This is a genomic window from Anoxybacillus ayderensis, from assembly GCF_013761015.1.
Lineage (GTDB): Bacteria > Bacillota > Bacilli > Bacillales > Anoxybacillaceae > Anoxybacillus > Anoxybacillus ayderensis.
In genome coordinates this window covers 1-56337 of sequence record NZ_JACDUV010000007.1, presented here as the reverse complement: position 1 = coordinate 56337, position 56337 = coordinate 1, and the positions used below count along the sequence as shown (strand labels likewise).

Here is a 56337-nt window from a genome sequence, read left to right as displayed (position 1 = left end):
CCGTATATAGCCGATGCCCAGCTTCATTGCGCGGCGGAGCGATGATTTGATAGCGACGCTCCCATGCTCGCAACGTCCCAGGCTGAATGCCTAACATATTTGATACCGCTTTGACATTATATTTTCCTTCTTGCGTTGACATATAAAATCCTCCATCTTTCGCATCATTCTGTCAACATTATAGCGAACATGAGGGAGGTGTGTAAAATTTGTATAAGTTTTGCTTAACCTTTTTTATGTTCCAACTCGATCAGATGCGTCTCCGCACGCGCACCTAAACGAAGCGGAAGCGTCGTTGTTCCATATCCGTTGCTAACAAGTAGCATCGTCCCATTCACGTTTTGTAAACGTCCTTTCTCATATAAGCCAAATGGACCGAAACGAATTTGCCCACCGTGCGTATGTCCGCTTAAAACGAGAGAAATGTTATGTTCTGGCGTTATTTTTTGAATGATGCGCGGATCATGACTAACAAGGATGCGAAACGTCGCATCGCCCGCATCACTTAACGCCAAATCAAGCCGATCTCGCCTTTTATTCATATCATCAACACCAAGTAAAGCGATGCGGTCACCTTGCTCACTTTCAAATATGACCGCCGTATTATCTAATATTTTCACACCACTTTCAAGCAATAGGGCATCTAATTCATGGTAATCTACTTCATAATCATTATTTCCCCAAACAAAATAAACAGGACCGAGCTGCTTTAACCATTCAATGTTTTGTTTGACACGTGAGAACGGTACTCCTTTTTCTGTTAAATCTCCGCCAATGACAACAAGATCGACTTTTCCTTTCAACGAGCGAATGAACGTTTCGGATAAACGCCGTCGATGAATATCTGAAATAAAGAAAATACGAAGCCGAGAAAAGCTTTCCGGAAATGTCAGAAACGATAATGACTGAACAATGACCCGATTGCGATGCGCTTCGATCCACATGTATACGATGAAGCTAACGAACGCTATGACAACATACATCATTTCAATTTTCCCTCTCTTTGTATACACTCATTGACATCATACCATATACGAAAGAAAAGAGAAAAAAAATGACCGTTTTTTTCACATCAACGGCTGCTAATATCATAAACGTTAGCAAAACACTGTACGAAAGAAAGCATTCTTTTCGATTCATCGTCTCCTTCCGCCATGCCCGTAACGTATGCCAAATGGCTGTGCGAATTAAAACAGCATTGGCGATAAAACCGATTAAAAAACTAACAAGTGCAAAAAATGTTTTCATTGGATCAAAAATCATATCAGTCAAAAGCAATTCAAGTTCAAATGGCTCCACCGTTGGCGTCCAAGCAATCATAAAATAACCACAAATCAAACCGATGATCAAAAAAAGCCACATATGCCTCCCTCCTTTTCTCACTGTATGAAACGAGAGAGCATGTGGTCACTTATTTTCATGGTAAAGCGAAATATCATATTTATCTTTTAGCCAAGCATAAAGAATATGCCGGTTTTCCCATGTTTCTTTTTGAAGTAATTCGCTACTTTTTTGAATCAACTCGCAGCGGAGTGCATGAAAATCTTGCTCCGCTTTTTCGCTTTTCTTTTTATAAAAAGAGACGAGCCAGCCAAATGACGAAATCAATGCAACAAACCAAAAAATACGTTCGTCAATAAGAGCCATCACGAATCGCTCCACAGACGTACGATGTAAAACGAAAACTGTTTGATATATATACATGCCAAATAAAGCGAGAGAAAATAAAAATAAACTGAATGACCATTTCATTCTTTTTTTCATATCGTCCCATTCTTTTTTGTGAGCGATGATGCGCTGTAAAATGACTTTTGTCACTTCATCTAATTCCATTGGGAAAATCATAGCCACCCCTACCGATCGTGTTTTACTACGATTGTATGTCCATCGGCAGAGGTATATACCTTATTTTCCGTTCATGTTTGGGATTTTTAATACTTGTCCTTTTTGGAGCTTCGTGCTCGTTAAACGATTCCATTCTTTGATAAGGTCCATTCCTTTTTCATTTCCGTAATATTTCATCGCAATGCTATATAACGTTTCATTTTCTTGTACTGTATGATAAATAAAAGACGGCTCTGTTTCATCGGATCCATCTTCCTCTTGCTTTGCTTCATTTTCGAGCGGTTTTTGTTGTGGCATCTCTTCTTTTTGTTGATCGACGTCTATCGTTTCATAACTCTCGTCATCAATCGTCACAACTTGGATCGGACGTTTGTCGACTAAATGGTATATGCTATAAATCGAAATCGGCAATAAAACGAAAAAGAGCGCAAGAATGCGAACGAGTGGGTGTTTTATTTTCCATTTCGTTTTTTTCTTTTTATGCACTTCACTTCGTGGTGGCAAATGAAGTTCGTCGCTTTCTTGTTGCTTATCGATACTTTCCATTTTTTTCCTCAATTTTTCTGCTTGATCTTCACGCATCGTTATTCACCTCTTTTGTCCGATATCGAATGTGTAACGCTAAAATCAAATCAATGAGAAAGTGGGCAAAAATCGTGACCCATAAATTACCCGTCCATTCATATATAAAGCCAATCCAAAAACTTAAACTGACGACAGCAACAAGAAGAAGCCATCTTCTCCAATAACGAATATGCAATAAACCGAAAATGACGCTCGCAAAAAGTAAGCCAACGTGCGTCTGAATGACACCGCGAAATAACAATTCTTCACAAAATGCAATCATTGCAGTCATAATAAAAATGTGCGGAACCGAGCGAGAACGAAATAGCTTTTCGTTAATCCCACCATCATCATACCACTGTTCAGGCACATAACGAATGAGTAAAAAATCGACAAAAAGAACGAGCGCTGCACAACCGCCACCATATAATAATATTTCCCGCACATCCCATTGCCATATCGCAAAAAATGTTACAGGGGTAAATAAATATATGCCTAATGCGAGCGCAATAAGAAAAATAAGCGCTTGTGTGAAATACAAGTGATATACCATTTCCTGTTCACTTATTTCATTGGCGATCTCGATTTGTTTTTTAATCATTTGTCCTCCACCTTTATCGAAAACATCGCACGAAGCTCTTCGCGCCACGGGCGCAACCGCATTTGCGGAATATGTTTCACAGGAGCATTTACGTATATATGGGCACCACATCGGTCACAACAACGTTCATTCGGAAGTGGTTGTTGTTCAAAATAGGAAAGCATCGCACGCCGACGACAAGTTTGTTCGTGTACCCATCGTTGCATAAATATCCATTTGCTCATTTTCTCTTTTTTTCTTTGCTCGATATAGGCATACAGTTGTTTGGCTAATATGTGTATATCTTCTTGAGCATTCATTTGTTCTAACCAATATAAAAGAAGCCGTTGTTGTACATCTGTTAATCCCGTCTCTTTCTGTCCATGACGTAAAGCATCTAGCGCATAAACGATTTGCTCTTTTGTCGGAAATTCGGCATCGATCATCGCTTGTCCGAGTTGCTCGTCTCCTAGCGCATACAATAATATCGCGATGCTTTCGTTTCCATCTCGCCCGGCGCGTCCAACTTCTTGCCAATATGCTTCCGGTTGCGTTGGCAAATGAAAATGAATGACGAAGCGAACGTTCGGTTTATCAACACCCATTCCAAACGCATTCGTACAACAAATGACATGTAACTGATCATAAACGAACTGTTGTTGAATAAGAAGCCGCTGTTCGCCATCCATGCCTCCATGATAGTAGCCAACACGATGATCTCCATGTAACATGTTTGCTAACGTCTCTGCCCATTGCCGACTCGATACATAAACGATGCCTGGCTTAGGCAATATAGCGATCAGCTGTTTTAACACTTCTATTTTCTCTTCTAACGTATGGACGTATTGAACATATAAGCAAATGTTCGTCCGATCAAGTGGGTACATATGCTGTTTCACTTGATCGAGCTTAAGCGTTGCTACAATGTCATCAATCACTTGACGGGTTGCGGTTGCTGTTAGCGCTAAACAAGGCGGATTGCCGAGCGTTTCACGAAGAAGACCGAGCTTTAAAAAATCAGGACGAAAATCGTGTCCCCATTGTGAAATGCAATGCGCTTCATCTACAACAAACAACGAAATGTTTATACGCGTTAGCGCTTCAATGAGCAAAGGAGATTGTAAAATTTCAGGCGAAGCATAAATAAAACGGTACGATGCTAATTCATGTAACACGTCTTTTTTTTCCCGATAGGAAAGAAAACGATTCAGTGCGACAACACGTTTTTCGCCGCGGTTTTTAAGCTGTTGTACTTGGTCTTCCATAAGGGAGACGAGCGGTGAAATAATTAGCACACTACCGTCCAATATGTAGCCAGGAAGCTGATAGCAAAGCGACTTTCCCCCACCGGTCGGAAGCATAGCGACACAATTTCGTCCGTTAAGCACATCTTCAATAATTTCTTTCTGTCCGATGCGAAACGAATCGTAGCCAAATCGCTCCTTTAATATGTTAATCATCTTCCTGATCCCACCTTGCTAGTGCGAGCCGAATTTCAAAATAAGAAACGTCTGGCAATGCTTCTTTCATTGCCCGTAATTTTTTCGTTTTTAATTGTCGTGCCTGTTGTATAATGCGCTTACGTTTATTTTCCTCTAAAAATGGCGCTGTCACAAACGACGGGATATATGTCGCAATCTCTACAATATGATCTTCAATCGTTCCTTTTTTCAATCGCCGCAACTCGGCAATTTGTTCAATTGAATATCCTTCTTTTAACATTTCCCAAGTTTTTTGAGCTGAACTCGTTAATTGTGTGCGCGTTTGTTCACGCAATGAAAAGAGAAGCGGAAATGTTTCCTTTTCTTTTTCTATCGTCTCAAGTATAAAATGCAACACATTTTGAAACGATAGCGATACAGCTACATCTCCTTCTTTTATGGCATAAGCAATTTGTTCGTTCGTCCATCCGATGCGCGCATGACTTGTCAACCGCCAAACAAAAATGTTTGCGTCTTTTTCTTCTACACGGCTGAGTAGCTCATACATTTCTCCATATAACGACCGCGTGATCGTCTGCATATGTTTATGTTGAAAAAGCCATCGCTTCACAAATGATTGAATGCGCTCATCGCGATGTACGGGCTCAAACGACGTACGATGAATGATGTTTGTGACCGTTTGAATAAGCAAAGAAAGCCTCTTCCAAAATAAAGTGGCTTCATTCATATATTTCCATCCATTCACGTAAGGAGGAAAGACAAAACGACGAAGTTCCTCTTTTCCGCTTAAAGTTGTGCGATATATATGCTCGTCTACTTGTCTAATCCATCCGTTAGCTTCTAATTCGCGCGCCATATGAAGCAAACGAGAACGATCAATCGGCACTGTTCCAAATAGCCGACTAACGTTATACCATTTACTATCTTGCAACGTTTGCGCCGTTTTTTTCCCATTCAGCAAATGATCAATGGCAGCGAGTGACCGCTCGCCACGAAAACGATCGATACAAAATAAAACGATGTGTTGTAACATGCAACATTCACTCCATTTTCCCTTTCATTTTACCAGATTAAGCGAAAGGATGTGAGGGAAAACTAAGGACTGATAAGCATTTTCAATGGAGTTTTTTATTGAAAAGTTGTCGGAACACATTTATTATAAAAGTGTGAGGAATACGTTTCCAACGTTTCATACGAAGCGATTGGTTCCATATAATTAAGGAGGGTCATTGTATGCCAAAGTACACAATTGTTGACAAAGAAACATGTATTGCCTGTGGTGCATGTGGAGCAGCTGCACCAGACATTTACGACTACGATGATGAAGGCATTGCGTACGTTACATTAGACGACAACCAAGGTATTGTGGAAGTGCCAGACGTATTAATCGATGATATGATGGATGCGTTTGAAGGCTGTCCAACAGACTCGATCAAAGTCGCGGACGAGCCATTTGATGGCGATCCAAACAAATTTGAGTAAGAGCACCGAAGGGCAAACTTCACATGAAGCTTGCCCTTTTCTTTTGTTCAGTCATTGTCACTACTTGTCCAATCGACTATAATAAAAAAGTATACATAATGAAAAGGAGGAATTTGGCATGGCGTTTGAAAACAAAGTTGTTGAAGCGTTTATTGAAATTCCAACGGGTAGCCAAAACAAATACGAATACGACAAAGAGCGTGGTGTGTTTAAGCTCGATCGCGTCTTGTATTCACCAATGTTTTATCCTGCTGAATACGGTTATTTGGAAAATACACTTGCGTTAGACGGTGATCCACTTGATATTTTAGTGATCGTCACAAATCCAACATTCCCTGGTTGCGTCATCGAAACGCGTGTGCTCGGCTACTTAAACATGGTAGACGGCGGAGAAGAAGATGCAAAATTGATCGGCGTTCCTGTTGATGACCCTCGCTTTGCTGATGTACGCAGCCTTGAAGACCTTCCGCAACATAAGTTAAAAGAAATCGCTCATTTCTTTGAGCGTTACAAAGACTTAGAAGGAAAGAAAACAGAAATTGGCACGTGGGAAGGTCCGGAAGCAGCAGCGAAACTTATTGAAGAATGCATCGCTCGCTACAATGAACAAAATAAATAATGTCACGTTTGAAGCTGGCTTTTCGCCAGCTTTTTGTCTTTTTTCCGAACATTTATACATAAAAACGCTTTCATTTGTATGACCTTTCCGAAAGTTATTGACACATGTATACGGTTATGTTAAATTATCAGAAATTTAAAAACTTATGATTTGAAAGGAGCGGATATTTGTGGTTCGCATTTTAGTATCTGATGCGATGAGCGAAGAAGGTCTTGCCCCACTTCTTGCTGATCCAACGATTGAAGTCGTACAAAAGAAAGTCACAGAAGTCGAAGATGAGCTTGACACGTTTGATGCGTTGCTCGTTCGTAGCGCAACGAAAGTCACGGAACAACTACTTCAAAACATGCCGAATTTAAAAATTGTTGGGCGTGCTGGAGTCGGTGTCGACAATATCGACGTTGACGCAGCGACACGACATGGTGTTGTCGTCATTAACGCCCCAAATGGCAATACGATTTCTACAGCGGAACATACATTTGCGATGATGGCTTCATTAGTGCGCCGTATTCCACAAGCGCACATTTCGGTTAAATCACGTGAATGGAATCGTTCCGCTTTCGTCGGTGTCGAGTTATTCGGAAAACATTTAGGAATCATTGGCTTTGGGCGCATCGGCTCTGAAGTAGCGAAACGGGCGCGCGCGTTCGGTATGCACGTCCATGTGTACGACCCATTTTTGACGAAAGCACGAGCAGAAAAAATTGGTGTCGATGTTTGCACGCTTGATGAATTGCTTGCGCAAGCGGATATCATTACAGTACATACACCGCTCACAAAAGAAACAAAAGGTCTTCTCGGTCCAAAAAACTTAGCAAAAACGAAAAAAGGTGTCTATTTAATTAACTGCGCGCGCGGTGGAATTATCGATGAACAAGCGCTTCTTTCTTTTTTAGAAAACGGACACGTGGCAGGCGTCGCTCTCGATGTATTTGAACAAGAACCGCCAGGAGATCATCCGCTTCTTTCGTTTGATAATGTCATCGTCACCCCGCATCTTGGGGCATCAACGATCGAGGCGCAAGTGAATGTCGCGACACAAGTCGCTGAAGAAGTATTAAAATTTTTACAAGGTAAACCCGTTACGTCGTCCATTAATTTACCGACATTATCAAAAGATGTATACGAAAAAATTCAAGCGTTTTATACATTAGCTCGCAAAATGGGCATTGTCGCTTCCCAATATATGAGCGAACCTGTACAAGAAATTGCGATTACGTATTCCGGTTCCGTCGCCGATTTAGAAACGACATTTATTACACGTAGCTTGCTCGCTGGATTTTTAAAACCGCGCGTCGCTTCAACAGTCAATGAAGTGAATGCGGCAATGATTGCTAAAGAGCGCGGCATCGCCTTTAGCGAAAAGTTTTCAGCTAATGGTAATGACTATAACAACAGCATTACATTAACGGTATATGGTGAAAACAAAACGTTTACGATGAAAGGAACGCACATCGCCCACTATGGCGATCGCATCGTTCATTTTAACGGCTTTGCGATCGACTTTGCTCCAGAAGGGCACCTACTATACATTCAACATCATGACAAACCAGGAATGATCGGAAAAGTCGGAAACATTTTAGGCGACCATCAAGTAAACATTGCAACGATGCAAGTCGGACGCCAAGAAGCGGGCGGAAAAGCGATTATGATGCTTTCGCTCGATAAACCGCTCGATGATGCAATCGTTGAAACACTCGAGAAAATTGACGATATTGATGTTGTAAAAAGATTGGAAGTATAAAAGGTTCAGCCTCGTGGCTGAACCTTTTTTTATCCAAGCGGAACCGCTTTTCTTTGTCCTTTCGAAAACGTCATAATTTCTGTGTAACCGACTGTTTTTGCGAGAGCGATCGCTCGATCATAATCCGCCCCGACATCTTGAGGAACGTGTGCATCAGACGATAACACAATCGGAATGCCTTTGTCATAGCACATTTGCAGTAGACGAGGATCAGGGTATAGCTCTCCGACTGGTTTACGCAATCCTGCGGTACTAATTTCTACGCACGTTTTCGAGTTTGCTAGTGCTGTCGTTGCACGATCGTACTGTTCAAGCAAAAATTCCTCATCTTCTGGCACGTATTTAAAAATTTTCACTAAATCTAAATGACCGATGATATCAAATAAGTTCGATTCAGCTAACGTCACGACTTGATCGAAATATTTTCGGTATGTATCGTATATATCCCGCCGATCCCATTCTTTTCGAAATTCAGCTAAATCAATGCCGAAGTCATCCACCCAATGAATCGAGCCGATGACATAGTCGAAATCATAAGCGCGAATAAATTGCGCCATTTCTTCATGCTTACCTGGCGTGTAGTCCATTTCAATCGACATTTTCACGTCAATTCCGGCATCCCACGCTTCGTGAAATAAACGAACGTAATCAGCCATATCATAATAGCGGCGCTCTTCAATCCACGCATTCGATAAAATGTTTTTCGTTTGGTAAAAGTGATACGCATGTTCGGAAATACCGAAATGTTCAATGCCTTTTCGCGCGGCTTCGTCCGTAAATTGCTTCAAATAGTCGAGCGTTAACGTCCCGCGCTCTAAATGATTATGGTAATCTGTTAACATTGTTTTCTCCCCCTCTCTCGTATTGTTTTACATTATATAGCACATCTCTCTCTTTTTCTAGTTATTCAATCCAACAAGAAACAATAAATGAATGCACGCGGCCATACCAACAACAACGAGCACTCGTTTCATCATGTCTTCCATCGTCTATTCCCTCCCGTTTGCGATAACCATATATGTTGTATGCAAAAATACGAACGGTTAGAACGATAGAAGGTTACATTTTACAATTGCTTTACAATGGGATAAAAAAGTGTTCCAGCGAGCGATTGCAAGAAATGTTGTTGCGCCCGATCATAGCTAATAAGCACACACGTAGCTGGACCAGCAGAAGCATATAGCGGAAGGGAACAACGAAGTGGTCGTTCCCCATGTACAAGCTTCCACTCATGCCATATTCCTTTTGAGCCAACTGGAATGATTTCATATACACCATCTAACTGCAACAATGTGCGAAATAACGAAAGCGGAATGATCCGATCTTTTTTTTGTATAACTGCTTCACCAACGAGCGGCTCGCCAATGACCGCCCAACATGCACCCGTCGGCGTAACATTTATCCTTTTTTCTGTTTTGCGCACCGTGCCGACAGCTACAAAACCGACAGCTGATTGCATGAGCGGCATGTTTGATTCGCTACTTCCTGTTATAGGGAGCGACAACTGCAATTCTTCCATCGTTTGTTGAACGCCTGCGACAAGTGCATGCCATGCATCGTCGTTCACAAAATTTTGTAAAACAAAAGCTTTTGGTGTTGCCCCTATACTCATCAGTTCCATCCATGCTACTCGCGCCCCATAGTACGCAACAACATCGTATGGTACATTTACAACATCATCTTGTTTTAAGCCAATGCCACCTGAACAATCTGTCGCCAAAACAAGTTCGTTTTCTTCATCAAGCGGCACACATAATACGTCACGCATGCCGCTCCCCCCATACCCGTTGCAACGTTTTTGAAACGACAACAGCAATCGCTACATTGACCCCGGTAGCTAGTGCAAGAGAAGGGATGATGGACAGTACAAATGCCGGGCTTATGATCCATACAAAAGGCAACGGTGCAATCAGTGCATTACCGATAAAAAAACATATATAACTAGAAATGAACCATCCTCTTCTCATCAACAAGCCGACAACGTATAAAAGAGCTGCCATTTCAATAGCCACAAGTATATGAAAAGGCCCAAGCGGAAATCCGCCAAATAAAGCAGATACAATATGCCCAACACTTGCAACGACCGCCGCAGCTGTTGGACCGAGCAAAAACGCAGCAACAACTGCTGGAGCACTATCTAATGCAATACTTCCAATTGTAAAAGGAATTTTTATAAGTGAACCGATGACCGATAAACTAATAAACATAACGAGCAATGTGAAACGCCTCATTATGATTCACCCTTTTTTTCGTTTTTATCCCGAAACACGATCGCGCTTCGTTCATATTCTACGTCTTTCACGTGTAAACGAGCGTTAACAACGCGTGCAATGGCAAATAAATAGTCTGATAAACGATTCATATATTGTAAGACGACTTCGTTCGTTTGTTGTTGCTTCATTAGCGCAACGACACAACGTTCTGCTCTTCGCGTCACGGTACGTGCCATATGCAATGCTGCTGCTTGCGGCGAACCTCCCGGCAAAATGAATCGTTCAAGCGGCGGTGCTTGTTGAATATATGCATCGATGCGTTCTTCTAAAAACTTCACCATTTCCGCCTTTACTTTGTATGGTATTTTTTCACCGACAATGGCCAAATCACCGCCACAATCAAAAAGTTCATGTTGAATGCGTTGCAATTCTTCATAAATGTCGCGAAACTTCTCATCCTGTAATAACGTCATCGCCCAACCGATGACAGAATTCGCCTCATCAATCGTTCCGTACGCTTCAACACGTACATCGTTTTTATCGACTCGTCCTCCAACTAAACTTGTTTGTCCTTTATCGCCTGTTTTTGTATATAATTTCATGTTTTCCCTCCTACTTGATTCGTTCATTGATCCCACACCATACGTAATCGACACGGTTACATATGCTCGCTAGCTGTTGATACGTCCAGCCAACCATATCTCTCCATGCCCGTTCATGCGTATCGATCGGCACGATACCTTGCCCAATATCGCAACCAATCCAAACGACCGTCCGTTCTCCCGCTTGTTCCCATCGCTTCCACGCGCACATATACGATCGGATCGCTTCCTTTTCATCGTCCGTATAAGGAGAAAAATATTCGCGAATCCAATGTTCTATTCCTTCAAGCACAACAACAGATGCGGTTTCATCATGTGGAAGCGGAAACATATTTTCATATGCACAATACCAACTATATGGCGTATGCGCGAATGAATAATGGGCATTTACCCATTTTCGCTTCCCTTGAAATGCACCGCCGCTAACGAAATGCATCGCTTTCTCTCCTTCCATCGTTCCTTCGTATTATAAAGCGTCACTCCTTCGCCAAACGGAACGTGCCATTCCCAAAACGGACGGATGTCTGGTGCGTACTTCGATAATATATAACGAATCACACCGCCGTGCGTCACAACGACAACATGTGAAACCGATCGATGAATCGCATCGCTAACGGCTTGTTCAATACGAGCTTCAAACTGAGCAAACGTCTCACCGTTTGGAGGCGCATAGCGAAACGGATCGTCTAACCAACGACGATACGCTTTGACCGTTTGCAATTGCTCATACGTTTTTCCTTCAAAATCACCAAAATTCAGTTCTCGCCAACGATAAGAACATTCAATGACATGATTCGGGAACAACAAATGCGCCGTTTGGCGACAACGGAGCAAATCGCTTGTCATGACGATTTCTGGCTTCAGCTCATGCGACACATTTTTCGGCTGAATTACTGGCACATTCGTCCAACCGATATATTGTTTCGCTTCATTTTCTTTCGTTACAAAATGGCGAACGTATGTAATAGCCAAATGACGAGCCATAAAAACGTTTCGCCTCCTTCAACAAACGCTCCAAGCACATCGCCTGTGATTCCACCAAATTGCTTCACAGCAAACGCACGCGCGACGACATAAAACAACATAAGCGCAAAAAACAATATGATCGTTTCACGCGATAATAAAACAATGAATGCGTACACCATAACGAAAGGTACATAGCGGTGATCGACATGTTGACGAAATGCGGCTGCCATCCCTGTCTGTTTCGCAAGCGGCGTCGTCAATAAAAGCAACGTCATGCCAAGACGTGAAAGTAACGGAATGCAAAAAAGAGAAAACAACGACATGTGCGCAACAGTCTCAAATAGAAAAACGAAACGGAAGCCAAGTAAAAATAAAATGGAGAGCACCGCAAACGCCCCGACGCGCGAATCGCTCATAATATCAAGACGACGCTGTCGATCGCGATATGAAAAATACGCATCGCTGCAATCCATCCATCCGTCAGCATGCAAACCTCCGGAAAGAAAAATAGAAAAAAACATGAGCAAAAATGATAAGACGAGCACAGACACATGATGAAACATGAACATGTACAAAACAACGAGAAACGATCCAATTATCGCACCGACGAACGGAAACGACAGAACAGCTGCGCGTGCTGTTCGTTCATTCCAGTCCACTTGTATACGGAGCGGAAGCACAGTTAAAAATTGCGCAGCCAACATTACGCCACGCCACATGGCCATCTTCCTTTCTTTACAATCGGCAATCCGTAACGCATCAAAATCGCCACATCGCTTAATGTGACAAGATGTTGATGTAATAAACCGAGACCGTGCATATACATATACGTTCCTCGTTCATTAGGTACACCATCATAAAACACTTCATTACTTACAATGATTAGTCCTTTAGCTTTGTTACCTAACTGTTTCATTTGTTGAACGATGCGCGGTACTTTTCCATGTACATCCCATATATGATCGCGAAACAACTCATTTGCCCATAAATTTGTTAAGCAATCAAGCAGCACGATATCACGTTTGGAAAACATAGAAATGATTCGATCGAGATCATACGGCTGTTCCCACGTTTGCCACCGATCACGTTTTCGTTGTTGTTGATGATGAGCAATGCGCGCCTCCATTTCTTCATCTGTGCGCATCGCTGTCGCAATATAATGAAGTGAATGTGTTGCTTCCGCCATTGTTTTTGCCCATTGTTCTGCAAATGAAGACTTTCCGCTGCGCACCCCACCGCTAATAAATACGATCATTTATGCCACCTCCTTAAATAAGAAAGGAGACGATCGTTCTCTTCTTTCGTTCGAATCGCAAAACGGACATATTTTCCGTCCAGTCCTTGAAAATTAAACGTATGGCGAGCGACGATACCTTGTTGCAACAAAAAAGGAAAAAGTGTCATCGTTTCATCATGCAACATATAAAAATTGACAACAGACGGTGAATAGCGATAACCCATCTCAGTAAGCTGTGAAAATATTCGTTTTCGCTCTGAAGCGATGTATGTTTTTGTTCGTTCGACAAATGCCTCATCGTTCAATAATTGTTTTCCGATTTGTTGAGCGATCGTGTTCACGCTCCATGGCGGTTGCTTTTCCGTTAACTTTTTTACGACATGCTCATGCGCTAACACATAACCGAGCCGTACACCTGCCAATCGGTACATTTTCGTTAATGACCGTAGCACAATTAAACGATCAAATGTGTGTAAAAAAGAAGAAACGGAATAACCATCGAGCCAAAAATCGTAAAACGCTTCGTCGACAATAACATATACCCCTTCATCATGTGCTGCTTTTAATAAAGCATACATCGTTTCTTTTGACCATATCGTACCTGTTGGATTGTTCGGATGACAAACGAATAGCGCGTGTAAAGACGGCAAGCGTTCTATCATTTGTTCGATCGGTAGTTGCCAATGTTCATCTAACATAAACGAGTGAACGGTACAACCGTAAGCTTCACATGCGCGACGATATTCTGTAAACGTCGGCTCAATGATGCCAATATGTTGACCGGCAAATTGTTCAGCAAGTAAATAAATGCATTGGGCAGCACCATTTCCGACAAATACATGGCTGCGCGCGACACGCTCTCGTTCAGCAATCATCGTTTGAAGCGATTCACTTCGCTCCTCTGGATATTCGCTCATCCAACGTAACCACTGTTGTTCTGTTAGTATATATTCGTACTGCATTGGATTGACATTGACGCTAAAATCAATATATGAGCTCGGCATATTTATTTGCATCGCTTCATATAAACGATGTGGATTAGCCCCATGTGCAGGCAAGCGCAAGCAAACTCCCTCCTATCGTAAAAGCAACGGTCGTGCGTATCATGATTGCCACCGCTCGTTTAATGTGCCGAGCAGCAAGCGGAACAGACGCATCTCCAATCGTTGGTCGGACGGATACGACACCGTAATATGTGTTTACTCCTCCGAGTTGAACATGTAACAACGCAGCCATCGCCGCTTCGCACCATCCGCTATTTGGACTTGGGTGATTGCGGGCATCGCGAAATAATAGTTTCCATGCTCGTTTATTTGCACGATGAACAAACAGCATAACGAACGCTGTTAGTCTAGCAGGAATGTAATTAAGTACATCATCAAATCGAGCCGATGCCCAACCAAATTGAGCATATCGCTCGTTTTTATAGCCGAGCATCGAATCGCACGTATTTACAGCGCGATACAACATCGCTAACGCTCCCCCGCCAATAAAAGCATAAAAAAGAGGGGCGGTTACTCCGTCACTCGTATTTTCGGCTACTGTTTCCACACATGCACGTACGATCCCTTCTTGTTGTAACGTTTTTGTATCACGCCCGACAATCATTCCCACCTTTTTTCGGGCTTCATCAATATCCCCTCTTTCTAACGGATCGAGGACATCGTACGCTGCGTTCGCTAAACTGGTTGGCGCAATCGAAGTAAAAATGATCATTGCTTCAATGAATATGCCGAATATAAATGAAAGTCGGTAGGCGCTAACAATCAGTCCGTAACTTATGATCAACGTCACCGTACAAACGACAAACAGCGTGAATATTCCTTTTCCTTTTCTCCATCTTCCTTTGTTCAAACGACGATCCATGAACGCAATCAGTTGCCCAATCCAACAAACAGGATGAAACCGACGAGGATCAGCAAATATGCGATCGAGCAAAAGCGCAAGCCACACCGCCCATATGTGCGTCATCGACTGTCACCCTTTCGCTTTCGGTAGCGATCAATTGCTGTTTGCGTCGCTTCATATACAAGACGAGCGATTTGTTTGCCGATCGATGTGATCGTTCCAGCGTATTCATAATACGTTCCTTGTTGAGACGCAGCGATGACCGTCGAATCTGTCGATGTTCCTGTCGCAATGGTGTGGGTTTGGGGATCGATGACTTGTTTATCGTACAGCGCCTTTGCTTTTGCTTCTGTTGCGGTCATTAACGCTTGCACAAACGCAGCTTCTGATAAGTGTGCATCAATAAAAATAAACGTATTAATCGTGCCCGGAGAAGCGACTACATCTGTACGACGCCACGCCTGTGCACTATCAACCGCATTTCCAACCCCTGCCGTTACGGCAACGAAAAGGCGAACATCTTCATGAACAGACGCAAACGCGACATCATTTACACAAACAGCAGTCATCATCCCAACGGTCCACTGCTCATCAAAACCGTGTTGTCGCAAAAATTGAATCATTTCTTGCTTTGCATCATCACAACGATAATCAAGCGGAACATGCCGATTGACAAACATTGTTGCCCAGCGCGTTCCACCGCCAACGAGCGCAGAGGAAAGCACTTTAAACGGTTTCGCTGTTTCAATGACGATCATCGTTTCATTTTGCTTGACATGCCATAGCACATCATTCATAGGCTGCTCTAAAAACGGAACGAACGTCACAAGCGGTTTTGGCAACACCGGATGCTCATATCGTTTCATGTTTGTTTCAAATATGGATGCAATCATCGATTCATTTAACAACTCTTTCGGTGTACCGCATGCAACAGCTTCTCCATCTCGCAAAAAAAGAAGGCGATCACAATAGAGCGATGCAATGTTTATATCGTGAAAAATAGCAACGATCGTCAGCTGCGATTGCTTTAATAAATTAAGCAATTTAAATTGTTGTGCCACATCCATATGGTTTGTCGGTTCATCTAGGAGCAATACATGCGGTTGTTGTGCCAGCGCTCGAGCAAGCGCGGCACGCTGACGTTCTCCACCGCTTAACTGCTCTAATAAAGCATGTTGTTTATGCGACAATGTCACCGCATGGAGTGAGTCGCTAACGACTTGCTCATCTTCCTTTGTCCATTTCGGAAAAAGAGTTGATTGATAAGGATAGCGACCGAGCTCAACCATTTCTTTCACTGTATATCCAAACGAAACATCTGTATGTTGCGGCAACGTAGCGATCAATTTTGCATATTGTTTCGGCTTATATGTTTCAATATGTTGACCACAAACAAAAATGTCCCCTTGCTGTAAAGCAAGTTCGCGGCTTAACAGTTTTATTAACGTCGTTTTTCCTGATCCGTTTGGACCTAAAATACCGAAAAACTCTCCTTCATATACTGTAAATGAAACATGTCGTAATACTTGTTTTTCACCATATCGATACGAAACATCCTTTACATCAATCATGTTGATCCCGTCTTCCGTCTTAAACTTTTAAACAACAATATCGCAAATAAAGGGGCGCCGATGAGGGCGGTAATGACCCCGATCGGCAACTCTCGCGGTGAAACGATCGTTCGCGCGACGACATCCGCTAATACTAAAAACGTTCCGCCGTATAAAAAGGAGAGCGGCAACAATTTTCGATGGTTCGCCCCGCAAATGAGACGAGTCATATGGGGAATAACGAGCCCGACGAATCCGATCGTTCCTGATACAGCTACCGCCGCTCCTGTAAGCAAGGAAGCGCTAAGTAAAATCGCTAGCTTTTTTTGTAACAAATGTACGCCAATATTGGCAGCGACCCGCTCACCGAATGAAAAGGCGTTTAACTCGCGAATATGTGCAAATAAACCGAGAGAACCGATGATAAAAAACGGAACAAATAAAGACACGTACGACCAGCCGCGCATCGCGACGCTCCCCATGAGCCAGCTAATAACTTGACGCAACTCTTCGCCGCTAAAAGCGACCATAAGCGAAATGAGCGAACCGAAAAACGCATTCATGATAATGCCGATTAAAACAATCGTCTCCATCGCCATATTTCGTTCCGCAAGCCGTGCAAATAATAAAACAAACAATAATGTCACGAGCGCAAATATAATGCTGACGATCGGGAGCGTAAAACGTCCGAGAATCGAAAACTGAAGCTGAAAGAAAAAGACAAGCACGGCGCCAACGGCTGCCCCAGACGACACCCCGATGGTATACGGATCGGCCAGAACGTTTTTCAAAAGTCCTTGAAACGCTACCCCTGCAAGTGCTAAAGATGCCCCGATCAGAAAGGCGAGTATGACTCTCGGTAAACGAATCGCAACAATAATTTGCGAAACGGTGGCAGGAACATTTGTCGGCGTATGAAACAACTGATGTAATAGCGTCTCCCATATAGAAGAAAAGGGAATCGATTGTGATCCAATCGATACCCCTAACAACAAAGCAAACGTTGCAATAAGCAATGCGCTCATGTAATTATTTAAAAATGTCTGGATAAACGACTTTGGCAATTTCTTCGACCCCTTCAGCTAAACGTGGTCCCGGACGAGAAACTAAATCAGAATTGACATCGTATACTCGTTTATTTTTAATTGCAGGGACATCTTTCCAAGCTGGGCGAGCGAGCACTTGCTCGACAGCGTTCGGTGTGTAATAACCGTATGTTGTAATAATGACATCTGGATTTAGCGCCACTGCATCTTCTTCTGTAAACATCGGCCATCCTTCTTGATCGCCTGCTGCATTTTTTGCATGAATGATCGTTAACATTTCATCCATAAATGTTCCTTTTCCAGCGGTATAAATTTCAGGTGCAGGAGAAACTTCCACCCAAACGGTTGCTTCTTCTTTTACTTCTTTTGCTTTTTCAGCAATGGCATCAATTTTTTGCTTCATTTGTTGCACAACATCGGCTGCCTCTTTCTCTTTCCCTGTCGCTTTCCCGATCAGTTCAATCGACGCATATACATCGTTGAACGATGTGGCGTTTGGCACTACAATAACTGTAATGCCCGCATCTTTTAATTGCTTTAATCCTTCCTCAGAATTGTGAGCGCTTGATGCATGCGCAAGCACAACGTCTGGTTGAAGTGAAATAATTTTTTCAACATTAAACTCCATACCACCAATTTTTTCTTTGTTTTTCACATCTTCTGGATAGTTATCAAAATCGCTTACACCGACAATTTTGTCACCAAGCCCTAACGCGTATGCAATTTCTGTATTGCTCGGAATGAGCGAAACAATTTTTGTCGGTTCTTTTTCAATTGTGACATCGCCAACCGCATCTTTTACCGTAACCGGAAATGCAGCCTCCTCTGTTTTCGCCTCTTGCTTCGTTTCTTTTGCTGGCTCCGCGTTATTGCTGCACGCTGCTAATCCGAGCGTCAATACGAGCGCAAGAAGCCACACATATTGTTTCCATTTCTTCATCGTTTTTCCCCCTTTTATGTATATCAAATAAAAAAGCTCATTCCAAATGGAATGAGCTGGAAACAACAAAAGACAACAACTTCCCCTTGTCGTTTCGCCGTCTCACTCCCCGAAGACGCGAATGACGGTGCAAAAAGGCAGGTCTACTGACTTATGCGTCATCCTACTTTGAAGCCTTCCCGTACAAATTGTACAGTGGCGATTTTCATTTCGTCAGCATTTACAGTTGCGGGGACAGTTCTGGACTTGCACCAGATTCCCTATTAAGTCTACTAGGTTGCCCGTTCGACACCTTTTTGCAACGAATGTATGTAATTGTCGAACAATTTCTACGTTTCTATCATAGCGAAAAATATCGCTGATGACAATAAAAAATTTCTATTTCAATGGCAATGTAAACGTAAACGTCGTTCCTTCTCCTAGTTTGCTATGGACAGCAATCGTTCCTTTATGCGCTTCAACGATGTTTTTCGCAATCGCAAGACCTAAACCTGTACCTGAGCGACCGCGCGTGCGCGCTTTATCCGCTTTATAAAAACGCTCAAACACAAAAGGCAAATCTTCTTCTGCGATGCCTGAGCCAGAATCTTGCACAGAGATGCGCACGACTTCTTCCCCCGCATCGACAATAACACGTACTTCGCCACCGTTATCTGTATGACGAAGCGCATTATCAATTAAATTCGTCAACACTTGTTCAATGCGGTCGGGATCGAACGAAACGATGAGCTCATCGTTCATTTCAACAAGCAAACGAACTCCTTTTTCTTTCGCTAACGCTTGAAACTTATGAATGATGCGCTCGATATACGGTCTAAGCGGCACTTGTTCTTCATGGAGCGTTAAATGACCTGCTTCCATGCGCGCTAAATCAAGCAAATCGTTCACAAGACGACCCATGCGCAACGATTCGTCATAAATCACCTTTGCCAATTCTTTTTTCTCTTCATCTGTCGCGGCAATATCATCGACGATCGCTTCACTATACCCTTGCAACATCGCAATCGGCGTGCGCAACTCATGCGAGACGTTTGCGATAAAATCTTTGCGCAACTTATCAAGCCGTCGTTCCTCCGTCATATCGCGAAGCACCGCAACGGCTCCCCGAATGACCTTGCCGTTGTATAACGGCGTCATAACAATGACCCAATTGCGACCTTGTAAAGCCATTTCTATCGCTTGTTCTTTTTCCTCCACTACCGCTTTCGTAAACAATTCATTCACTTCGGGAGGAAGTGGCAATAAATTATCGCTTTGCCCTTGCTCGTAATACCACGCTTGTAAAAATCGGTCAGCTGGTGGATTTGTAATGAGCACTTCACCGTTTCGATTGAATGTAATGACACCATCGGCCATGCTACTTAAAATGCTTGCTAACTGCTCCTTTTCTTGATTTAACGCATTAATATGAAACTGCAACTGCCGTCCCATTTGATTAAAAGCCATCGCCAGTTCCCCAATTTCATCATGAGTGACGATCGGCACTTTTGAATCAAATTTTCCACGCGCAATTTCGAATGCTACTTGCCTCATTTTTCGAAGCGGAGCTGTAATGCGTGTAGATAAGAAAAAGGCGAACACGGTCGTTAACACAATGGCGATAAACGCCGCAAGAAAAATAAATTTTGTCGTCTGTCTTGTCGTTTCTTCGACCGCTTTTAACGACTGGTATACAAATACCGCGCCATTTCCATCCGATGTATGAAGCGGAACGCCGACAATAAATAGTTCATTATATTCGTCGTTTCGCATCGTTTGATTTGGCATAAGCGTCCGTTTCACTACTTTTTCGCCATTAAATACGCGCCCTAACTGTTGATCTTGCTGAATGAACGATAGTGGCAAATCCGGCAGTTTTTCATTTGGTGAATACCAATAATGACGATCATCGATAATGATCATTAACTTTGATACATCATCCACCATCGTCCACGCAATGGAGCGCGCAAACGGCTCGTCATGTTCAGCGACGACCCGAGCCACTTTTGTCGCTTGTTGGGTAAGCTGATCACTTGTTTTTTCTAAATAATATTTTTCAAAAAAACCGAGCAATAAGACGGTTAAAATAAAAAGGACGAAAGCAACAAGCAACAAAATCGTCAGCCATAGTTTGCCGACTACACTACGCCATAACGCCATCATTCATTCACGACCTCAAATTTATACCCGACACCCCAAACGGTGACGATCATTTTCGCCGCAGCTGGCGACACTTTGTTTAGTTTTTCACGCAATCGCTTGACGTGTGTATCCACTGTGCGCAAGTCACCGAAAAATTCGTAATGCCATACTTCTTTTAGCAACTGTTCACGGTCAAACACTTTATCTGGCGATTTCGCTAAAAAGTGAAGCAACTCATATTCTTTCGGAGTTAAACTGACTTCATGTCCGTCCGCGGTCACACGATGTGCATCATGATCAATTGTTAAATGTGGGAAAACAAGCACATCCCGTGCTGTCGTATCCGTCGGTACGTAGGAAGCGTTGGCTGTGCGTCGAAGCAACGCTTTCACACGAAGCACGACTTCACGCGGGCTGAACGGTTTTACAATATAATCGTCTGTTCCTGCTTCAAACCCTTGCACGCGGTTCGCTTCCTCTCCTTTTGCTGTCAACATAATGACAGGCGTTGCTTTTTTCTCACGCAACTGTTTACATACTTCAATCCCATCTTTTCCTGGTAACATGAGATCAAGCAAAATTAAATCATAATCATTTTCAAGTGCTAACGCTAGCGCTTCTTCGCCGTTTTCCGCCTCATCAATGACATATTGTTCACGTTCTAAATACATGCGAAGCAAGCGGCGAATCCGTTCTTCATCATCCACAACTAAAATTTTAATTTCCTTCTCCATGATGTCATACCTCCTCTTTTTCTATTGTACAAAACCGCCAAACTTTTTTCTACTTCTCATAAAGAAAAGCGCAAAGCGCCCGCCTATCGGCGAAGAGCGCACAAGCCCCACCGAGGAGGCTGTCGCCGCCGCAGTGTGGGGCGGAGCGACTCGAGCCGATGGCGCTTGGAGCTAGACATCAACTCAAAATTTTATACTTTCTTATCTTTAAAAAAACGCCTTCATAGCGAAGGCGTTTTTAAGATCCAGCATATGAGTGTAAGCCAGCAATGACTAAGTTTACCGCCACTAAGTTAAACATAATGATCGCAAAACCAATAACCGCAAGCCATGCGGAACGTTCACCATGCCATCCTTTCGATAGTCGCAAATGTAAAAAGGCAGCATAAAACAACCACGTAATGAGCGCCCATACTTCTTTCGGATCCCAGCCCCAAAAGCGCGTCCATGCGATTTGTGCCCAAATCATCGCAAAAATAAGCGCACCGAGCGTAAATACCGGAAAGCCGATCGCTACGGAACGATAGCCAATTTCATCAACTAAATCTAAATTGACGTTTTTTACAAGCGGTTGTAACGCGGCTGCAATACGTTTGCGTAAAAGAAGGCGAAGCAAGCCATATAACGCAAGGCCAGAAAATAAAGACCAAATGACCGTATTTAATTTCCGCGCGTTAATGATCGCTGGCATGTCCACAAGCGGCTTCATGCGTTCTTCCGTTTTTAGCACTCCTTCATGCGGACCAACAAGCGCAGGCATATGGTATACCATTTCATCTTGCTTGCCATTTTTATCGATCCACTCAAACGTTGCTTCATAACCAGCAACGCGAAACGATGTTGTGACGATGACAAAACCAAGCGTACTAATTAAGAAAAATAATACAAATTCAAGCCAAAACGTTCGCTTACTCGGTTTCGATTGATCGACAACGCGAATTAAATAAATGAGTCCCGCGGCAAAACTAATCGCTAAAATCGCTTCTCCAGCCGCTGCTGTCGTCACATGAATATGCAACCAATCGCTTTGTAAAGCTGGGATGAGCGGCGAAATTTCCCGTGGAAACATGCTCGCATAAGCGATAACTAAAATGGCAATCGGTAAAGTAAATAAGCCGAGCAAGCTCGTTTTGTAAATAAAATAAATGACGATAAACGCTCCGACAAGCATCATGCCAAAAAATGTTGTAAACTCAAACAAATTGCTGACAGGTGCATGCCCAGCGGCAATCCAGCGCGTAATAAAATAACCGAGTTGAGCAATAAATCCAACGATCGTCACAAAAATCCCAATCGTTGCCCAACGGTCTACCCCTTCTTTCTTTTTGACTCGAATCGCGCCACCAAAGAAAAGCGTTGCAACTAAATAAAGAACAAAAGCCACGTATAGTAACGTGCTACTTAGCTGAACCACGATGTTCCCCCCTTATGACCGCTTGTCCGCTTGATCGATTGGCATGACAAACGGCGTATCGTTAAATATACCTTCAAGCTCTTTTTTCAGTCCAAACCAGTTTTTATTCGTATGTGCGGCAACGAGTACTTCGTCGTTCATCCGTCGAATCCATACGCGACGATGGTTCCAATACATTCCTTGAATAAGGCCGATCATAAAAATCGCGCCACCAACGCCTAAAATCCAAAGTGTAAAATCACGACGCACTGTTAATGCCGATACGTTTCGTGTTTCAATATTCGCAAATGCCATCTTATATTTGTTATTACCAAGCGGCTCAATTGTTTGACGAATGGCCGTGAAGCTCACTTCGCCTTTCGGACGATCTGGTGCAAACATTTTAAATACGAACGCTGGATTGTTCGGTACTTTCGAGCGCGTATTCGGATTGCCGTTTTCATCAAAATAAAAATCTGGAAAATAGCTTAATAGTTGTACTTTATATCCGTTACCAAGGTCATATTCTTTTTCTGGTTGAATTAAATCAACTGTAATTGTGCCAAACGATTTGTTCGTTTCCTTATCGGTGAAATGAAACGACATACTTTTTAACTCATCTAGCTTAAAATCAACTTGGTATAATGCGTAATAATCGTGTTTTAACGGTTCATTAACCCGAATTGAAAAACTTTTTATTTTTTTTAATTTCGGCTCTTCGCCCGCAACGACTGGACCAATACGTTCGTATAATACGACGTCGGTTTGATAGTTTTTCGCCATCATTCCGCTACCGACGCGATCAATCGCTGCTTGAAACGCTTCTTTCTCTTTTTCTTTCTCATAGACTTCAAAAATAAACTTTTTATTTTCTAAAAAATATTTTCCGTTCGTTCCCGGAATTTCTTTTATTTCTCCTTCACGAATCCACATGCTTTCGTCGACATACATGCCCGGAACGAAACGAAGCATCGCACCGATTAAAAAAATGATAAGCCCAATATGATTCACATACGGTCCCCAACGAGAAAATCGCCCTTTTTCAGCTAAAATATTTCCGTTTTCTTCTCGAACGCGATAGCCACGCTTTGTTAGCTTGTCGACGACGTTTCGAAATGCCGTTTCATCATGTTTTACTTTCGCGCGACTAAATAGACGTTGTCTTTGTAAAAATTGCTCGTTGCGCGTCACTCGTTGATTGTTTAACGCACGATATAGCGGTACAACACGGTCTAAACTACAAATGACAAGCGATACGCCAATGAGTGCAATAAGCAACATGTACCACCAAGAACTATACAAGTCATGAAAGCCAAGCGCATAGTACCATTTTCCAAGCAAACCGTACTGCTGCTCATAATATTCCGCTGGTGATACGGTTGGCGGAATGTACATTTGTTGCGGATAAATCGTACCGATCGCGGAAGCAACTAGCGTAATGACAATGAGCCAAACCCCAACTTTGACAGATGAAAAAAAGTTCCAAATTTTATCAATGATCGTTTTATTGTACGTTTGTGAACGGCGCGCGCTCCCTTCATAGCGCATATCTAACAACGCTGGCACTTCTTCGAGCGGCTTACCACACGCTTCACAAAGCACTGTTCCGATCGGGTTGACATGCCCGCATTCACATTTTACTTGTTCCATGTTGAAAACCCCTTACGGCTTAATTCGTTCCATATATTTTTTTACATCTTCTTCTGTCATCGTTCCTGTAATAATGTCTACAATTTTTCCGTCTTTGTCGATTAAAAATGTCGTTGGCAGCGGGTTAATATCGTACGCATTCATCACTTGATCTTGTTGATCAATGACAACTGGGAACGTAAGCTGAAAGCGATCAACGAATGTTTGTACCGTCACTTTCGCTTCCCCAACGTTAACAGCAATCACTTCTACCCCTTCATTTTTATATACGTTGTATTGACTATTGATGTGTGGCATCTCTTTTTCACACGGTTTACACCACGTTCCCCAAAAGTTTAAAAAGACACCTTTGCCACGGTAATCGGATAGTTGAATTTTGTCGCCATTTAAATCAGTAAGTACGAAATCTGGTGCTGAATCGCCCACTTGAATCGCTTTTTTCTCGACAAAAACGTTCGAATAAATCGTATAGCCGATCGCTGCAAGCATGATGGCTAAAATGACTGTTCGAAGCCAAAATCGCTTTTCTTTCATCGCCAACTCTCCTAATAAACCGTTTTCATCAACCTCATTATACAAGTTACCACTATATAAATAATGAAAATTATTTGAACAAACTGTGACAAAATTATGATACATACGGTGAACCAGCTAATGCAAGGGCACGCAATTGCTTCACTTCATGTGGTGACAATTCGCGGTAATCCCCAGGATTTAAACCTTTTAAATCTAAAAAGGCGTAACGTTCCCGCTTTAACTTTAAAACAGGGTGACCAATCGCTTCAAACATGCGGCGCACTTGACGATTGCGTCCTTCATGAATGCGAAGCTCAACAATGGCCGTCTGTTTTCGCTTATCAATTGATAATACTTTTGCTTTCGCTGGCGCTGTTACACCGTCTTCTAACATGACACCTTTTTCAAGTTGTTTCATTTTTTCGCGCGCTGGAATGCCTTTTACTTTTGCGATGTACACTTTTTCAATTTCGTAGCGTGGATGCATTAATATATTCGCAAACTCCCCGTCATTTGTTAACAACAACAACCCTGACGTATCGTAATCTAACCGCCCAATCGGATAAATGCGCTTGTTTACATGTTTGAAAAAGTCGGTCACTACTTTTCTTCCTTTTTCGTCTTTTACGCTAGAAATAACACCGCGCGGCTTGTACAGCAAATAATATACCGGCTCTTCGCGCTCAAGCGGAATGCCATCTACTTCAATGCGATCTTGTGGACTAACTTTCACTCCAAGCTCTGTGACAACTTTTCCATTTACTTTCACTTTTCCTTCGACGATCAATTGCTCTGCCTTTCTTCGCGATGCTACACCTGCATGAGCAATGACTTTTTGTAATCGTTCCATTTCATTCACCTCACTATATAGTTTTACCACATTCGGTACAGGAGTTCAAAAATAAGAAAGGAGAAAATCGCAGAGAATGCGACTTTCTCCTAGCCTCGCAATATTTAGGACAAATTGCCTTTTCACTTTATTTCCTCACCCTTTAAAATGATGTAATGTGTATTATAAAGTTTGTTACCTGTATTTACAACATTTCCTCTTTATTCCCCGAACATCCATAGTACGATAAAAAACGATACAACAAAGCTAATGAGGTCCGCAAGCAAGCCGACTTTCAGCGCATCGCCCATTTTGCGAATGCCGACCGCACCGAAGTAGACGGTAAGTACATATAACGTCGTTTCTGTGCTTCCTTGGATCGTAGAAGCTAACCGACCGATAAATGAATCGGGTCCATATGTGGCGATTAAGTCGGTCACGATGCCAAGCGATGCCGTTCCTGAAATTGGACGAATGAGCGCAAGCGGCACGACTTCGGGTGGCAATCCGAGCGGGACGATGAACGGCTTCATATACGAAATAAAAAAATCAAGTGCACCAGAAGCGCGAAAAACGGAGACAGCTACAAGCATGCCTACTAAATATGGAATAAGGGAAAAAGCAATTTGAATTCCCTCTTTTCCTCCTTCAACAAACGCTTCATACGTCGGAACGCGCTTGTACGTCCCGTGCAGTAAAATACAAGCGATGACCATTGGAATAAGCCAAAGCGACAAAAATTGAATGACGTACATTACATTCCTCCTTTTTTACGCCTCCGTATGTAAAATGCGCGGTCGATCATGATCGCTGATATCGTGGCAATGAGTGAGGCAACAAACGTTGTGCCAATAATTTCTCCTGGTGAAGCAGAGTGGTATGTCATCCGAATCGATATGACGGTTGCAGGAATGAGCGTAACGCTTGCGGTATTTAAAGCGACAAACGTAATCATCGAGCGGCTCGGTTCGTCTTTTTGACCGTTTAGTTTGTTCAATTGCTCCATTGCTTTAATGCCGAGCGGCGTCGCCGCATTTCCAAGACCGAACATGTTTGCGACCATATTTGATAATATATACCCAAGAGCCGGATGGTCGGACGGCACTTCCGGGAAAATTTTTTTCGCTATTGGACGGAACAAATGAGCAAAAAAAGAAAGCAATCCAGATTGCTCGGCGATTTTCATTAAACCGAGCCAAAAAACGAGCACGCTAATTAAACCAATGCTAATCGTTACCGCTTCTTTCGCCCCTTGAAACATCGCCTCGTTCACGTCTTTCATCGTCCCGTTTATTCCCGCAAACACAAGCCCAATAAGCAAAAGCGCCACCCAAATGAGATTAACCATCGCGCCCCACCCCTAACAACCAGTCAAAAAAAGAACGTGTTTTCTTTTGTTGCTTATAAAAAATAGGTGTTTCATCGACTTTTTCGTTGCCGATATACAGTTCCGCTTTCCCGACAATCGATGGCACGCCTATCTCTTTCCATCGTTCTTGTGGGCGAAGTAATTTTCGCTTTAAATGAATGAGTGCTTCTTCTTTTTTTGTGACCGGATATATAAAATCGCGTACAACAAAGAGATGTTTGTCATAAAACGGATCTCCAATCTGTTCTACAATCTCGTCCGCTTTTACCGTCACAAGTTCATAGTGCGCAAAGCCGTGTTCATACATGGCCATATGATCGTTCCAATCATCGCCTGCATCAATCGTCACCGCGATGAGATCAAGCCCATCTTTTGATGCTGTCGTCACTAATGTACGTTTCGCTCGCTTCGTATATCCTGTTTTCCCTCCGGTACAATATTTATACAAATGCGTTAACAGCTTATTTTTATTGCGCCAAACGCGATCCCAATCTTCCGTTGGATTTGGTGCCCGATACAATTTTGTTCCCGATACTTCGCGAAATTGCTCATTTTGCATCGCATATCGCATAAGTAACGCCATATCATACGCGGTAGAATAATGATTTTCCGCATCATCTAACCCGTGTGGATTCGCAAATTCCGTATTTGTCATGCCGATTTCTGCTGCTTTTTTGTTCATTAAAAAAACGAAGCCTTCGACGCTACCGCCAACATGCTCAGCGATCGCCACCGCTGCATCGTTTCCAGAACGAAGCATAAGCCCATATACTAAATGTTTGAGCGCAATTTTTTCGCCCGGCTTTAAATAAATCGAAGATCCTTCTGTCCGAACCGCCCGTTCACTTACCGTCACAAGCTCTTCCCATTTTCCGGATTCAATCGCTAAAATGGCCGTCATAATTTTTGTAATGCTCGCAATACGTCGTTTTGTATGCGCATCTTTTTCAAATAACACGCGCCCTGTCGTCTGTTCCATTAAAATCGCGCTTTTCGCACTCACCGACATCGCCTTCGCTTCATTCGGAAAAAGCGAACAAAAAAAACAAAGCACGATCATCCATACAAACCATTGCCGTCGCATACACCCTCATCCCTTTGTCCGTTTTGTACAAGTGTATGCGCTAGTCAACGATGTATGACAAAAAGACCGCTACATGACGCGGCCTTTTGCTTTTATGAATCGCTGTTGAACGTCATCCCAATTGACGACGTTCCACCATTGTTGAACGTAAGTTGCGCGATCGTTTTTATATTGCAAATAATACGCATGCTCCCATACATCTAACACAAGGAGCGGAACGGTCGTCCATTGCGTCCCGTTTTGATGTTTTTCCGCCTGTAAAATGTCTAGCCGTTCAGCAAACGGTGACCAAACAAGAAGCGCCCATCCGCTTCCTTCCACTTGCTTCGCCGCTTCGGTAAAATGTCGTTGAAACGCTTCAAAGCTCCCAAAATCGCGCACAATTTGTTGAAGCAGCGCCCCCGTTGGACGTCCGCCTCCACGCGGTTTCATATTGTTCCAAAAAATTGTGTGCAAATAATGTCCCGAACCATGAAACGCAGCTTCCCTCTCCCAATGTTTTAATAACGCATAGTCATTTTTTTCACGCGCTTGTTGCATCATTTTTTCGGCACGATTCAAACCGTCCACATAGCTTTGATGATGTTTTTCATGATGCAGTCGCATAATCTCTTCAGCAATATACGGCTCGAGGGCATTGTACGCATAAGGCAGCTGAGGTAACGTATGCCCTCCAATCGGTACGCGCTTACGTTGTATTTGTTCATATATGTTTGTCACTTGCTCATGAATGCGCACGACATCTCCACGCTCTAGCTCCACGTTTAGACGTTCCAACGTTTCTGCATCAACATATGGCTTTACTCTCTCAAGCCACGCTTGCACGTTATGAATATATTGTTGCATATACACACCTCCTCCGGCATCATATGCAACAAAAAAAGAAGCTGACACACGCAGCTTCTTATTGCGATTGGATCATTTTTGTTCGGTAGTCTGTTTCATAAAATTCGAGTTCTTCTCGCATCGTTTGAAAATCAGCTTCAATCGCATGAAGCAATTGTTGTAACGATGGAGGAGCAGGTTGTCTCAATTTAATCGAATGTCTTCCTGTATACGCTGAGCGGCTATCTTCATACCATAAATCGCGCTTTGGGGTAAAAAATTCTGCCACACATGAATGGTAAATTTTATATAATGCTTGTTCGGCGGCTGCTTTCCGAAACGGCTCTTCTTGAAGCACAATGCGGCACGCATCGACACCTTCTTCACCATATACAGCTAAACGGCGCAAGTCCGCAAGCACTCCTTCATAATAACGACGGTCGCCTGCGCATTCTTCTTGCATTTGTTCAATCGTCGTTTCATTTAAATAGCGAGCAATTCGTTCTACAATGCGGGTTAACAACTGCTCCACTTGCTTCGTTTGGTTAAGAACAACAGTATTCCCCATATGCAAGCCTCCTTTACGGTTGCGAAATAAATAAAAGCGGTGATTTAACCGTATACGATTGTTTGTTGGCAAGCGCCTCAAATACTTCTGGTAATTTCGCTAAATCGATGGATGAAAAGTAGCGACGAAGCTCTTCTTCTTCATTAATATATACACGTTTTCGTGCCCGAAGTGACGGATCGACAAGCAAACAGACGAGCGCAACAATGTCTTTAAAATATACGTCTTTCCCACCCGCTTGAAATACAGGATCTTGTTCATACGGTGTCCATTGTGAAAAACGCTCATCGAAATAACGAACATATAGTACGTGCAATGTACGTTCTACTCCATCATCGTCAACAAACGTCACTTCCGAACGATTGAAAAAATCTTCTGACGTATTCGGCTGTGCTTTTTGTAATTCATATCCATGACACGAAATAATTTTCACAAACGATGCACCGTTACGCAAAACTTACAAAACTCTACAAGAACCTTGCAGACATTTCTGTTTGCTTCCTTGTTCATCGTGTCCGATTTTGCCGAAGCTACTCTCGTTTGTTTGACACTCCGAAGGCTTGAATTCCCGTGTAACTCACGGTACAAACAGTTATTTATGCAGGATATGTCGAGAGGTTGATGCTTGCATTTAAATCCCTGTCTATTTCAAGACCGCAGTTATCACATCGAAATATCCGTTCGTATAGTTTAAGTGTTTTTTTCAAATATCCGCATGAATGACATGTTTTCGATGATGGATACCACCAATCCGCTTCTACAAACTCGATTCCGTACCATTCACATTTGTGTTTGATTTTTTTCTTAAAAGTATATAGACGTTGTTGTTGAATAGCATTCGATAGATGGCGGTTTTTCACCATCCCACGAATATTTAAATGCTCCATGATGATTCGAGAAGGCTTGGTTCTCACCAACTCGTTCACCACTTTATTCTCATAATCCATGCGTTTATGTTCTAACCGAATTCGTATCTTCTGCATCTGCCTTTCGAGTTTTGTAATGTTGCGTGTTTTGACGTAACGGACTACACCTCCTTTTTCTTGAACTTTGTTCATTTCGTACTTCCTTGAGCATTTACGTTGCAACCGACGCAAACGCTTTTCTAGTTTTTTGATTTCTGTCGTTTTGTTTATGTTTGGGAATACCCGACCGTCCGAACAAACGGCTAGATTTTGTACTCCCACATCAATTCCTAGTGTATGGCTGTGTAATGCGACAGATGGTTTTGGAACGTCATATCCTACGGATACATACCAGTGAACACCGTCAAACGTGATACGAGGGTTGTAATACTTTGTATTCGTTGGAATTTTTCCTCGTTCGGATAGACGTACCCATCCGACTTTTTCGATATACATATGCGTATCACTAAATTTGATTTTTTCTGTGTCTTGGTAGAAAGATGGCTTGCTTCTCTTTTTGCTTTTGAATCTTGGCTTTTTTGTTTTTCCTTTAAAAAAGTCTTTGTATGCTTTGCACGCATCTTTAATGGCTTGTTTGGTGATATTGTTGGAATAATCGTATAACCATTTATAATTGGGGTCGTTTTGTTTTAAAGTCGTTAGCTTTTTTCTTAAATCCCCATCTTTGATGAATTTACCACCGCTTTTCTTGTTGTTTTCTTGTTGTTCAAGCGTCCAATTGTACGCCCAACGAGCCACACCTGCGGATCCAAATAATTTTGTTCGCTGCTTGTTGTTCGGCTCTAACCTAACTTTGATCGACCGAATCATCTTCAAGCCACTCCTTTATCATTTTCTTGGCTCGGTTGGTTCTTTTTCCTTGAAGTTTACAGCTAAAAATGGAGATCATTTGCACTAAATCTTCGACAAGCTCTTGTTCTTCTGTTTTTTCTGTATGGTCGATGATTTCAATATCTACCTCATAACGTTTACAAATCTGTTCAATCAGTTCAAATCCGAAACGAACCAAACGGTCTTTATACAAAACAACAATTTTTTCTACCTCACCATTACAAACCATGTCGATTAATCGAGTTAATCCTTTTTTCGTGTAGTTGATTCCACTTCCAATATCCTCAATAATTTCAAACGAATAGCCTTTCGCAATCATATATGTGCGTACGGCTTCGACTTGACGCTCCAAATCATCTTTTTGTTTTTTACTTGATACTCGACAATAGCCAATGACTTTTTTAGGGACAATCGCTTTTTTTACCCCAAGCACTTGATGAAGCTGTTGTTCGGAATAATACCTAAATCCCGATGGCGCAACATAAGCAGGTTTTAAAACGTCATTTTTATCCCAATTTCTTAAAGTTTGCTGACTTTTTCCGATAAGTTTTGCAAATTCGCCAATACTGTAATATTTCATAACAATCACCTCTCTACACAAATAAAACCATAAAATTTGTTATTTATGTAGAGAGTTTTATAAAAAATTATAGAAATTACTTAACTGCTTCAACCCCCTTTTTCAACAACGAAGCTACATTTATTTTACCATAAATTACGAATCGTGCGAAAAATTTTATCATTTTTAAAGAAAAACAGGCGCATAAAAGCACCTGTTTACTTTCCTGGCAATATGCCGATTTCGTATAAAAAAATCGCTAAACATAACGCGCCGATCAGACTTGGGAGCCATATTTTCATTTTTATCTTTTTCTTAGAAAAGCCGTAGCGTTTTTCTATTTTATGCAAAAAAACAAATCCAAAGATGACGATAAAAATTCTAATTGCACTTTGGGCAATTGTTATATCTACATACGTTTCGATAAAGTAATCTATCATTCTTCCAAATATTAAAGCGAAAATAAGAAAAATGAAAAAGCTAAAACTCATTGACGATTCACCTTTGATTTACTCATTCGCTTCTTGCAGTTGTTCGTTGAGGCGTTCGAAAAATAAGTCGGCTTCCCGTTCTTCTTCTTGTTCATCCCATTGTGGCAAAGGTGGAAGTTCGTCTAGCGTTTTTAAGCCAAAGTAGTCTAAAAACTCTTTTGTTGTCCCGTACAAAATAGGGCGCCCTGTTCCTTCCGCTCGCCCTACTTCTTTAATTAACGCTTTCCCTAATAGCGTTTGAAGCGGTTTATCGCTTTTGACGCCGCGAATTTGTTCAATTTCTGCCCGCGTGATCGGTTGGCGATAGGCGATGATCGCTAACGTTTCGAGCGCTGCTTGTGACAACGATGACGTTGTTGGCGACTCAACGAGCTTTTGTAAATATGGCGCGCATTGTTTTTTCGTCACAAGCTGAAGCGTTCCTGCCATTTCAACAACAGTAATACCGTGCTCTGTTGTTTCGTACATACGTTTCAACTGTTGCACGAGTTCATAGACACGCTCTTCTTGTATATCAAGCACATCCGCCATTTGTTTATACGTCAATCCTTCTTCACCCGCCGCAAACAGTAACGCTTCCATAATGGCCAATTCATTCATGTTCATCACCTTTTTCGTCGAATGTATAGATCGGCAAAATTGTTTTCTTGCTCGACAATAATTTCGTTTCGTTTCATTAGTTCAAGCAAAGCTAAAAACGTCACGACAATTTGCTCGCGATCGTCATACGGAAATAAATCATAAAAGTTCGTTCGCTCTCCGTTTTTTAATATTTGTAAAATTTCTTCCATTCGTCTTCCGATTGGAATTTCTTGACGCGCCACTTTCGTATGAAGCGGCTTTTGTAATTTTTTGCGCCGCAACAATTTGGCAAGCGCTCCAAGCATGTCGTACAAATCTACATCAAGCGCAAGTGGCGCGCCGTTCGTCGCATAAGCGGTTAAATCGCTCGGCGGTTTCGTAAATAAAAGCGCTCGCTCTTCTTCCCTTTCGCGCAACTGCTTCGCTGCTTCTTTAAACTTTTTATACTCGATTAACTGTTGCATTAATTGTTCGCGCGGATCTTCTTCGATAAATAATTCTTGATCCTCTAGCGTTTCTTCGTGTTTTGGCAACAACATTTTACTTTTCATTTCAATGAGCGTTGCTGCCATCACTAAATATTCACTCGCTACATCGAGCTGCAATTGTTTCATCGCATGAATGTAAGCCATATATTGCTCCGTAATTTGCGCAACAGGAATATCATAAATATCAATTTCATATCGATGAATTAAATGCAACAATAAATCAAGTGGCCCTTCAAATTGATCTAATTTCACATGATAATGCACATTGATCCCACCTTTTTTCACAACTAATAGTATAATACACGTAAGCATATGAAAAAAGGGGGCTTTCACTTGTATCCAAAGGCATATATCGAATATTTACTTCACTTCCATGCCACGCGCGACTATTTCGAATGTCATGAGGTGTTAGAAGAGTATTGGAAACAAACAAAGGAACATATATGGATCGGTCTCATTCAGCTTGCGGTTGGCATGTACCATTATCGCCGAGGAAATATCGCTGGTGCAAAACGAATGTTCACGAAAGCCATGCGTGCATGCCAAAGAGAAAAACAAGCATACGAAGCACTTGGCATACATGTCGAGCAACTTGTATCTCTTCTTCATACGTACGTGAAGCGAATAGATGATGGACAACCGTATGAAAGTATTTGTCTTCCAATTCACGATATTTCTTTGTTGCACATATGTCAACAACAATGCGATGTAAAAGGGGTTGTATGGGGAGAAAAAAGCGATATGTCAAACGAATATATTATTCATAAACATAAGTTGCGCGACCGAAGCGATGTCGTTGCTGAGCGTGAACGGCAAAAGCAAAAAAGACAGGGACGTTGATCCCTGTCATTGTTCGCATTTATCCAAAAATGGAGCGGTCATGTCATTGGCGCATAACGACTTATTTGGATACAATTCTTTTAACGCTTTCACCATTTGCTTTCCAATACCTTGATGGCGATGGGATGGATTGACGCTAATATGTTGCACTTCAACCGCATGTTCGCGCACAATTACGCCGATAATGCCAATAAAATCTTCTTCTTGCTTCCATAAAAACAGCTGCCAATCGTCGTTTGTTTCATAGTTTTTCATCGTTTGTTGAAGCTGTTTTAAGTCTTTTTCATTTGGCATAAACGACAAAAGACCCATCGCAATTTTCTCATAGTTTTTTCGATAGCGAACTAGCATATGAATCCCTCATTATCGACAAGACTTATTGTTTACTCGCTATTGCTATTATAAACGGTCTTGCCGCTTTTTTAAACATTTTTTAAGAAAATGTGCGCATGACATTCGCCATTTCAATGGCGCTGAGCGCTGCCTCCCAACCTTTATTTCCTGCTTTCGTCCCAGCGCGCTCAATCGCTTGTTCAATCGTATCTGTCGTCAACACTCCGAAAATGACCGGAACGCCTGAAGAAAGAGCGGCATGCGATGTCCCTTTCGCTACTTCATTACATACGTAATCGTAATGGCTCGTCGCTCCGCGAATGACGGCACCAAGTGTAATGACAGCGTCGTATTTTTTCGACTCCGCCATTTTTTTCGCGACAAGCGGAATTTCAAATGCCCCTGGCACCCAAGCGACATCAATATGTTGTTCCTCTACTCCGTGGCGCTTTAACCCATCAAGCGCACCGCTAAGCAATTTACTTGTAATAAACTCATTAAATCTCGCAACAACAATGCCAATCTTTAATCCTGTGCCAACTAAATTTCCTTCATATACGTTCATGTTTTTCTCCTCCTTTAAAAGTGCAACATATGTCCTAGTTTTTCGTATTTTGTGCGCAAATAGCGCTCATTATGGCGCTTCGCTGGCATTTGCAACGGCACGCGCTCAATGACTTCTAATCCGTACCCTTTCAATCCGGTAATTTTACGCGGATTGTTCGTCAATAAGCGCATTTTTGTCACACCTAAATCTTTTAAAATTTGCGCACCGATTCCATAATCGCGCAAGTCTGGCGCAAAACCTAATTTTTCGTTCGCTTCAACCGTATCGTATCCTTGTTCCTGCAACTTATAAGCGCGCAATTTGTTTAACAAGCCGATGCCGCGTCCTTCTTGACGCATATATAGCAATACTCCCCGCCCTTCTTCTTCAATTTGCGCTAAAGCAGCATGAAGTTGCGGACCGCAATCGCAACGGTGAGAGCCGAATACATCGCCTGTTAAACATTCGGAATGAACGCGCACGAGCACAGGTTCATCTGGAATAATTTCACCTTTGACGATGGCGATATGTTCTTTTCCGTCTAACGTATTGGAATATCCGATCACTTTAAATTCGCCAAAATCGGTTGGTAACGTAATTTCCACTTCACGTTTGACAAGCTTTTCTTTTCGATTGCGATAGGCGATTAAATCTTTAATCGTAATCATTTTCATATCGAATTGTTCCGCAATTTTCTTTAAATCCGGCACGCGCGCCATCGTTCCATCATCTTTTATAATTTCACAAATGACGCCTGCTGGCTTTGCCCCACAAAGACGGGCTAAATCGACAGCTGCTTCCGTATGCCCCGCGCGGCGCAATACCCCGCCTTTTTTCGCAACAAGCGGAAAAATATGACCTGGTCGTTTAAAATCGCTTGCTTTTGCTTCTGGATTCAGCATTTCTTGAATGGTCAGCGAGCGTTCAAATGCGCTAATGCCTGTCGTCGTTGCTTTATGGTCAATGCTGACAGTAAAAGCTGTTCCGTGCGCATCTGTATTATGGTTAACCATTGGCGCTAAATCGAGCCGATCAGCTAATTCTTCGGTGATCGGCACGCAAACGAGACCGCGCCCGTGCGTAATCATGAAGTTAATGACTTCTGGCGTTGCTTTTTCTGCAAGCGCTACAAAATCCCCTTCATTTTCACGATCTTCGTCATCGCAAACGATAATAATTTTCCCTTGCATTAAATCGTAAATCGCTTCTTCAATTGTATGGAACATCAGCGCTCACTCCTTATATCCGTGCTCTTGCAAAAATTGCATCGTCAATCCTTCACGTTTCCCGCTAACAAACTGTTCAACATATTTACTAATCATGTCACATTCAATATTGACAATATCGCCAACTTTTTTGGCACCTAAAATCGTCGCTTCACGCGTATGCGGAATGAGCGAAATCGTAAACGTTCGATCCGTTAAACCGAAAATCGTTAAACTTGTGCCGTCAACAGCTACAGAACCTTTTAAAATCATATATTTACGCAAATGGCTCGGCACTTCGATGTCATAGTACACAGCGTTTGCGACAGGCTGTTTACGAACGATGCGTCCAACACCATCTACGTGTCCCGAAACGAAATGTCCACCAAAGCGACCGTTCGCAGCCATCGCTCGCTCTAAATTGACTTTCGCTCCTACCACAAGCGTTCGAAGCGACGTCGCTCGCACCGTCTCCGGCATCACATCGACAGTAAAAAAGCGATTAGTAAACGATGTGACTGTTAAACAAACGCCGTTGACGGCAATGCTGTCACCGAGCTGTACATCTTGTAACACTTTTTTTGCCTCGATCGTCAAAACGATCGCTTCCCCTGTTTGTTTCATTTGTTGAATCGTTCCGATTTCTTCAATAATCCCTGTAAACATCGCGATCATCCTTTAGCAACGATTTTTATATCTGGTCCAATCATTTCGACATGTTTCACTTGTAAACGGAGCGCATCTATCATTCGTCCAAATCCTTCTCCGCCGATGGCAGAAGGAGCTTCATTCCCCCCAATTAACGTCGGTGCGATATACGCAATCACTTGTTGAACGGAACGAGAACGTAAAAAACTACCGTGCACTTGCGCTCCACCTTCAACAAATATGGACATGACATTTCGCTTGCCGAGCTCAAGTAAAAGAGACGGAACATCAATTTTATTTTCATTCATGCGAATCATTTGTACATCAGCCTGTTCATACGGCTTCATTTGTTCTTCAGTGACGTGATGTCCGACGACGATCCATGTCGGAGCCATCTTGTCTGTCACAACGTTCGCATGAAGCGGTGTGCGCAAATGTGTATCGAGCACAACACGAATCGGTTGTTTTCCTTCATGGCCGAAACGAACAGTTAAGCTCGGATCATCGGCTAAAATCGTGCCGACACCGACAACGATCGCATCGTGCATTCGTCGCTCGCGATGCACATCACGCCGCGCTTCTTCCGACGTAATCCACTTGCTTTCCCCTGTTTTTGTTGCAATTTTCCCATCTAAACTCATCGCATACTTTAACGTGACATAAGGCATTTTCGTTGAAATATAATGAAAAAATATTTCGTTTAACGCATCCGCTTCTTCTTTCAATACGCCGACGGTAACATCGATGCCCGCTCGCTTCAATTTTTCAATCCCTTTCCCCGCAACAAGCGGATTCGGGTCCGTCGTCGCAACAACGACGCGCTTTACCTTTTTTTCAATTAATAAATCGGCACAAGGAGGGGTTCTACCGTAATGACTACACGGCTCAAGCGTCACATAAACCGTCGCTCCTTCCGCTTTCTCCCCTGCCATGCGCAACGCATGTACTTCCGCATGCGGTTCCCCTGCTTTCAAGTGCGCCCCAAAGCCGACAATTTCACCATGTTTTACAACAACTGCACCAACAAGCGGGTTTGGCGACGTTTGTCCACGTGCTGATTCCGCCAATTGCAACGCCAAGCGCATATATCGTTCGTCCATATCGCACCACCTTTCCAGTATGAATAAGAAAAGCGCAAAGCGCCCCTATTTCGCCTAAAGACAGCCCGCGTCCTGCGGGCAACGGCGAAATGTCGCCATCCTTGGCTCCGCGAAGAGCGCACAAGCCCCACCGAGGAGGCTGTCGCCGCCGCAGTGTGGGGCGGAGCGACTCGAGCCGATGGCGCTTGGAGCTAGACAGCCCCCCAAATCTGAAATTTTATACTTTCTTATCTTGTAAAAAAACCCTAGGAACGACGTCCTAGGGCAAGATGTATGTAAAGATCGCCTTTTTTGCATAGCAAAAATAACCCATCGCCAAGCTTATTTTTTCCAATAAGTGACGTGAGTTTTTGGCAATCCTTCTCCCATCCAGACTATACTGTCGGCTCCGGAATTGCACCGGATCATGCCTTAACGGCTCGCGGGCTAAGAAACATCCGTTTCATTACCGCCGGTCGGGAATTTCACCCTGCCCCGAAGGATGCGCGTATTCCATTTTTATTCATTATATCACAATAAAACGAAATGTCTATGACTTTGCAATAAACAACCAATACATTGCTCCCCAAACGAAACTAACGAGTAAAAGGATGAAAAATAACGCCCAGTTTTTTTTCATCTCTTCATCCTTCCTTTAACTTTATTGTTCGTCCCACACCTTCACTTCTTTCATGACATCTCCATTTTTCATCGCCTTTACAACGTCCATTCCAGCGGTGACTTGACCGAATACGGTATGCACACCATCTAAATGCGGCTGTGGTTCATGGCAAATAAAAAATTGGCAACTTCCTGTATCACGACCTCGATGGGCCATCGATATCGCACCTTCGATATGTTTATGTGGATTGTTGTCTGTTTCGCACGGAATGGTATAACCTGCATCGCCTGTTCCATTTCCAATCGGACAGCCACCTTGGCTTACAAATCGCTTAATGACACGATGAAACGTCAACCCGTTATAAAATCCTTCATTCGCTAGTTTTTCAAAATTGGCGACTGTTGTTGGCGCTTCATTCGGGAATAATTCAAATTGCACCTTTCCTCCATTTTCCATTAAAATATATCCTTTTTTCTTCATGAAACTTTTCCACCTTTCTATCGTAAAAACAAATGTAGCTTCATTTTACTACATTTCGCTTCTATGTTCACGCAAATGTTTGTACAATAGTACAGAAAGAGATTGAAGGAGGTTGTCAAATGAAAAAGTGGTTTACGATATTTATTTTACTGTTGTTTATGATTCCATCGGTTAGTTTTGCTGATGCGATTGAAGGAGACGTCATTATTACGCTCGGGGAAAATTTAACAGAGCAGCAAAAGCAACAAATATTAAAAGAAATGAACGCACCGGAAAACGCTGAAATCATTACGGTCACAAATGCAGAAGAACATAAATATCTCGGCGACATTATTCCGAAAGGACAAATCGGAACGAAAGCCATTTCGTCATCAAAAATTACGATTGGAGCACCAGGTTCAGGTCTGCAAGTCGAAACAAATAACATTAACTGGGTAACAAAAGAAATGTATATGAACGCGCTCATTACTGCAGGAGTGAAAGATGCAGTCATTTACATTACCGCACCGTTTCCTGTATCCGGAACAGCTGCGCTAACAGGGTTAATGAAAGCGTACGAACTTTCATCGAATGAAACGATCCCTGATGAAGTGAAAAAAGTAGCGAACGAAGAAATGGTGAAAACGGCACAGCTTGGCGAATCAATCGGAAACGATCAAGCGGTCGCGCTGCTCGCAAAAATTAAAGAAGAAATAGCGAAAAATCCGCCAAAAACAGATGCGGATATGCGTGCACTCATTGAGCGGATCGCTCAAGAACTTGGCATTACGCTAACAGAAGACGAAATAAACAGCTTGCTTTCTTTGTTTAATAAAATGAAAAACGTGAACATCGACTGGAATCAAGTGAACGAACAGCTTGCTCAAGCGAAAGACAAGCTATCTGCTTTTTTACAAACGGAAGAAGGGCGCACGTTTATTCAACGCATCGTCGATCTTTTGCGTGAAATATGGAACGCCCTTCGCGGAGCGTTTGGAGCGTAACGCCTACTTATGTATAAACGAGCAATAACCGAGGTAACGACCTCGGTTATTTTTTTACTTTCGTTTTCAGCGGCAAGTCGAGTCGAATTAAATCTTCATACGTTTCGCGTTTTACAACAAGCTCTGCTTCACCATCTTCAACAAATACGACCGCTGGACGCGGAATGCGATTGTAATTATTCGCCATCGCATAACCGTAAGCACCGGTACAAAAAACAGCTAAATAATCGCCCGATTGCGCTTTCGGAAGGGGCAAGTCCCAGATAAGCATGTCTCCTGACTCACAACATTTCCCAGCGATCGCTACCACTTCTTCACAATGTTCATGCATGCGGTTAGCCAACACCGCTTCGTATTTTGCCTCATATAGCGCAGGACGAATATTGTCGCTCATTCCACCATCTACAGCGACATATTGACGAACGTTTGGCACTTCTTTACGGGAACCGATCGTATAAATCGTTGTCCCTGCATCTCCAACAAGCGAGCGACCTGGTTCAATCCAAATTTCAGGAAACGGTAGATCAAATGCTACGACATTTCGTTTCACTTCTTCAATAATTTGCTCCACATATTGTTCCGGTGCAAGCGGATCATCTTCTTTCGTGTAGCGAATGCCAAAACCGCCGCCAAGATTGACGACTTGTGCAGTAAAACGGTACGTATCACGCCATGTAGCAAGTTTCTCAAATAGCTTTTTCGCTGCGAGGACAAAACCTGTCGCATCAAAAATTTGCGAACCGATATGACAATGAATGCCCAGCACATGAAGATGGGACGAAGCGAGCGCACGCTGTAATGCTTCATCCGCTTGTCCATTATGCAAATCGAACCCAAATTTCGAATCTTCTTGACCTGTTAAGATGTAGTCGTGGGTATGTGCCTCAATGCCTGGTGTGACACGTAATAAAATAGGCATCGTATATTCATGCGCACAGCAAAGCTGTTGCAGTAGCTGTAACTCATAAAAATTATCGACGACGACACAACCGATTTTTGCTTCAATGGCCATTTGTAATTCTTCTTCACTTTTATTGTTGCCGTGAAAATGAATGCGTTCGACCGGAAATCCAGCAGCTAATGCGGTGTACAACTCCCCACCGGAAACGACATCGAGAGATAATCCTTCTTGTTCCATCAATTGCACGATGGCAATTGTCGAAAACGCTTTGCTTGCATACGCCACTTGCGCACGTACACGATGTTTATCAAACATTCGCTTAAACGCTCGCGCACGTTCACGAATGAGAGCAACATCATAAACGTAAAGCGGGGTTCCGTATAGGCGAGCTAAGTCAATCGTATCGACACCGCCAATTTCTAAATGTCCCCGATCATTTATTCGCATCGTTCCGTGCATAATTATACATCCTCCTGATGATTCCGAAATAATTAAAGAAAACGTACCATAAATTTTGGTACGTTTCAACCTTTTTATGTCGGTTGTTTTTGTTTATTTTGCGGATGTACGATGCTCGGGCGAATCGATGAACCAGCTACAGACCGCCGCACGATAATTTGCATAAACGCCCCAGGATCAAATGGAATAAACGGCCATAAATATGGGGTATTTAATGAACGAATGTTGGCAAGGAAAAGTAAAAAGATCGTGACGCCAATCATAAATCCAGGGACACCAAACAATGCAATGACAACTAAAAATAAAAGACGAAAAATTTTATTGGCAATGCTTAATTCATAGCTCGGTGTCGCAAAAGAACCGATCGCAGCGACAGATACATATAAAATCACTTCTGGCACAAATAGCCCAACGTCAATAGCAATTTGTCCAATTAATGCAGCTGCAATTAAACCCATTGCCGTAGACAACGGTGTTGGAGTATGGATGGCAGCCATCCGTAAAAACTCAATACCAATATCAGCAATAAGCAGCTGGACAAAAATAGGGATATTTGTTTTTTCATTCGGCCCGATATACGCCAACTTTTCCGGTAGTAACGATGGGTCAAGCACAAACAAAAACCAAAGCGGGAGTAAAAAAAGCGAGGCAAAAATGCCTAAAAATCGCACCCAACGGACGAACGTTCCTACCGCTGGAGATTGTCGATATTCTTCCGCATGTTGAACGTGATGGAAATACGTTGTTGGCGTAATAATGACGCTTGGTGACGTATCGACCATAATGATCACATGCCCTTCTAACAAATGTGTGGCAGCGACATCTGGTCGCTCTGTATAACGAACGAGCGGATACGGATTGTATCCTTGTTTCACTAAAAATTCTTCAATCGTTTTATCCGCCATCGTTAACCCATCAATTTGAATTTCGTTTAATTCTTTTTTAATAAGCTCGACAAGTCCGGGATCGGCTACGTCTTGAATATATGCAATACAAATGTCTGTTTTTGAACGTTCGCCCACTTGCATCATTTCAAAGCGAAGCCGTTCATCTCGAATACGTCTACGCGTAAGCGCCGTATTGACGACAATATTTTCAACATAGCCATCACGCGCCCCTCGCACCACTTTTTCGGTATCTGGTTCTTCGGGTGAACGCCCTGGATAACTGCGCACATCGACAGCGAACGCTTTCGTTTCCCCGTCAATAAACAATAAAATTAAACCGGTTAACAAAAAATCAACCGCTTCATCTAAACTTTTCACTGGATTCACTTGTTGGTGAACGAGACGGTTTTCGATAATTTCAGGCAACTTCGCTGATTGCCGCTCGCGATCATTGACTTGAACAAGCATTTCAAGCAGTTCAATAATATATTGTGTATCACAAAGACCGTTACAATAATATAAATGAACATTTGTTTTTAAAATGTTCAGTTTGCGGACGCCTAAATCGAAGCTCGTTCCGACTCCGATCGCATCTTTGAAAAACTGTTCAGTTTCATTCAACTTCGGAGAAATCGGTGTGTAACTTTCTGTTTTCATCGCGTTTGCTCCTTTCGAGAATATATTCAATCGCTTTGCGCGTAATCGGGCAACCGTTGCGAATATCATCACGACGTCTCATTTTTCCGATATCGCCAATTCCAACAACAATCGGGATATTTAATTCGTCTAAACAATACACCGTATCTCCATTCACCCGACCGAATTCCCACTCAGCAATTCCTTCTTTATCGACACCGTATGATGTGAAATTCCCATCGTAATCAACACAAATATTTACTTTTGTCCATTCTCGATTGTTCGTATCAGACGCAACCGCTATCGCTCCAAGCACATCGATTTGCTCATGCGTCGCGACATAACGAAGCGCTTGTTCACCTGCCCCTTCGCCGATAATTCCACTATCATCAAACATGACAAAAACAGGATCATACGGCGTCTGCAAAATAAGTTCAACAAGCTGCTTCCCTGTTAGCCGCGATGGATTGCCTTGCGATTGGCTAATGCAACGCGCACCAAATTGTTTCGCTAACCATTCAAGCGCACGTCGCACATGCTCATCTCCATCTGTCACTAAAATCACTTTCCTTTTTTTCATTCGATCCTTCCTCTCGGCTTACAAACAATAGCGGTCATCCAGGCGACGAAGATTGGAAATGAAAGAAAAAAAACGACATTTGTAAAGTCCCCCGTTTTGACCGCTTGTATACAAGATACCCCTAGATGAACAAGTGTCGTTTCTACCCCTGCATGCGCAAATGACTGAATGGGACGGTATACACCGATCGATTCGGTCACCATACCGATAAATACAAATATCGTCATAACGCGAATAAACGACCACTTCCTTAGCAACAACTGTCCGATTAGCGCCAATGTGCCACCGATGACAAATGCATACACGTACGTTTCCATCTTTACGTCACCGCTTCAATGGCAATCGCATGAGCGATCGCTGGAATCGTTTGATTTTGTTTCACCATCGTACTATTAAACAAAGCTCCTGTCGCAACAACGAGCATCGTCTTTATTTTTTTCTCCCTCATCTGTTCAAGAAAATAACTGTACGTGACAACAGCACAACACGCACACCCGCTTCCCCCCGCAAACGCTTGCTGTTCTGCATCGTAAATGAGCACGCCGCAATCGTTATATCGCTCGCTTATATTCATGTTGGCATCATGACATAATGCCTTGAGTTCGCTGCTTCCGACTTTTCCTAAATCTCCTGTGACAATAACATCATACGCTTCCGGTGAAAGCCCGCAGTCTGCAAAATGTTGCCTTATTGTTGCAAATGCGGCCGGTGCCATTGCTCGTCCCATGTCGAGCGGATCCGTTATACCGCTATCGATTACTCTTCCAATTGTTGCTGCACGAATGCGAAAAGGGGAACGGATCGTACTTAATAGTGCGGCCGCTCCGCCAGTCACAGTCCACGATGCACTTTCTCCTTTTTGAACGCCAATTGTCGTCGGAAAGCGAAACTGACGTTCAGCTGCTCCGTAGTGGCTGCTCGTTGCCACTAATACACGACGGGCAAACGCCCCGTCAATAAACGTAGCGGCAACAAGCATCGCTTCCGTAATCGTTGAACAAGCACTAAATACCCCTAAAAAGGGCACATCTAGTTCTCTTGCAACATAGTTGGCGGTGACTGTTTGATTGAGTAAATCCCCCGCAATAAACAAATCAACGTCTTTTGTTTGTACGTCTCCGTTTGTTAAACAAATCGTAATCGCTTCTTTCATCAACCGCCGTTCTGCGAGCTCCCAACTTTGTTCATCGCAATATAAATCGTCATAAGCTCGATGAAATGACGAGCCGAGTGGACCTTCACGCTCTTTCGGACCGACAACCGTGCCGACCGATTCGATATAAATGTCAGTATCAAATACAATCGTTTGTTCCCCTACTTTTTTCATGTAATCCCCCCTTTACAAAAACAATGATGCAACATATGATGCTACAACTAACGTCACAATGATGCTCCCGCCAACAGAAAGCATATGTTCTGCCGCTCCTTCATTGCGATATTCGAGCGCACTTGCGCTCCATATGTTTGCTAAACTCATCATCGGCACAATCATTCCCGCCCCTGCAAACTGTGTGAACTGGCGATACAATCGAGTAGGTGTCCATATCGCTGCACATACGATCAACGTCCCATTCATCCACCGAACGGCTTCCGCCTCATTCATATGAAACCATATGCTGTACATATCGATGAGCGCTTGTCCAACGACCGCAATAAACCCTCCGAACAAAAATGCTTTTCCCATCTGTCTCCCCCTATCGATCAACAAAATATATCCAATGAAAAAGAGAGCCTGCTACTTTACCAAACACCATCGCCATTAATAACACGACAATTTGTTCATCAATGCCGAGTCGTTTCGCTAAAATCGGAAATACGTTTAATACTTCCGTTAAGGCTGCAGCAAGCATGCCGACAAATACACCGCTAAGCAATCCAATGACGCTTGCTAAAATAGGTGGAAAAGAAAAAAGAGGATCGCGCAAGCTCACCCAACTGCTTACGACCGCACCGAGTACAACTCCCCATTCATACGTCGCGATCCATTTCATCGTTTTTGTGAGCTGCGTCAAGCGCGGAATGACACCAAGAACGGTTAAAAACGCCACAAAACCAGAACCGACAGCTAATCCTCCTGCCAATCCGACAAATGCTACAATTAGCTCACGAATCATCGTCCATTCGCCTCATCGCTTCTTTATTTTCATGCATAATGACATATTGATCGAGCGACTGTTGGTATTGAAACATTTCGACTTCAAGTGGGCTCGGTTCTTCGTTAATTCGCTTTTTAAAAAAATGATTGAAAAATAAAATCATACCGAGACCTAATCCGAGTGAATACGGAATTTGAAACCATAACGGTTTGTCTACTTCTTTCCCTGTGATTACCCGATATAACCGTTGTTGTACTTGCTGCATGCTTACATCTTCATGGAAATTCATAATCGCAAGCCCCGATCCGATAAATAAAAGAAGCCAAACGATTGGAACATATAAATAGCCCCATCGTTTTTTTTCATAAACGACTTCAACAATCGTTTGTGACGGTCCGAGCGATTGAATATCATCATGTGGCGCAACGGCCATTAATGCTTTCATCACATGCATGACATCAATAATAACAATGTTTCGATCTTTTTTTTGTACGGTATAAACCGGGGTTTGCACAATATCGTCGATTCGTTTCTTTGCGACGACTTGCGCAACATCTCCTACTCGAACCGTCGCATTCGGTTGCACTTGCACACGATGACGCATTTTCAAAAAAATTGTTTCTTTCATGCTCACACCTTGCTTCCCTCGTTGTATTTGTAGTATGAGATATGACCTTCCTCCGTATGCATAAAAAGCCCGAATGGACTTATTCATCCATTCGGGCTTTCATTTGTTGCAATATTTTTTTCTCTAAACGAGACACTTGCACTTGAGAGATGCCTAATCTAGCTGCCACTTCTGATTGTGTTTGATCTTTATAATAACGCAAATAAACGATGAGTCGCTCGCGTTCATCTAGTTCTTCCATCGCTTTTTTTAACGCGATTTTATCAAACCAAACATCTTGCTCATCCGCAATTTGATCAAGCAACGTAATTGGATCCCCATCGTTTTCGTACACTGTTTCATGAATAGATGCGGGCGAACGAATCGCTTCTTGCGCTAATACAACGTCCTCAGGTGAAATTTGCAAAAATTGAGCAATTTCATTTACCGTCGGGACGCGACCGTTTCGCTTCGATAATTCATCTTTTGCTTTGCGAATTTTATTCCCGATTTCTTTTAATGAACGGCTCACTTTCACGGATCCGTCATCGCGAATGAAGCGTTGAATTTCTCCAAGAATCATCGGTACTGCATACGTTGAAAATTTGACGTCATACGATAAATCAAATTTATCGACGGATTTCATTAAACCGATACAACCGATTTGAAACAAATCTTCTGGCTCATATCCTCGGTTTAAAAACCGTTGCACAACCGACCAGACAAGCCGCATATTTTTTTCGATAATCTCATCGCGCGCTTGCTGATCCCCTTGCTGGCTCCTCCGAATCAACTCTTTGATTTCATGGTCTTTGACAGCTTGTACCTCGACATCCATAGGCACGTCTCCCTTAATTGCATAGCGCTTTGCTTTTCGTTAAATGCTTAATCAACTCCACAGTCGTTCCTTCATTCACTTTTGAGTAAATGTTTACTTCATCCATAAAGTTTTCCATAATCGTAAATCCCATACCGGAACGCTCGAGCTCTGGCTTCGTCGTAAATAACGGCTGACGCGCTTCTTCCACGTTTTCGATCCCTTTTCCATGATCGCGAATCGTTAAATGGACCGTATGCCCTTCAATGATGACAGAAATGTAGACGACGCCGCTTGGATCATTTTCATACCCGTGAATAATCGCATTCGTTACAGCTTCGGATACGACCGTTTTAATTTCCGTGAGCTCATCGAGCGTTGGATCGAGTTGCGCAACAAACGCAGCAACTGTCACACGGGCGAACGATTCATTTTGGCTGAGGGCGGAAAATTGAAGATGCATTTCATTTCTCATTTACGCCACCCCCAACGTTTGTAATGCATACTGCTCATTGACTTCTAACCGAATAATTTTAAACAGCCCTGACATATCAAACAAACGCTTAATTGACGGAGAAACGGAGCAGACGACCATCTCTCCACCCATGCGTTGAATTTGCTTATATCTTCCTAAAATGACACCTAATCCTGAACTATCCATAAACGTTAGCTCATTTAAGTTTAAAACGATCGCTTTTATTCGCTCTCGCTCTAATACATCCGTCATTTCTGCGCGCAACTGTTCCGCCGTGTGATGATCTAGCTCGCCAGCTAATCGCACGAGCAATACATGTTGTTTCACTTCTAATTGAATCGATAAACTCACAATCATTTCCTCCTTATCCGTTTAGGTTAAGGAAGAATTCGATTCGTTTATGCGTCAATCCTTCTTCCCGACAAAACTAGTCGCCATTCGCCTCGTTTCGTCAAGATGTGCGTGAGAACGAGCTAAACATCCGTTTAAACAACTCCCACATATTTGCTTCTTCCACTTGCTCTTTCGCCACTAAAGGACTTTTCGCGATCACCGCTCCATCTTTTTTCACAATGAGCGTACCGAGCACGTCACCTTTTTTCACTGGCGCTTTCACTTTTTCATTTAATTTCCACGTCGTTTTCACCGCTTCTGATTTTTCTCCCTTTTTTAACAAAACAGAAATCGGCTCGGACGTCACAGCCGCAACCGCCTTTTTCTTTCCTTTGCTGACAGGAAGCATTGCAATTGTTTCACCTTTTTTATAAAGCGGTTTCGTTTCGTAATGGCTAAACGCGTAATCTAACATTTTTGTAATTTGTGCGTTTCTCGCCTTTGGCGTCGGCGCTCCAAACACGACAGCAATGACGCGCATGTTGCCTTTTTTCGCCGTTGCTGTTAAACAATATTTCGCTTCGCTCGTATAGCCTGTTTTTAATCCGTCAACACCTGGATAAAATTTCACAAGCCGATTTGTATTCACAAGCCAAAACTTTTTGTTTGTATTTTCTCTTAAGTAGTCTTCATATGTGCCTGTATATTTTGTAATTAAATCGTATTTTAATAGCTCTTTTGCCATCATCGCCATATCATATGCGGTGCTATAATGATTTTTTGCTGGCAAACCTGTCGTATTTTCAAATGCCGTATGCTTGAGTCCAAGTTGTCTTGCTTTTTCGTTCATCAGATGGACGAACGCTTCTTCTGATCCTGCAATTCGTTCTGCTAATGCCACGGAAGCATCATTCCCTGATCCGATGGCAACACCTTTTAATAAATCGTCAACAGTCATTTCTTCCCCGGGTTCTAAAAAAATTTGCGATCCGCCCATCGATGCAGCGTATTCACTAGCTCGCACCCGTTCGTCTAACTTTAGCTTTCCTTGATCAATCGCTTCCATAATAAGAAGCATCGTCATAATTTTCGTCATGCTCGCTGGTGGAAGCGGCTCATGGGCATTTTTTTCATACAAAATAGCCCCTGTGTCCCGTTCAATTAAAATGGCTGATCGCGCCTCTGTCGCTAACTCCACTTTCGGTTGTTCCGCGTGCACAGATACGATCGGGAAAAATAAAAACGTGATGGCAAGCACATAAAAAAATCGCTTCATCTCCAACCCTCCATTTCTTTATACTTGCCATCCTTTCCATTTTTTATTTTTTTATACATAAGAAAAGCGCAAAGCGCCCGCCTATCGGCGAAGAGCGCACAAGCCCCACCGAGGAGGCTGTCGCCGCCGCAGTGTGGGGCGGAGCGACTCGAGCCGATGGCGCTTGGAGCTAGACATGAATTCGGAATTTTATACTTTCTTATCTATAAAAAAACCTGAAGGAACGAATCCTTCAGGTTACGAAATTTTATCGTAAATTAATGTTGGTGCTTGAACAGGTGTCGTTGAAATGCGAATGTTCTCGTATAGTTTTTGTTTCACATCATCAATTTGTTCGCGGTTGCTGTAAATCGTAACGAGCGATTCCCCTTTTTTCACCGCATCGCCAACTTTTTTACGAAGCAATAAACCGACCGCTAAATCAATCGTCGACTCTTTCGTTGCGCGCCCAGCGCCGAGCCACATCGCTGCCGTTCCAACCGCATCGGCAACGATTTCTGATACGTATCCGTCTTCTTTCGCCTCAAGTTCAATCACATATTTCGCTTGAGGCAATTTGCTCGGATCATCGACAACGGACGCATCGCCACCTTGTGCAGCTAAAAACGTTTTAAACGTTTGAAGTGCTGAACCGTCTTTCATCGCTTGTTCTAACATATGGCGCGCTTCTTCAAGCGAAGAGGCTTTTTCAGCTAAATATACCATATGGCTTCCAAGCACTAAGCAAAGTTCTTGTAAATCTTCTGGGCCTTCTCCTTTTAACGTATCGATCGCTTCTTTTACTTCGAGGGCATTTCCGATCGCATAACCGAGCGGTTGGCTCATATCGGAAATAATCGCCATCGTTTTACGTCCAACGCGGTTTCCGATGTCGACCATCGCTTTCGCTAATGCTTTCGCATCGTTTAAATCTTTCATAAACGCGCCCGCACCTGTTTTTACGTCTAACACGATCGCATCTGCACCAGCTGCAATTTTTTTGCTCATAATCGATGAAGCGATTAACGGAATGCTGTTGACCGTTGCTGTTACATCGCGAAGCGCATACAATTTTTTATCGGCTGGCGTTAAGTTGCCGGACTGACCGACAACGGCAATTTTATTTTTATTTACAAGTTCAATAAATTCGTCGTTGCTAATTTCAACATGAAATCCTGGCACAGATTCTAATTTATCAATTGTTCCGCCTGTGTGACCAAGACCGCGGCCAGACATTTTCGCAACCGGAACGCCGACAGAGGCAACAAGTGGACCTAACACTAACGTTGTTGTATCGCCCACACCGCCCGTTGAGTGTTTATCCACTTTAATTCCTTCAATTCTCGAAAGGTCGATCGTATCACCTGAATGTACCATCGCCATCGTTAATTCGGCTGTTTCTTCTTCGTTCATGCCGCGGAAAAAAATCGCCATCGCTAATGCGCTCATTTGATAGTCAGGAATGTCACCTTTTGTATAACCTTTAATGATAAAATGAATTTCTTCTTTCGTTAATGCGTGGCCGTCACGTTTTTTCTCAATTAAATCGACCATTCTCATCGTCATTCACCTTCTCGTTTATTTTTTCGCCATGTTGCGCACGATCGCTTTTACAAATCGTAAAAAGTCAGCTTTTACTTTTTCCGTCGTTTCGATCACTTCATCATGTGTGAGCGGCTGATCTAAAATGCCGGCAGCCATATTGGAAATGCATGAAATGCCTAACACTTCCATTCCTCCATGGCGAGCAACGATCACTTCAGGCACAGTGGACATACCGACTGCATCGCCGCCCATGACGCGAATCATACGAATTTCTGCTGGTGTTTCATATGCTGGACCTGTATTGGCGACATATACCCCTTCGCGCACACGCAATCCAATTTCATTCGCCACATCTTTCGCGAGTTGACGAAGTCGTTTGCTATATGCTTCCGACATGTCTGGGAAGCGCACACCAAGGGCAGCATCATTCGGACCGATAAGCGGATTGCCACCCATGTTATTAATATGATCTGAAATGATCATTAAATCGCCTGGTTCAAACGATTCATTTACACCGCCTGCTGCATTTGTCACAATTAATTGCTTAACACCGAGCGCTTTCATTACGCGTACAGGGAATGTTACCTTTTCAAAACTGTATCCTTCATAATAATGGAATCGCCCTTGCATCACGATGACAGTCGCACCTTCTAACTGGCCGTATACAAGTTGACCGGCATGTCCTTCGACTGTCGATACAGGGAAATTTGGAATATCGCTGTACGGAATTTTAATCGCTTGTTCAATTTCATCGGCCAACACACCTAAACCAGAGCCAAGAATTAAGCCGATTTGCGGTGAAGTTGGAAACTTTTCTTTTAAAAATTGCGCGGCTTGTTCAATTGCTGCTCGATTCATTTTGTCACGCTCCTTATTTCAACTCATGTAAAAAGCTCGTTCCGTATTTCGGCATATTTACACGGAAGTTTTCCGCAATTGTTGCTCCAACGTCTGCAAACGTTTCACGCAATGGAAGTTGTTTTCCTCCGTTCATGCTCGGACTATAAACGAGAAGTGGTACATACTCGCGCGTATGGTCGGTTCCATGATGAACCGGGTCATTTCCATGGTCCGCCGTAATAATTAATAAATCGTCTTCTTTTAAACGTTCAAACACTTCTGGTAAACGGGCATCAAACTCTTCTAACGCATCGCCGTATCCTTTTGGATCGCGACGATGACCGTATAATGCATCGAAATCAACAAGGTTCACGAAGCTGAGTCCTGTAAAGTCCATTTGTAACGTATCGACTAATTTGTCCATTCCGTCCATGTTTGATTTTGTGCGCAACGTTTGTGTCACACCTTCGTTATCGTAAATATCAGCAATTTTACCGATGGCGATCACGTCGTAGCCTGCATCTTGTAATTCATTCATGACTGTACGACCAAACGGTTTTAACGCATAATCGTGACGATTCGCTGTCCGTTGGAAACTTCCTGGCTTTCCGATGAATGGACGAGCAATGACGCGACCAACCATATATTTTTCATCAAGCGTTAGCTCGCGGGCAATTTTACAAATACGATACAATTCTTCTAACGGAATGATTTCTTCATGCGCTGCGATTTGCAACACTGAATCGGCTGACGTATATACAATAAGCGCACCTGTTTCCATATGTTCAGGGCCAAGCTCATCAATAATTGCTGTGCCACTTGCTGGTTTATTCCCGATCACTTTTCTTCCTGTTCGTTTTTCTAATTCATCAATTAGCTCTTTTGGAAATCCGTCAGGAAACACTTGAAACGGCGTATCAATGCGAAGACCCATTAACTCCCAATGTCCTGTCATTGTATCTTTTCCAGCCGACGCTTCTTGCATTTTCGTAAAATACGCAAGCGGCTTTTCTGCTTTTGGAATCCCTTGAATTTCACGAATATTGCTTAAGCCTAACTTCGCCATGTTCGGCATATGTAAGCCTCCGCGATGTTCGGCAATATGCCCAAGCGTATCGGCACCTTTGTCGTTATATTTTTCGGCATCTGGCGCTTCACCAATTCCAACTGAGTCCATCACAATTAAAAATACACGTTTATATGTAGGCTTCACCGTTTTACCTCCCCAATCGTTTCATTCGCTTCATAGCATGCCCACTATGAAACAAAATCACGCATCATTCATATTTGTCAGAAGTCTGACAACTAAATTATAAAACGTTTTCATAATGAATTGCAATAAAAAAACTGTGACAAATCATCGTCACAGTGTTATGCTCTCGGATGAAATTGCTTGTACACGTCTTTTAAACGCGTTTTCGTGACGTGCGTATAAATTTGCGTTGTCGAAATATCTGCATGTCCAAGCATTTCTTGCACGGCGCGTAAATCCGCGCCATTTTCTAATAAATGCGTTGCAAATGAATGGCGCAACGTATGTGGCGTTAATGGCTTTTGAATATTTGCTTCTTGGGCGAGCCGTTTTAAAATTTTCCAACATCCTTGTCTTGTTAAGCGCTCGCCGTGGTGGTTTAAAAACAATGCATCTGTCGTTCCTTTTTTTCGTTGCAACAACTCTGGACGACCTTGTTCCATGTACCGTTTTAATGCTTCTGTCGCCATTTTTCCGATCGGAACGATTCGCTCCTTCCGTCCTTTTCCGTAACAACGAATAAACCCCATCGTTAAATGAACGTCCGATACGTTTAATTGAATAAGCTCGCTCACGCGAATGCCGGTCGCATACAACAACTCGAGCATCGCCTTATCGCGAATGCTAAATGGGGTATTTTGTTTTGGTGCTTCCAACAACGCTTCAACTTCCGCCATCGACAACACGTTTGGCAATTTTCGTGGCAGTTGCGGTGTTTCAATATGAACAGTCGGATCTTGATCGACTGCTTTTTCACGTAATAAAAATTGATGAAATGACCGAACAGACGCCAGATGGCGCGCAATCGTTTTCGGCGAGCTTCCTTTTTCTTTTAAAAACTTTAAAAATTGCATAATATGAAAACGGGTGACGTCATTCCAACGACATTGTTGCTCAACTTTTTGTAAATATTGAACATATTTTTTTAAGTCTCGTTCATACGATACGATCGTGTTATGCGCTAAATTTCGCTCGACAATTAAATAGTGAATAAAATCTTTTACTTGATCTTCCACACGCATCCTACTCCCCGTTTTGATAAAAAAACAACAGTCGATCGAGCCAAATCGTTTCTTGTCGTTCAGTCGTTGATACTTTCACAGCTGATCCCATCGGCTCGTCGTAACGACGGTAATAGTTATATTCCTCGCTCATCCATACAATACTATAATAAAATAAAATCGTACATCCCGTAAATAAAAGAAACACTTTTAGCACGTCCACCATTCTTCTCATCGCATTCCTCCGTCAACTGTCATATAGTAAGAGGATATGCCCGTTTGATTGCATTTTATACACATAAATGAAAAAACCTTTTCATAGACGAAAAGGTTTACTGTTGTTCATGCTTATCTTGACAACGATAACAAATGCCGTGAAATGTTAGACGATGATCTTTAATTTTAAAATTCCAATCCCGTTCTACAATCGCTTCGACATCTTCTAATAAATCTTCTTGAATTTCATCGACCGCCCCACATTCAATACACACTAAATGGTGATGAAAATGCGCCGCACCTTCCTTACGAAGATCGTAGCGGGAAACGCCATCCCCGAAGTTAATTTTATCGACAATTTTCAATTCTGTTAATAGCTCCAACGTGCGATATACTGTCGCTAACCCTATTTCCGGTGCTTTTTCTTTCACGAGGAGGTAAACATCTTCCGCGCTTAAATGATCTTCCTCATGTTCAAGCAACACACGTACCGTCGCTTCCCGTTGCGGCGTTAATTTATAGCTTGCGGCATGCAATTGTTTTTTAATTCGTTCAAGGCGACTTTCCATTTTCATTCCCTCCCTCGTTACTCATTCTCATTATAACAAAAGAAAGGAACGTGTCAAAATAAAATGATTATAAACTGATAAATAAAATGATTATTAAATAATAATTATTTTTCTATTAATTGTACAACTTCTTTCATGAGTAACGGGGATACGTATGCTTCAAGTGAAGATGCAAACACTAACGCGATGCTAAACGATAACATGACAAACGTATAACGAAGCATCGCTCGAAAAATTGGCTCATGCGTTCGTTTCACAAATTGATGTCGAATCATTTTTAAAGAAAACGAAATCGATATCGCCGCCATCATAATAAAAATAGGAACGAGAATAATATTTTGTGGGACGACAGATACGAAAGCTAACAAAAATCCGTTCCATCCCATTTGATTAACTAAAAATCCAACGGTAAAACCGACAACAAGCCCTTTTAAAAATAATAAAATTAAAATAAGTGGCAACCCTACAAGCGACATCGCTAAAATCCACATCAGCCCAATATACTTTAAATTTTGCAAAAAACTTTCTTTCCATACGTCATGCGCACTTGCAATATGTCCCGCAGACACTTGTCCAAAAAAATTCGTTAAATAATAATATAAATCTTGTTTTTGACTGAAACTTAAACTATTGACAACAATCGCACCAAAAACAACGCCCATCACAAAAAGAACGACAGTAAATACATATGTCGTATAATGCTCTTGTACATGCTGGCCCCATGTTGTCGTCCATGATCGCTTTCTCATCGCTCCATCCCCCTACACGTTCTGTTACTACATTGTATGGGAAAAGGAGCGAGATATGACAAAAAGCGGTCGCGATGACCGCTTTACGCCTGCAATTGCCAATATAAAAGCGCATAAATCGTTTTTGCGTCATAAATTTGTTTTTCTTCGACCATGTTTAGCGCTTCTTCTAACGTCACTTCAAGCACATCGACAAACTCGTCATCATCAAGCATTTGCTTTTCGCTTTTTTTCGTTAACCCTTTCGCAAGAAATATATGTACTAATTCATCTGCAAACCCCGGTGACGTGTAAAAAGAGTGAAGCGGCTCCATTTTTTCGCATACATATCCTGTTTCTTCTTCTAGCTCGCGCTTCGCTGTTTCGATCGGTGCCTCCCCTTTCTCAAGCTTCCCAGCTGGAATTTCAACAAGCACGCGCTCTAACGCTTTTCGATATTGGCGAACGAGCACCATTTTATTTTCTTCTGTTATCGCAATCACCGCAACCGCTCCAGGATGTTTGACAATTTCACGCTTGCTCGTTTCCCCGTTTGGCAACAACACATCTTCCACATATACGTCAATCACTTTCCCAGAAAAAATGCGCTTTTGATTTATCGTTTTTTCATATAAATGATCCATCGTTTCACCACCATGTCATTTTTGGTATTGTCAAAAGTTTTAAAGACATACCCTAAGTTTTTGCTGATTTTATGCGGTTCTCGACAAAAAAAGCTTGCCACCCCTGCTGTTTTTG

Annotated in this window: 69 protein-coding genes and 2 riboswitches (1 of these 71 only partly in view); of the genes, 5 read left to right on the top strand and 64 right to left on the bottom strand. The window is 42.6% G+C overall.

Going from position 1 to position 56337, the window contains the following annotated elements; genetic code table 11:
- From HNR63_RS10905 to HNR63_RS10870, 8 genes are all read right to left on the bottom strand, one after another.
- Positions 1-142 carry the beginning of a MerR family transcriptional regulator gene (locus tag HNR63_RS10905; protein ID WP_181520713.1) on the bottom strand. 779 nt of this gene lie to the left of the window's left edge, so only the first 142 of its 921 coding nucleotides appear in the window; it begins with the start codon at positions 140-142; its stop codon lies off the left edge, out of view.
- Positions 143-224: 82 nt separating this feature from the next.
- Entirely contained in the window at positions 225-986 is a 762-nt protein-coding gene (locus HNR63_RS10900; protein ID WP_181520712.1) for a metallophosphoesterase, read from the bottom strand.
- A gap of 1 nt (position 987) precedes the next feature.
- A complete protein-coding gene (locus HNR63_RS10895; protein ID WP_181520711.1) occupies positions 988-1362 on the bottom strand; it encodes a hypothetical protein in 375 nt (124 codons plus the stop codon).
- 45 nt (positions 1363-1407) lie between these two features.
- The gene (locus HNR63_RS10890; RefSeq protein ID WP_181520710.1) at positions 1408-1845 is read right to left on the bottom strand and encodes a YpbF family protein; all 438 of its coding nucleotides are present in this window, start codon (positions 1843-1845) and stop codon (positions 1408-1410) included.
- A 60-nt stretch (positions 1846-1905) separates the two neighbouring features.
- Complete coding sequence (locus HNR63_RS10885) at positions 1906-2427, bottom strand: LysM peptidoglycan-binding domain-containing protein (protein WP_181520709.1); 522 nt, start codon at positions 2425-2427, stop codon at positions 1906-1908.
- Positions 2420-3010, bottom strand: a complete 591-nt coding sequence (locus HNR63_RS10880) for a CPBP family intramembrane glutamic endopeptidase (protein ID WP_181520708.1) — start codon at positions 3008-3010, stop codon at positions 2420-2422. Before HNR63_RS10880 ends, HNR63_RS10885 begins: the two co-directional genes overlap by 8 nt.
- Positions 3007-4449 (bottom strand): RecQ family ATP-dependent DNA helicase, encoded by a 1443-nt coding sequence (locus HNR63_RS10875; protein ID WP_181520707.1) that lies wholly within the window; start codon positions 4447-4449, stop codon positions 3007-3009. Before HNR63_RS10875 ends, HNR63_RS10880 begins: the two co-directional genes overlap by 4 nt.
- Positions 4442-5464 carry a YpbB family protein gene (locus HNR63_RS10870; protein WP_181520706.1) on the bottom strand — a complete coding sequence of 341 codons (1023 nt, stop codon included), beginning with the start codon at positions 5462-5464 and terminating at the stop codon, positions 4442-4444. The genes HNR63_RS10875 and HNR63_RS10870 overlap by 8 nt, the downstream gene beginning before the upstream one ends.
- 200 nt (positions 5465-5664) lie before the next feature.
- On the opposite strand from HNR63_RS10870, the gene HNR63_RS10865 reads away from it, so the two are divergent.
- The 3 genes from HNR63_RS10865 to serA all read left to right on the top strand — a co-directional run bounded on the left by HNR63_RS10865 (position 5665) and on the right by serA (position 8276).
- Positions 5665-5913, top strand: coding sequence for a ferredoxin (locus HNR63_RS10865; RefSeq protein ID WP_003394452.1), 249 nt, complete (start codon positions 5665-5667; stop codon positions 5911-5913).
- Positions 5914-6031: 118 nt separating this feature from the next.
- Positions 6032-6532: an inorganic diphosphatase gene (locus HNR63_RS10860; RefSeq protein WP_021094541.1), complete on the top strand. Its 501-nt coding sequence runs from the start codon at positions 6032-6034 to the stop codon at positions 6530-6532.
- Between the two features lie 169 nt (positions 6533-6701).
- The gene (gene serA / locus HNR63_RS10855) at positions 6702-8276 is read left to right on the top strand and encodes a phosphoglycerate dehydrogenase (protein WP_181520705.1); all 1575 of its coding nucleotides are present in this window, start codon (positions 6702-6704) and stop codon (positions 8274-8276) included.
- A 29-nt stretch (positions 8277-8305) separates the two neighbouring features.
- On the opposite strand, the gene HNR63_RS10850 is transcribed toward serA, so the two are convergent.
- From HNR63_RS10850 to HNR63_RS10705, 30 genes are all read right to left on the bottom strand, one after another.
- A complete protein-coding gene (locus HNR63_RS10850) occupies positions 8306-9118 on the bottom strand; it encodes a histidinol-phosphatase (protein ID WP_021094539.1) in 813 nt (270 codons plus the stop codon).
- Between the two features lie 224 nt (positions 9119-9342).
- Entirely contained in the window at positions 9343-10044 is a 702-nt protein-coding gene (locus tag HNR63_RS10845; protein WP_181520704.1) for an ATPase, read from the bottom strand.
- Positions 10037-10507: an ECF transporter S component gene (locus HNR63_RS10840; protein ID WP_085788560.1), complete on the bottom strand. Its 471-nt coding sequence runs from the start codon at positions 10505-10507 to the stop codon at positions 10037-10039. The genes HNR63_RS10845 and HNR63_RS10840 overlap by 8 nt, the downstream gene beginning before the upstream one ends.
- Positions 10507-11091 carry a cob(I)yrinic acid a,c-diamide adenosyltransferase gene (locus HNR63_RS10835; RefSeq protein WP_181520703.1) on the bottom strand — a complete coding sequence of 195 codons (585 nt, stop codon included), beginning with the start codon at positions 11089-11091 and terminating at the stop codon, positions 10507-10509. The genes HNR63_RS10840 and HNR63_RS10835 overlap by 1 nt, the downstream gene beginning before the upstream one ends.
- Positions 11092-11101: 10 nt before the next feature.
- Positions 11102-11527: a bifunctional adenosylcobinamide kinase/adenosylcobinamide-phosphate guanylyltransferase gene (locus HNR63_RS10830; RefSeq protein WP_181520702.1), complete on the bottom strand. Its 426-nt coding sequence runs from the start codon at positions 11525-11527 to the stop codon at positions 11102-11104.
- Positions 11479-12075, bottom strand: coding sequence for a histidine phosphatase family protein (locus HNR63_RS10825; protein WP_181520701.1), 597 nt, complete (start codon positions 12073-12075; stop codon positions 11479-11481). The genes HNR63_RS10830 and HNR63_RS10825 overlap by 49 nt, the downstream gene beginning before the upstream one ends.
- Positions 12033-12782 carry an adenosylcobinamide-GDP ribazoletransferase gene (locus HNR63_RS10820; protein WP_181520700.1) on the bottom strand — a complete coding sequence of 250 codons (750 nt, stop codon included), beginning with the start codon at positions 12780-12782 and terminating at the stop codon, positions 12033-12035. Before HNR63_RS10820 ends, HNR63_RS10825 begins: the two co-directional genes overlap by 43 nt.
- Positions 12761-13312, bottom strand: a complete 552-nt coding sequence (locus tag HNR63_RS10815) for a bifunctional adenosylcobinamide kinase/adenosylcobinamide-phosphate guanylyltransferase (protein WP_042535515.1) — start codon at positions 13310-13312, stop codon at positions 12761-12763. Before HNR63_RS10815 ends, HNR63_RS10820 begins: the two co-directional genes overlap by 22 nt.
- On the bottom strand, positions 13309-14358 hold the full coding sequence (cobD, locus tag HNR63_RS10810; protein ID WP_181520699.1) for a threonine-phosphate decarboxylase CobD: 1050 nt from the start codon (positions 14356-14358) through the stop codon (positions 13309-13311). The genes HNR63_RS10815 and cobD overlap by 4 nt, the downstream gene beginning before the upstream one ends.
- Positions 14333-15265 carry an adenosylcobinamide-phosphate synthase CbiB gene (cbiB, locus tag HNR63_RS10805; RefSeq protein WP_181520698.1) on the bottom strand — a complete coding sequence of 311 codons (933 nt, stop codon included), beginning with the start codon at positions 15263-15265 and terminating at the stop codon, positions 14333-14335. The genes cobD and cbiB overlap by 26 nt, the downstream gene beginning before the upstream one ends.
- A complete protein-coding gene (locus HNR63_RS10800) occupies positions 15262-16713 on the bottom strand; it encodes an adenosylcobinamide amidohydrolase (RefSeq protein ID WP_181520697.1) in 1452 nt (483 codons plus the stop codon). Before HNR63_RS10800 ends, cbiB begins: the two co-directional genes overlap by 4 nt.
- Positions 16710-17756, bottom strand: coding sequence for a FecCD family ABC transporter permease (locus HNR63_RS10795; RefSeq protein ID WP_181520696.1), 1047 nt, complete (start codon positions 17754-17756; stop codon positions 16710-16712). The genes HNR63_RS10800 and HNR63_RS10795 overlap by 4 nt, the downstream gene beginning before the upstream one ends.
- Entirely contained in the window at positions 17722-18678 is a 957-nt protein-coding gene (locus HNR63_RS10790) for an ABC transporter substrate-binding protein (RefSeq protein WP_085788571.1), read from the bottom strand. Before HNR63_RS10790 ends, HNR63_RS10795 begins: the two co-directional genes overlap by 35 nt.
- A 119-nt stretch (positions 18679-18797) precedes the next feature.
- A riboswitch (cobalamin riboswitch) is annotated at positions 18798-18989 on the bottom strand.
- A 67-nt stretch (positions 18990-19056) separates the two neighbouring features.
- Entirely contained in the window at positions 19057-20820 is a 1764-nt protein-coding gene (locus HNR63_RS10785; RefSeq protein WP_281363256.1) for an ATP-binding protein, read from the bottom strand.
- Positions 20817-21533, bottom strand: coding sequence for a response regulator transcription factor (locus tag HNR63_RS10780; RefSeq protein ID WP_085788551.1), 717 nt, complete (start codon positions 21531-21533; stop codon positions 20817-20819). The genes HNR63_RS10785 and HNR63_RS10780 overlap by 4 nt, the downstream gene beginning before the upstream one ends.
- 238 nt (positions 21534-21771) lie before the next feature.
- On the bottom strand, positions 21772-22947 hold the full coding sequence (gene ccsB, locus HNR63_RS10775; protein WP_181520695.1) for a c-type cytochrome biogenesis protein CcsB: 1176 nt from the start codon (positions 22945-22947) through the stop codon (positions 21772-21774).
- A gap of 12 nt (positions 22948-22959) precedes the next feature.
- Positions 22960-24576, bottom strand: a complete 1617-nt coding sequence (gene resB / locus HNR63_RS10770; protein WP_181520694.1) for a cytochrome c biogenesis protein ResB — start codon at positions 24574-24576, stop codon at positions 22960-22962.
- A gap of 12 nt (positions 24577-24588) precedes the next feature.
- Positions 24589-25110, bottom strand: a complete 522-nt coding sequence (gene resA, locus HNR63_RS10765) for a thiol-disulfide oxidoreductase ResA (protein ID WP_181520693.1) — start codon at positions 25108-25110, stop codon at positions 24589-24591.
- 94 nt (positions 25111-25204) lie between these two features.
- A complete protein-coding gene (rluB, locus tag HNR63_RS10760; RefSeq protein ID WP_021094521.1) occupies positions 25205-25942 on the bottom strand; it encodes a 23S rRNA pseudouridine(2605) synthase RluB in 738 nt (245 codons plus the stop codon).
- Positions 25943-26142: 200 nt separating this feature from the next.
- The gene (locus HNR63_RS10755) at positions 26143-26676 is read right to left on the bottom strand and encodes a spore maturation protein (RefSeq protein WP_042535501.1); all 534 of its coding nucleotides are present in this window, start codon (positions 26674-26676) and stop codon (positions 26143-26145) included.
- Positions 26676-27269, bottom strand: coding sequence for a nucleoside recognition domain-containing protein (locus HNR63_RS10750; RefSeq protein WP_085788546.1), 594 nt, complete (start codon positions 27267-27269; stop codon positions 26676-26678). The genes HNR63_RS10755 and HNR63_RS10750 overlap by 1 nt, the downstream gene beginning before the upstream one ends.
- Positions 27262-28374, bottom strand: coding sequence for a D-alanyl-D-alanine carboxypeptidase family protein (locus HNR63_RS10745; protein ID WP_042535497.1), 1113 nt, complete (start codon positions 28372-28374; stop codon positions 27262-27264). The genes HNR63_RS10750 and HNR63_RS10745 overlap by 8 nt, the downstream gene beginning before the upstream one ends.
- Positions 28375-28443: 69 nt before the next feature.
- Positions 28444-29220, bottom strand: coding sequence for a superoxide dismutase (locus HNR63_RS10740; RefSeq protein WP_181520692.1), 777 nt, complete (start codon positions 29218-29220; stop codon positions 28444-28446).
- A 58-nt stretch (positions 29221-29278) separates the two neighbouring features.
- On the bottom strand, positions 29279-29767 hold the full coding sequence (locus HNR63_RS10735) for a YpuI family protein (RefSeq protein WP_181520691.1): 489 nt from the start codon (positions 29765-29767) through the stop codon (positions 29279-29281).
- Between the two features lie 13 nt (positions 29768-29780).
- Positions 29781-30200: a hypothetical protein gene (locus HNR63_RS10730; RefSeq protein ID WP_181520690.1), complete on the bottom strand. Its 420-nt coding sequence runs from the start codon at positions 30198-30200 to the stop codon at positions 29781-29783.
- A gap of 163 nt (positions 30201-30363) precedes the next feature.
- Complete coding sequence (locus tag HNR63_RS10725) at positions 30364-31503, bottom strand: RNA-guided endonuclease InsQ/TnpB family protein (RefSeq protein ID WP_181520689.1); 1140 nt, start codon at positions 31501-31503, stop codon at positions 30364-30366.
- Positions 31481-32104 carry an IS607 family transposase gene (locus HNR63_RS10720; RefSeq protein WP_021094512.1) on the bottom strand — a complete coding sequence of 208 codons (624 nt, stop codon included), beginning with the start codon at positions 32102-32104 and terminating at the stop codon, positions 31481-31483. The genes HNR63_RS10725 and HNR63_RS10720 overlap by 23 nt, the downstream gene beginning before the upstream one ends.
- A 197-nt stretch (positions 32105-32301) precedes the next feature.
- Positions 32302-32574 (bottom strand): hypothetical protein, encoded by a 273-nt coding sequence (locus tag HNR63_RS10715; RefSeq protein ID WP_181520688.1) that lies wholly within the window; start codon positions 32572-32574, stop codon positions 32302-32304.
- 18 nt (positions 32575-32592) lie between these two features.
- Complete coding sequence (gene scpB, locus HNR63_RS10710; protein WP_181520687.1) at positions 32593-33174, bottom strand: SMC-Scp complex subunit ScpB; 582 nt, start codon at positions 33172-33174, stop codon at positions 32593-32595.
- A 5-nt stretch (positions 33175-33179) separates the two neighbouring features.
- Positions 33180-33908: a segregation/condensation protein A gene (locus HNR63_RS10705; RefSeq protein ID WP_181520686.1), complete on the bottom strand. Its 729-nt coding sequence runs from the start codon at positions 33906-33908 to the stop codon at positions 33180-33182.
- A 69-nt stretch (positions 33909-33977) separates the two neighbouring features.
- On the opposite strand from HNR63_RS10705, the gene HNR63_RS10700 reads away from it, so the two are divergent.
- The gene (locus HNR63_RS10700) at positions 33978-34484 is read left to right on the top strand and encodes a DUF309 domain-containing protein (RefSeq protein WP_246316786.1); all 507 of its coding nucleotides are present in this window, start codon (positions 33978-33980) and stop codon (positions 34482-34484) included.
- Positions 34485-34490: 6 nt separating this feature from the next.
- On the opposite strand, the gene HNR63_RS10695 is transcribed toward HNR63_RS10700, so the two are convergent.
- From HNR63_RS10695 to HNR63_RS10670, 6 genes are all read right to left on the bottom strand, one after another.
- Positions 34491-34835 carry a GNAT family N-acetyltransferase gene (locus HNR63_RS10695; protein ID WP_021095908.1) on the bottom strand — a complete coding sequence of 115 codons (345 nt, stop codon included), beginning with the start codon at positions 34833-34835 and terminating at the stop codon, positions 34491-34493.
- A gap of 82 nt (positions 34836-34917) precedes the next feature.
- Positions 34918-35382 carry a 6,7-dimethyl-8-ribityllumazine synthase gene (gene ribH / locus HNR63_RS10690; RefSeq protein WP_006318211.1) on the bottom strand — a complete coding sequence of 155 codons (465 nt, stop codon included), beginning with the start codon at positions 35380-35382 and terminating at the stop codon, positions 34918-34920.
- A gap of 14 nt (positions 35383-35396) precedes the next feature.
- Entirely contained in the window at positions 35397-36590 is a 1194-nt protein-coding gene (locus HNR63_RS10685) for a bifunctional 3,4-dihydroxy-2-butanone-4-phosphate synthase/GTP cyclohydrolase II (RefSeq protein WP_021095907.1), read from the bottom strand.
- A gap of 6 nt (positions 36591-36596) precedes the next feature.
- Positions 36597-37235: a riboflavin synthase gene (gene ribE, locus HNR63_RS10680; RefSeq protein WP_026011839.1), complete on the bottom strand. Its 639-nt coding sequence runs from the start codon at positions 37233-37235 to the stop codon at positions 36597-36599.
- 5 nt (positions 37236-37240) lie between these two features.
- Entirely contained in the window at positions 37241-38317 is a 1077-nt protein-coding gene (gene ribD / locus HNR63_RS10675; RefSeq protein ID WP_181520684.1) for a bifunctional diaminohydroxyphosphoribosylaminopyrimidine deaminase/5-amino-6-(5-phosphoribosylamino)uracil reductase RibD, read from the bottom strand.
- Positions 38318-38670: 353 nt separating this feature from the next.
- A riboswitch (FMN riboswitch) is annotated at positions 38671-38803 on the bottom strand.
- A 154-nt stretch (positions 38804-38957) separates the two neighbouring features.
- On the bottom strand, positions 38958-39398 hold the full coding sequence (locus HNR63_RS10670; protein WP_085788538.1) for a peptidylprolyl isomerase: 441 nt from the start codon (positions 39396-39398) through the stop codon (positions 38958-38960).
- 119 nt (positions 39399-39517) lie between these two features.
- Here HNR63_RS10670 and HNR63_RS10665 point away from each other — a divergent pair, with 119 nt between their 5' ends.
- The gene (locus HNR63_RS10665) at positions 39518-40381 is read left to right on the top strand and encodes a DUF1002 domain-containing protein (protein ID WP_085788537.1); all 864 of its coding nucleotides are present in this window, start codon (positions 39518-39520) and stop codon (positions 40379-40381) included.
- Between the two features lie 46 nt (positions 40382-40427).
- On the opposite strand, the gene lysA is transcribed toward HNR63_RS10665, so the two are convergent.
- From lysA to HNR63_RS10565, 20 genes are all read right to left on the bottom strand, one after another.
- A complete protein-coding gene (gene lysA, locus HNR63_RS10660) occupies positions 40428-41747 on the bottom strand; it encodes a diaminopimelate decarboxylase (RefSeq protein WP_181520791.1) in 1320 nt (439 codons plus the stop codon).
- A 68-nt stretch (positions 41748-41815) separates the two neighbouring features.
- Positions 41816-43285: a spore germination protein gene (locus HNR63_RS10655; RefSeq protein ID WP_181520683.1), complete on the bottom strand. Its 1470-nt coding sequence runs from the start codon at positions 43283-43285 to the stop codon at positions 41816-41818.
- Positions 43242-43844, bottom strand: a complete 603-nt coding sequence (spoVAEA, locus tag HNR63_RS10650) for a stage V sporulation protein SpoVABEA (RefSeq protein ID WP_085788534.1) — start codon at positions 43842-43844, stop codon at positions 43242-43244. The genes HNR63_RS10655 and spoVAEA overlap by 44 nt, the downstream gene beginning before the upstream one ends.
- Entirely contained in the window at positions 43841-44161 is a 321-nt protein-coding gene (locus tag HNR63_RS10645; RefSeq protein ID WP_181520682.1) for a SpoVA/SpoVAEb family sporulation membrane protein, read from the bottom strand. The genes spoVAEA and HNR63_RS10645 overlap by 4 nt, the downstream gene beginning before the upstream one ends.
- A gap of 2 nt (positions 44162-44163) precedes the next feature.
- Positions 44164-45171: a stage V sporulation protein AD gene (spoVAD, locus tag HNR63_RS10640; protein ID WP_085788533.1), complete on the bottom strand. Its 1008-nt coding sequence runs from the start codon at positions 45169-45171 to the stop codon at positions 44164-44166.
- 12 nt (positions 45172-45183) lie between these two features.
- Positions 45184-45528: a SpoVA/SpoVAEb family sporulation membrane protein gene (locus tag HNR63_RS10635; RefSeq protein ID WP_085788532.1), complete on the bottom strand. Its 345-nt coding sequence runs from the start codon at positions 45526-45528 to the stop codon at positions 45184-45186.
- 10 nt (positions 45529-45538) lie between these two features.
- Positions 45539-45958: a stage V sporulation protein AB gene (locus HNR63_RS10630; RefSeq protein ID WP_021095896.1), complete on the bottom strand. Its 420-nt coding sequence runs from the start codon at positions 45956-45958 to the stop codon at positions 45539-45541.
- Entirely contained in the window at positions 45948-46568 is a 621-nt protein-coding gene (locus HNR63_RS10625; RefSeq protein WP_085788531.1) for a stage V sporulation protein AA, read from the bottom strand. The genes HNR63_RS10630 and HNR63_RS10625 overlap by 11 nt, the downstream gene beginning before the upstream one ends.
- Positions 46569-46647: 79 nt before the next feature.
- Positions 46648-47385: an RNA polymerase sporulation sigma factor SigF gene (sigF, locus tag HNR63_RS10620; protein ID WP_021095895.1), complete on the bottom strand. Its 738-nt coding sequence runs from the start codon at positions 47383-47385 to the stop codon at positions 46648-46650.
- Positions 47386-47398: 13 nt separating this feature from the next.
- Entirely contained in the window at positions 47399-47839 is a 441-nt protein-coding gene (gene spoIIAB, locus HNR63_RS10615) for an anti-sigma F factor (RefSeq protein WP_004889709.1), read from the bottom strand.
- Positions 47840-48190, bottom strand: coding sequence for an anti-sigma F factor antagonist (spoIIAA, locus tag HNR63_RS10610; protein ID WP_021095893.1), 351 nt, complete (start codon positions 48188-48190; stop codon positions 47840-47842).
- 100 nt (positions 48191-48290) lie between these two features.
- The gene (locus HNR63_RS10605) at positions 48291-49448 is read right to left on the bottom strand and encodes a D-alanyl-D-alanine carboxypeptidase family protein (RefSeq protein WP_181520681.1); all 1158 of its coding nucleotides are present in this window, start codon (positions 49446-49448) and stop codon (positions 48291-48293) included.
- A 237-nt stretch (positions 49449-49685) separates the two neighbouring features.
- Positions 49686-50987, bottom strand: coding sequence for a pyrimidine-nucleoside phosphorylase (locus tag HNR63_RS10600; RefSeq protein WP_181520680.1), 1302 nt, complete (start codon positions 50985-50987; stop codon positions 49686-49688).
- An 18-nt stretch (positions 50988-51005) separates the two neighbouring features.
- On the bottom strand, positions 51006-51830 hold the full coding sequence (locus tag HNR63_RS10595; protein ID WP_181520679.1) for a purine-nucleoside phosphorylase: 825 nt from the start codon (positions 51828-51830) through the stop codon (positions 51006-51008).
- A gap of 13 nt (positions 51831-51843) precedes the next feature.
- On the bottom strand, positions 51844-53025 hold the full coding sequence (gene deoB, locus HNR63_RS10590; RefSeq protein ID WP_009373813.1) for a phosphopentomutase: 1182 nt from the start codon (positions 53023-53025) through the stop codon (positions 51844-51846).
- Positions 53026-53183: 158 nt separating this feature from the next.
- The gene (gene xerD, locus HNR63_RS10585; RefSeq protein ID WP_021095888.1) at positions 53184-54080 is read right to left on the bottom strand and encodes a site-specific tyrosine recombinase XerD; all 897 of its coding nucleotides are present in this window, start codon (positions 54078-54080) and stop codon (positions 53184-53186) included.
- A gap of 7 nt (positions 54081-54087) precedes the next feature.
- On the bottom strand, positions 54088-54300 hold the full coding sequence (locus HNR63_RS10580; RefSeq protein WP_181520678.1) for a YqzK family protein: 213 nt from the start codon (positions 54298-54300) through the stop codon (positions 54088-54090).
- Positions 54301-54397: 97 nt separating this feature from the next.
- Entirely contained in the window at positions 54398-54850 is a 453-nt protein-coding gene (gene fur / locus HNR63_RS10575; RefSeq protein ID WP_085788525.1) for a ferric iron uptake transcriptional regulator, read from the bottom strand.
- A gap of 104 nt (positions 54851-54954) precedes the next feature.
- Positions 54955-55599, bottom strand: a complete 645-nt coding sequence (spoIIM, locus tag HNR63_RS10570; RefSeq protein WP_181520677.1) for a stage II sporulation protein M — start codon at positions 55597-55599, stop codon at positions 54955-54957.
- An 83-nt stretch (positions 55600-55682) separates the two neighbouring features.
- Positions 55683-56222 (bottom strand): NUDIX hydrolase, encoded by a 540-nt coding sequence (locus HNR63_RS10565; RefSeq protein WP_085788523.1) that lies wholly within the window; start codon positions 56220-56222, stop codon positions 55683-55685.
- Positions 56223-56337: the final 115 nt, after the last annotated feature.

Excerpts from the sequence above, each read along its gene's own strand:
- HNR63_RS10900 (WP_181520712.1), bottom strand. The coding sequence starts at position 986 with ATGATGTATGTTGTCATAGCGTTCGTTAGCTTCATCGTATACATGTGG.
- cbiB (WP_181520698.1), bottom strand. The coding sequence starts at position 15,265 with ATGACGCACATATGGGCGGTGTGGCTTGCGCTTTTGCTCGATCGCATA.
- HNR63_RS10870 (WP_181520706.1), bottom strand. The coding sequence starts at position 5,464 with ATGTTACAACACATCGTTTTATTTTGTATCGATCGTTTTCGTGGCGAG.
- HNR63_RS10605 (WP_181520681.1), bottom strand. The coding sequence starts at position 49,448 with ATGAAGCGATTTTTTTATGTGCTTGCCATCACGTTTTTATTTTTCCCG.
- HNR63_RS10830 (WP_181520702.1), bottom strand. The coding sequence starts at position 11,527 with ATGCATTTCGTTAGCGGCGGTGCATTTCAAGGGAAGCGAAAATGGGTA.
- HNR63_RS10685 (WP_021095907.1), bottom strand. The coding sequence starts at position 36,590 with ATGTTCCATACAATTGAAGAAGCGATTTACGATTTAATGCAAGGGAAA.
- HNR63_RS10820 (WP_181520700.1), bottom strand. The coding sequence starts at position 12,782 with ATGGCCATGTGGCGTGGCGTAATGTTGGCTGCGCAATTTTTAACTGTG.
- HNR63_RS10695 (WP_021095908.1), bottom strand. The coding sequence starts at position 34,835 with ATGCTAGTTCGCTATCGAAAAAACTATGAGAAAATTGCGATGGGTCTT.
- HNR63_RS10840 (WP_085788560.1), bottom strand. The coding sequence starts at position 10,507 with ATGAGGCGTTTCACATTGCTCGTTATGTTTATTAGTTTATCGGTCATC.
- HNR63_RS10845 (WP_181520704.1), bottom strand. The coding sequence starts at position 10,044 with ATGCGTGACGTATTATGTGTGCCGCTTGATGAAGAAAACGAACTTGTT.
- HNR63_RS10875 (WP_181520707.1), bottom strand. The coding sequence starts at position 4,449 with ATGATTAACATATTAAAGGAGCGATTTGGCTACGATTCGTTTCGCATC.
- HNR63_RS10745 (WP_042535497.1), bottom strand. The coding sequence starts at position 28,374 with ATGCGACGGCAATGGTTTGTATGGATGATCGTGCTTTGTTTTTTTTGT.
- HNR63_RS10895 (WP_181520711.1), bottom strand. The coding sequence starts at position 1,362 with ATGTGGCTTTTTTTGATCATCGGTTTGATTTGTGGTTATTTTATGATT.
- ribH (WP_006318211.1), bottom strand. The coding sequence starts at position 35,382 with ATGAACGTATATGAAGGAAATTTAGTTGGCACAGGATTAAAGATTGGC.
- HNR63_RS10645 (WP_181520682.1), bottom strand. The coding sequence starts at position 44,161 with ATGGAAACGTACGTGTATGCATTTGTCATCGGTGGCACATTGGCGCTA.
- HNR63_RS10880 (WP_181520708.1), bottom strand. The coding sequence starts at position 3,010 with ATGATTAAAAAACAAATCGAGATCGCCAATGAAATAAGTGAACAGGAA.
- HNR63_RS10865 (WP_003394452.1), top strand. The coding sequence starts at position 5,665 with ATGCCAAAGTACACAATTGTTGACAAAGAAACATGTATTGCCTGTGGT.
- HNR63_RS10815 (WP_042535515.1), bottom strand. The coding sequence starts at position 13,312 with ATGATCGTATTTATTAGCGGTGGGGTGCGCAGCGGAAAGTCTTCATTT.
- HNR63_RS10860 (WP_021094541.1), top strand. The coding sequence starts at position 6,032 with ATGGCGTTTGAAAACAAAGTTGTTGAAGCGTTTATTGAAATTCCAACG.
- HNR63_RS10750 (WP_085788546.1), bottom strand. The coding sequence starts at position 27,269 with ATGGTTAATCTCATTTGGGTGGCGCTTTTGCTTATTGGGCTTGTGTTT.
- HNR63_RS10565 (WP_085788523.1), bottom strand. The coding sequence starts at position 56,222 with ATGGATCATTTATATGAAAAAACGATAAATCAAAAGCGCATTTTTTCT.
- spoVAD (WP_085788533.1), bottom strand. The coding sequence starts at position 45,171 with ATGAAAAAAGTAGGGGAACAAACGATTGTATTTGATACTGACATTTAT.
- fur (WP_085788525.1), bottom strand. The coding sequence starts at position 54,850 with ATGGAAAGTCGCCTTGAACGAATTAAAAAACAATTGCATGCCGCAAGC.
- HNR63_RS10665 (WP_085788537.1), top strand. The coding sequence starts at position 39,518 with ATGAAAAAGTGGTTTACGATATTTATTTTACTGTTGTTTATGATTCCA.
- HNR63_RS10780 (WP_085788551.1), bottom strand. The coding sequence starts at position 21,533 with ATGGAGAAGGAAATTAAAATTTTAGTTGTGGATGATGAAGAACGGATT.
- spoVAEA (WP_085788534.1), bottom strand. The coding sequence starts at position 43,844 with ATGAAAAAAAGGAAAGTGATTTTAGTGACAGATGGAGATGAGCATGTG.
- HNR63_RS10580 (WP_181520678.1), bottom strand. The coding sequence starts at position 54,300 with ATGAGAAGAATGGTGGACGTGCTAAAAGTGTTTCTTTTATTTACGGGA.
- ribD (WP_181520684.1), bottom strand. The coding sequence starts at position 38,317 with ATGGACGAACGATATATGCGCTTGGCGTTGCAATTGGCGGAATCAGCA.
- HNR63_RS10725 (WP_181520689.1), bottom strand. The coding sequence starts at position 31,503 with ATGATTCGGTCGATCAAAGTTAGGTTAGAGCCGAACAACAAGCAGCGA.
- HNR63_RS10790 (WP_085788571.1), bottom strand. The coding sequence starts at position 18,678 with ATGAAGAAATGGAAACAATATGTGTGGCTTCTTGCGCTCGTATTGACG.
- HNR63_RS10885 (WP_181520709.1), bottom strand. The coding sequence starts at position 2,427 with ATGCGTGAAGATCAAGCAGAAAAATTGAGGAAAAAAATGGAAAGTATC.
- spoIIAB (WP_004889709.1), bottom strand. The coding sequence starts at position 47,839 with ATGAGAAATGAAATGCATCTTCAATTTTCCGCCCTCAGCCAAAATGAA.
- HNR63_RS10715 (WP_181520688.1), bottom strand. The coding sequence starts at position 32,574 with ATGAGTTTTAGCTTTTTCATTTTTCTTATTTTCGCTTTAATATTTGGA.
- HNR63_RS10630 (WP_021095896.1), bottom strand. The coding sequence starts at position 45,958 with ATGATTCGTGAGCTAATTGTAGCATTTGTCGGATTGGCAGGAGGATTA.
- HNR63_RS10595 (WP_181520679.1), bottom strand. The coding sequence starts at position 51,830 with ATGAATCGAGCAGCAATTGAACAAGCCGCGCAATTTTTAAAAGAAAAG.
- HNR63_RS10785 (WP_281363256.1), bottom strand. The coding sequence starts at position 20,820 with ATGATGGCGTTATGGCGTAGTGTAGTCGGCAAACTATGGCTGACGATT.
- HNR63_RS10890 (WP_181520710.1), bottom strand. The coding sequence starts at position 1,845 with ATGATTTTCCCAATGGAATTAGATGAAGTGACAAAAGTCATTTTACAG.
- HNR63_RS10720 (WP_021094512.1), bottom strand. The coding sequence starts at position 32,104 with ATGAAATATTACAGTATTGGCGAATTTGCAAAACTTATCGGAAAAAGT.
- HNR63_RS10600 (WP_181520680.1), bottom strand. The coding sequence starts at position 50,987 with ATGAGAATGGTCGATTTAATTGAGAAAAAACGTGACGGCCACGCATTA.
- HNR63_RS10670 (WP_085788538.1), bottom strand. The coding sequence starts at position 39,398 with ATGAAGAAAAAAGGATATATTTTAATGGAAAATGGAGGAAAGGTGCAA.
- HNR63_RS10735 (WP_181520691.1), bottom strand. The coding sequence starts at position 29,767 with ATGGGGAATACTGTTGTTCTTAACCAAACGAAGCAAGTGGAGCAGTTG.
- resA (WP_181520693.1), bottom strand. The coding sequence starts at position 25,110 with ATGAAAGAAAAGCGATTTTGGCTTCGAACAGTCATTTTAGCCATCATG.
- HNR63_RS10825 (WP_181520701.1), bottom strand. The coding sequence starts at position 12,075 with ATGGCTCGTCATTTGGCTATTACATACGTTCGCCATTTTGTAACGAAA.
- HNR63_RS10835 (WP_181520703.1), bottom strand. The coding sequence starts at position 11,091 with ATGAAATTATATACAAAAACAGGCGATAAAGGACAAACAAGTTTAGTT.
- HNR63_RS10755 (WP_042535501.1), bottom strand. The coding sequence starts at position 26,676 with ATGTACGTCATTCAATTTTTGTCGCTTTGGCTTATTCCAATGGTCATC.
- scpB (WP_181520687.1), bottom strand. The coding sequence starts at position 33,174 with ATGAATGAATTGGCCATTATGGAAGCGTTACTGTTTGCGGCGGGTGAA.
- sigF (WP_021095895.1), bottom strand. The coding sequence starts at position 47,385 with ATGGATGTCGAGGTACAAGCTGTCAAAGACCATGAAATCAAAGAGTTG.
- HNR63_RS10635 (WP_085788532.1), bottom strand. The coding sequence starts at position 45,528 with ATGGGAAAAGCATTTTTGTTCGGAGGGTTTATTGCGGTCGTTGGACAA.
- resB (WP_181520694.1), bottom strand. The coding sequence starts at position 24,576 with ATGGAACAAGTAAAATGTGAATGCGGGCATGTCAACCCGATCGGAACA.
- rluB (WP_021094521.1), bottom strand. The coding sequence starts at position 25,942 with ATGGAACGATTACAAAAAGTCATTGCTCATGCAGGTGTAGCATCGCGA.
- HNR63_RS10655 (WP_181520683.1), bottom strand. The coding sequence starts at position 43,285 with ATGAAAACAGAAAGTTACACACCGATTTCTCCGAAGTTGAATGAAACT.
- spoIIM (WP_181520677.1), bottom strand. The coding sequence starts at position 55,599 with ATGAGAAAGCGATCATGGACGACAACATGGGGCCAGCATGTACAAGAG.
- HNR63_RS10850 (WP_021094539.1), bottom strand. The coding sequence starts at position 9,118 with ATGTTAACAGATTACCATAATCATTTAGAGCGCGGGACGTTAACGCTC.
- HNR63_RS10740 (WP_181520692.1), bottom strand. The coding sequence starts at position 29,220 with ATGCAACAATATATTCATAACGTGCAAGCGTGGCTTGAGAGAGTAAAG.
- HNR63_RS10800 (WP_181520697.1), bottom strand. The coding sequence starts at position 16,713 with ATGATTGATGTAAAGGATGTTTCGTATCGATATGGTGAAAAACAAGTA.
- HNR63_RS10625 (WP_085788531.1), bottom strand. The coding sequence starts at position 46,568 with ATGAAAGAAACAATTTTTTTGAAAATGCGTCATCGTGTGCAAGTGCAA.
- ribE (WP_026011839.1), bottom strand. The coding sequence starts at position 37,235 with ATGTTTACAGGGATTATTGAAGAAATCGGAACGATTCAACAAATGAAA.